At 64.7% G+C, this 55,677-nt stretch carries 53 protein-coding genes and 2 tRNA genes (1 of these 55 running past the window's edge); 38 read left to right on the forward strand and 17 right to left on the reverse strand.

Annotation, left to right across the window (positions count from 1 at the left end; all coding sequences use genetic code 11):
* From ACO2RV_RS07330 to ACO2RV_RS07360, 7 genes are all read right to left on the reverse strand, one after another.
* A protein-coding gene (locus tag ACO2RV_RS07330; protein ID WP_423291359.1) for an exopolysaccharide biosynthesis polyprenyl glycosylphosphotransferase crosses the window boundary here: on the reverse strand, nt 1–551 show its 5' portion. 865 nt of this gene lie to the left of the window's left edge; only the first 551 of its 1,416 coding nucleotides appear in the window; the start codon lies at nt 549–551; its stop codon lies off the left edge, out of view.
* Nucleotides 552–788: 237 nt separating this feature from the next.
* Nucleotides 789–1,802 carry an NAD-dependent epimerase/dehydratase family protein gene (locus ACO2RV_RS07335; RefSeq protein WP_423291361.1) on the reverse strand — a complete coding sequence of 338 codons (1,014 nt, stop codon included), beginning with the start codon at nt 1,800–1,802 and terminating at the stop codon, nt 789–791.
* Nucleotides 1,803–1,989: 187 nt separating this feature from the next.
* Nucleotides 1,990–2,880: a hypothetical protein gene (locus ACO2RV_RS07340; RefSeq protein ID WP_423291363.1), complete on the reverse strand. Its 891-nt coding sequence runs from the start codon at nt 2,878–2,880 to the stop codon at nt 1,990–1,992.
* A gap of 262 nt (nt 2,881–3,142) precedes the next feature.
* Nucleotides 3,143–4,228: a serine/threonine protein kinase gene (locus ACO2RV_RS07345; protein WP_423291365.1), complete on the reverse strand. Its 1,086-nt coding sequence runs from the start codon at nt 4,226–4,228 to the stop codon at nt 3,143–3,145.
* Nucleotides 4,225–5,658, reverse strand: a complete 1,434-nt coding sequence (trmFO, locus tag ACO2RV_RS07350; protein ID WP_423291367.1) for a methylenetetrahydrofolate--tRNA-(uracil(54)-C(5))-methyltransferase (FADH(2)-oxidizing) TrmFO — start codon at nt 5,656–5,658, stop codon at nt 4,225–4,227. The genes ACO2RV_RS07345 and trmFO overlap by 4 nt, the downstream gene beginning before the upstream one ends.
* Before the next feature lie 129 nt (nt 5,659–5,787).
* The gene (locus ACO2RV_RS07355; protein ID WP_423291369.1) at nt 5,788–5,949 is read right to left on the reverse strand and encodes a DUF1127 domain-containing protein; all 162 of its coding nucleotides are present in this window, start codon (nt 5,947–5,949) and stop codon (nt 5,788–5,790) included.
* 202 nt (nt 5,950–6,151) lie between these two features.
* A complete protein-coding gene (locus tag ACO2RV_RS07360; protein ID WP_423291371.1) occupies nt 6,152–7,441 on the reverse strand; it encodes an O-acetylhomoserine aminocarboxypropyltransferase in 1,290 nt (429 codons plus the stop codon).
* Nucleotides 7,442–7,649: 208 nt separating this feature from the next.
* On the opposite strand from ACO2RV_RS07360, the gene ACO2RV_RS07365 reads away from it, so the two are divergent.
* Entirely contained in the window at nt 7,650–8,231 is a 582-nt protein-coding gene (locus ACO2RV_RS07365; RefSeq protein ID WP_423291373.1) for a dual specificity protein phosphatase family protein, read from the forward strand.
* Between the two features lie 25 nt (nt 8,232–8,256).
* Here ACO2RV_RS07365 and ACO2RV_RS07370 read toward each other — a convergent pair whose 3' ends face one another.
* Nucleotides 8,257–8,697 carry a CoA-binding protein gene (locus ACO2RV_RS07370; RefSeq protein WP_423291375.1) on the reverse strand — a complete coding sequence of 147 codons (441 nt, stop codon included), beginning with the start codon at nt 8,695–8,697 and terminating at the stop codon, nt 8,257–8,259.
* A 137-nt stretch (nt 8,698–8,834) separates the two neighbouring features.
* On the opposite strand from ACO2RV_RS07370, the gene ACO2RV_RS07375 reads away from it, so the two are divergent.
* The 5 genes from ACO2RV_RS07375 to ACO2RV_RS07395 all read left to right on the forward strand — a co-directional run bounded on the left by ACO2RV_RS07375 (nt 8,835) and on the right by ACO2RV_RS07395 (nt 13,003).
* On the forward strand, nt 8,835–9,275 hold the full coding sequence (locus ACO2RV_RS07375) for a PaaI family thioesterase (protein WP_423291564.1): 441 nt from the start codon (nt 8,835–8,837) through the stop codon (nt 9,273–9,275).
* Nucleotides 9,276–9,447: 172 nt separating this feature from the next.
* Nucleotides 9,448–9,909, forward strand: a complete 462-nt coding sequence (gene rplM, locus ACO2RV_RS07380; RefSeq protein ID WP_423291377.1) for a 50S ribosomal protein L13 — start codon at nt 9,448–9,450, stop codon at nt 9,907–9,909.
* Between the two features lie 2 nt (nt 9,910–9,911).
* Nucleotides 9,912–10,391: a 30S ribosomal protein S9 gene (gene rpsI, locus ACO2RV_RS07385; RefSeq protein WP_423291379.1), complete on the forward strand. Its 480-nt coding sequence runs from the start codon at nt 9,912–9,914 to the stop codon at nt 10,389–10,391.
* Nucleotides 10,392–10,510: 119 nt separating this feature from the next.
* The gene (locus tag ACO2RV_RS07390) at nt 10,511–11,707 is read left to right on the forward strand and encodes a GGDEF domain-containing protein (protein ID WP_423291381.1); all 1,197 of its coding nucleotides are present in this window, start codon (nt 10,511–10,513) and stop codon (nt 11,705–11,707) included.
* Between the two features lie 96 nt (nt 11,708–11,803).
* Nucleotides 11,804–13,003: a GGDEF domain-containing protein gene (locus ACO2RV_RS07395; RefSeq protein WP_423291383.1), complete on the forward strand. Its 1,200-nt coding sequence runs from the start codon at nt 11,804–11,806 to the stop codon at nt 13,001–13,003.
* A 65-nt stretch (nt 13,004–13,068) separates the two neighbouring features.
* On the opposite strand, the gene glnA is transcribed toward ACO2RV_RS07395, so the two are convergent.
* The 3 genes from glnA to ACO2RV_RS07410 form a co-directional block, all read right to left on the reverse strand.
* Nucleotides 13,069–14,478 carry a type I glutamate--ammonia ligase gene (gene glnA / locus ACO2RV_RS07400; RefSeq protein WP_423291385.1) on the reverse strand — a complete coding sequence of 470 codons (1,410 nt, stop codon included), beginning with the start codon at nt 14,476–14,478 and terminating at the stop codon, nt 13,069–13,071.
* 132 nt (nt 14,479–14,610) lie between these two features.
* Nucleotides 14,611–14,949 carry a P-II family nitrogen regulator gene (locus ACO2RV_RS07405; RefSeq protein ID WP_183191037.1) on the reverse strand — a complete coding sequence of 113 codons (339 nt, stop codon included), beginning with the start codon at nt 14,947–14,949 and terminating at the stop codon, nt 14,611–14,613.
* On the reverse strand, nt 14,946–15,221 hold the full coding sequence (locus ACO2RV_RS07410; RefSeq protein WP_423291388.1) for a hypothetical protein: 276 nt from the start codon (nt 15,219–15,221) through the stop codon (nt 14,946–14,948). Before ACO2RV_RS07410 ends, ACO2RV_RS07405 begins: the two co-directional genes overlap by 4 nt.
* A 90-nt stretch (nt 15,222–15,311) precedes the next feature.
* On the opposite strand from ACO2RV_RS07410, the gene ACO2RV_RS07415 reads away from it, so the two are divergent.
* The 14 genes from ACO2RV_RS07415 to ACO2RV_RS07480 all read left to right on the forward strand — a co-directional run bounded on the left by ACO2RV_RS07415 (nt 15,312) and on the right by ACO2RV_RS07480 (nt 31,173).
* Entirely contained in the window at nt 15,312–16,802 is a 1,491-nt protein-coding gene (locus ACO2RV_RS07415; protein WP_423291390.1) for an NAD(P)H-hydrate dehydratase, read from the forward strand.
* Between the two features lie 192 nt (nt 16,803–16,994).
* A tRNA-Leu gene (locus tag ACO2RV_RS07420) sits at nt 16,995–17,079 on the forward strand.
* Between the two features lie 129 nt (nt 17,080–17,208).
* A complete protein-coding gene (tig, locus tag ACO2RV_RS07425; RefSeq protein WP_423291392.1) occupies nt 17,209–18,561 on the forward strand; it encodes a trigger factor in 1,353 nt (450 codons plus the stop codon).
* A gap of 244 nt (nt 18,562–18,805) precedes the next feature.
* The gene (gene clpP, locus ACO2RV_RS07430) at nt 18,806–19,438 is read left to right on the forward strand and encodes an ATP-dependent Clp endopeptidase proteolytic subunit ClpP (protein WP_423291394.1); all 633 of its coding nucleotides are present in this window, start codon (nt 18,806–18,808) and stop codon (nt 19,436–19,438) included.
* A gap of 380 nt (nt 19,439–19,818) precedes the next feature.
* A complete protein-coding gene (gene clpX / locus ACO2RV_RS07435; RefSeq protein WP_423291396.1) occupies nt 19,819–21,090 on the forward strand; it encodes an ATP-dependent Clp protease ATP-binding subunit ClpX in 1,272 nt (423 codons plus the stop codon).
* 251 nt (nt 21,091–21,341) lie between these two features.
* Entirely contained in the window at nt 21,342–23,780 is a 2,439-nt protein-coding gene (gene lon / locus ACO2RV_RS07440) for an endopeptidase La (protein ID WP_423291398.1), read from the forward strand.
* 315 nt (nt 23,781–24,095) lie between these two features.
* Complete coding sequence (locus ACO2RV_RS07445) at nt 24,096–24,374, forward strand: HU family DNA-binding protein (RefSeq protein WP_018386927.1); 279 nt, start codon at nt 24,096–24,098, stop codon at nt 24,372–24,374.
* A gap of 292 nt (nt 24,375–24,666) precedes the next feature.
* Nucleotides 24,667–24,742: transfer RNA gene (locus ACO2RV_RS07450), tRNA-Val, on the forward strand.
* Between the two features lie 43 nt (nt 24,743–24,785).
* Nucleotides 24,786–25,466, forward strand: a complete 681-nt coding sequence (locus ACO2RV_RS07455; protein WP_423291400.1) for an HAD-IA family hydrolase — start codon at nt 24,786–24,788, stop codon at nt 25,464–25,466.
* Nucleotides 25,453–26,208, forward strand: coding sequence for an ATP12 family chaperone protein (locus ACO2RV_RS07460; RefSeq protein WP_423291402.1), 756 nt, complete (start codon nt 25,453–25,455; stop codon nt 26,206–26,208). Before ACO2RV_RS07455 ends, ACO2RV_RS07460 begins: the two co-directional genes overlap by 14 nt.
* Before the next feature lie 624 nt (nt 26,209–26,832).
* Nucleotides 26,833–27,498 (forward strand): hypothetical protein, encoded by a 666-nt coding sequence (locus ACO2RV_RS07465; protein ID WP_423291404.1) that lies wholly within the window; start codon nt 26,833–26,835, stop codon nt 27,496–27,498.
* Between the two features lie 63 nt (nt 27,499–27,561).
* Nucleotides 27,562–28,827, forward strand: coding sequence for an outer membrane beta-barrel protein (locus ACO2RV_RS07470; RefSeq protein ID WP_423291406.1), 1,266 nt, complete (start codon nt 27,562–27,564; stop codon nt 28,825–28,827).
* A 118-nt stretch (nt 28,828–28,945) separates the two neighbouring features.
* On the forward strand, nt 28,946–29,692 hold the full coding sequence (locus tag ACO2RV_RS07475) for a metallophosphoesterase family protein (protein ID WP_423291408.1): 747 nt from the start codon (nt 28,946–28,948) through the stop codon (nt 29,690–29,692).
* The gene (locus ACO2RV_RS07480; RefSeq protein WP_423291410.1) at nt 29,689–31,173 is read left to right on the forward strand and encodes an O-antigen ligase family protein; all 1,485 of its coding nucleotides are present in this window, start codon (nt 29,689–29,691) and stop codon (nt 31,171–31,173) included. Before ACO2RV_RS07475 ends, ACO2RV_RS07480 begins: the two co-directional genes overlap by 4 nt.
* Before the next feature lie 12 nt (nt 31,174–31,185).
* Here ACO2RV_RS07480 and ACO2RV_RS07485 read toward each other — a convergent pair whose 3' ends face one another.
* Entirely contained in the window at nt 31,186–31,794 is a 609-nt protein-coding gene (locus ACO2RV_RS07485) for a polysaccharide biosynthesis/export family protein (protein ID WP_423291412.1), read from the reverse strand.
* A gap of 274 nt (nt 31,795–32,068) precedes the next feature.
* Here ACO2RV_RS07485 and ACO2RV_RS07490 point away from each other — a divergent pair, with 274 nt between their 5' ends.
* Both ACO2RV_RS07490 and ACO2RV_RS07495 read left to right on the forward strand, forming a co-directional pair.
* The gene (locus ACO2RV_RS07490; RefSeq protein WP_423291414.1) at nt 32,069–34,294 is read left to right on the forward strand and encodes a GumC family protein; all 2,226 of its coding nucleotides are present in this window, start codon (nt 32,069–32,071) and stop codon (nt 34,292–34,294) included.
* The gene (locus ACO2RV_RS07495; protein WP_423291416.1) at nt 34,291–34,959 is read left to right on the forward strand and encodes a hypothetical protein; all 669 of its coding nucleotides are present in this window, start codon (nt 34,291–34,293) and stop codon (nt 34,957–34,959) included. The genes ACO2RV_RS07490 and ACO2RV_RS07495 overlap by 4 nt, the downstream gene beginning before the upstream one ends.
* Before the next feature lie 49 nt (nt 34,960–35,008).
* On the opposite strand, the gene ACO2RV_RS07500 is transcribed toward ACO2RV_RS07495, so the two are convergent.
* The gene (locus ACO2RV_RS07500) at nt 35,009–36,193 is read right to left on the reverse strand and encodes an acetate/propionate family kinase (RefSeq protein ID WP_423291418.1); all 1,185 of its coding nucleotides are present in this window, start codon (nt 36,191–36,193) and stop codon (nt 35,009–35,011) included.
* Between the two features lie 224 nt (nt 36,194–36,417).
* Nucleotides 36,418–37,128, reverse strand: a complete 711-nt coding sequence (locus ACO2RV_RS07505; protein ID WP_423291420.1) for a FadR/GntR family transcriptional regulator — start codon at nt 37,126–37,128, stop codon at nt 36,418–36,420.
* Between the two features lie 182 nt (nt 37,129–37,310).
* Here ACO2RV_RS07505 and ACO2RV_RS07510 point away from each other — a divergent pair, with 182 nt between their 5' ends.
* The 5 genes from ACO2RV_RS07510 to ACO2RV_RS07530 are packed head-to-tail and all read left to right on the forward strand — an operon-like array spanning nt 37,311 to nt 41,435.
* On the forward strand, nt 37,311–38,315 hold the full coding sequence (locus ACO2RV_RS07510; protein WP_423291422.1) for an ABC transporter substrate-binding protein: 1,005 nt from the start codon (nt 37,311–37,313) through the stop codon (nt 38,313–38,315).
* An 11-nt stretch (nt 38,316–38,326) separates the two neighbouring features.
* Nucleotides 38,327–39,157 carry an ABC transporter permease gene (locus tag ACO2RV_RS07515; protein WP_423291424.1) on the forward strand — a complete coding sequence of 277 codons (831 nt, stop codon included), beginning with the start codon at nt 38,327–38,329 and terminating at the stop codon, nt 39,155–39,157.
* Nucleotides 39,158–39,160: 3 nt separating this feature from the next.
* Complete coding sequence (locus tag ACO2RV_RS07520) at nt 39,161–39,967, forward strand: ABC transporter ATP-binding protein (RefSeq protein WP_423291426.1); 807 nt, start codon at nt 39,161–39,163, stop codon at nt 39,965–39,967.
* Between the two features lie 11 nt (nt 39,968–39,978).
* Nucleotides 39,979–40,731 (forward strand): ABC transporter permease, encoded by a 753-nt coding sequence (locus ACO2RV_RS07525; protein WP_423291428.1) that lies wholly within the window; start codon nt 39,979–39,981, stop codon nt 40,729–40,731.
* Nucleotides 40,731–41,435, forward strand: a complete 705-nt coding sequence (locus ACO2RV_RS07530) for a fumarylacetoacetate hydrolase family protein (RefSeq protein ID WP_423291430.1) — start codon at nt 40,731–40,733, stop codon at nt 41,433–41,435. Before ACO2RV_RS07525 ends, ACO2RV_RS07530 begins: the two co-directional genes overlap by 1 nt.
* Nucleotides 41,436–41,499: 64 nt before the next feature.
* Here the strand turns inward: ACO2RV_RS07530 and ACO2RV_RS07535 are convergent, their stop codons facing one another.
* Both ACO2RV_RS07535 and ACO2RV_RS07540 read right to left on the reverse strand, forming a co-directional pair.
* Complete coding sequence (locus tag ACO2RV_RS07535) at nt 41,500–41,895, reverse strand: RidA family protein (protein WP_423291432.1); 396 nt, start codon at nt 41,893–41,895, stop codon at nt 41,500–41,502.
* Between the two features lie 25 nt (nt 41,896–41,920).
* On the reverse strand, nt 41,921–43,273 hold the full coding sequence (locus ACO2RV_RS07540) for a formimidoylglutamate deiminase (protein ID WP_423291434.1): 1,353 nt from the start codon (nt 43,271–43,273) through the stop codon (nt 41,921–41,923).
* 96 nt (nt 43,274–43,369) lie between these two features.
* Here ACO2RV_RS07540 and hutI point away from each other — a divergent pair, with 96 nt between their 5' ends.
* From hutI to ACO2RV_RS07595, 11 genes are all read left to right on the forward strand, one after another.
* The gene (hutI, locus tag ACO2RV_RS07545; RefSeq protein WP_423291436.1) at nt 43,370–44,572 is read left to right on the forward strand and encodes an imidazolonepropionase; all 1,203 of its coding nucleotides are present in this window, start codon (nt 43,370–43,372) and stop codon (nt 44,570–44,572) included.
* Nucleotides 44,569–46,104 carry a histidine ammonia-lyase gene (hutH, locus tag ACO2RV_RS07550; protein ID WP_423291438.1) on the forward strand — a complete coding sequence of 512 codons (1,536 nt, stop codon included), beginning with the start codon at nt 44,569–44,571 and terminating at the stop codon, nt 46,102–46,104. The genes hutI and hutH overlap by 4 nt, the downstream gene beginning before the upstream one ends.
* 172 nt (nt 46,105–46,276) lie before the next feature.
* Nucleotides 46,277–47,098 (forward strand): N-formylglutamate deformylase, encoded by an 822-nt coding sequence (gene hutG / locus ACO2RV_RS07555; protein WP_423291440.1) that lies wholly within the window; start codon nt 46,277–46,279, stop codon nt 47,096–47,098.
* Nucleotides 47,099–47,111: 13 nt separating this feature from the next.
* Nucleotides 47,112–48,779, forward strand: a complete 1,668-nt coding sequence (gene hutU, locus ACO2RV_RS07560; RefSeq protein WP_423291442.1) for a urocanate hydratase — start codon at nt 47,112–47,114, stop codon at nt 48,777–48,779.
* Nucleotides 48,779–49,354 (forward strand): HutD family protein, encoded by a 576-nt coding sequence (locus ACO2RV_RS07565; RefSeq protein WP_423291444.1) that lies wholly within the window; start codon nt 48,779–48,781, stop codon nt 49,352–49,354. The genes hutU and ACO2RV_RS07565 overlap by 1 nt, the downstream gene beginning before the upstream one ends.
* 46 nt (nt 49,355–49,400) lie before the next feature.
* Nucleotides 49,401–50,771 (forward strand): LLM class flavin-dependent oxidoreductase, encoded by a 1,371-nt coding sequence (locus tag ACO2RV_RS07570; protein ID WP_423291446.1) that lies wholly within the window; start codon nt 49,401–49,403, stop codon nt 50,769–50,771.
* Nucleotides 50,772–50,850: 79 nt separating this feature from the next.
* Nucleotides 50,851–51,495 carry an amino acid ABC transporter permease gene (locus ACO2RV_RS07575; RefSeq protein ID WP_423291565.1) on the forward strand — a complete coding sequence of 215 codons (645 nt, stop codon included), beginning with the start codon at nt 50,851–50,853 and terminating at the stop codon, nt 51,493–51,495.
* On the forward strand, nt 51,492–52,163 hold the full coding sequence (locus ACO2RV_RS07580; protein ID WP_423291448.1) for an amino acid ABC transporter permease: 672 nt from the start codon (nt 51,492–51,494) through the stop codon (nt 52,161–52,163). The genes ACO2RV_RS07575 and ACO2RV_RS07580 overlap by 4 nt, the downstream gene beginning before the upstream one ends.
* A gap of 15 nt (nt 52,164–52,178) precedes the next feature.
* Nucleotides 52,179–53,009: an amino acid ABC transporter ATP-binding protein gene (locus tag ACO2RV_RS07585; RefSeq protein WP_423291450.1), complete on the forward strand. Its 831-nt coding sequence runs from the start codon at nt 52,179–52,181 to the stop codon at nt 53,007–53,009.
* 117 nt (nt 53,010–53,126) lie between these two features.
* On the forward strand, nt 53,127–53,981 hold the full coding sequence (locus tag ACO2RV_RS07590) for a transporter substrate-binding domain-containing protein (protein WP_423291452.1): 855 nt from the start codon (nt 53,127–53,129) through the stop codon (nt 53,979–53,981).
* A gap of 185 nt (nt 53,982–54,166) precedes the next feature.
* Nucleotides 54,167–54,709: a VOC family protein gene (locus tag ACO2RV_RS07595; RefSeq protein WP_423291454.1), complete on the forward strand. Its 543-nt coding sequence runs from the start codon at nt 54,167–54,169 to the stop codon at nt 54,707–54,709.
* A 12-nt stretch (nt 54,710–54,721) separates the two neighbouring features.
* Here the strand turns inward: ACO2RV_RS07595 and hutC are convergent, their stop codons facing one another.
* Nucleotides 54,722–55,459 (reverse strand): histidine utilization repressor, encoded by a 738-nt coding sequence (gene hutC, locus ACO2RV_RS07600; protein ID WP_423291456.1) that lies wholly within the window; start codon nt 55,457–55,459, stop codon nt 54,722–54,724.
* Nucleotides 55,460–55,677 lie beyond the last annotated feature (218 nt).

Here is a 55,677-nt window from a genome sequence, read left to right on the forward strand (position 1 = left end):
TCGGCTTCGCTCGCCTCGCGCCCTTCGGCGCGAAACACGCCGACGAAGGTCAGGAGATGAAATCCATGCGTCTGGCGCTCATAGCGCCGTATCAGCTCGTAGGCCCGGTCCAGGTCGCCAATGACGACCGCGTCGCGTTTCAGCACGCCGTTGCGGGTAACCCAGGCCATGCCGAGGCGGACCAGGACGAAGCGCCCGATCAGAAGGGCCAGAAGGGCCATGCCCCCCCAGGTGCCCAGCGCACGCAGGTCACCGCTTTCAACTGGGGTCAGCGCGTAATGGACAAGGCATACCGCCACGGCGGCCGGCACGCTGCCGATCAGCAGATGTGCGATCTGTCGCCGCCAGCGCGTGTAATGCTCGACGCGATAAGCCTGCCCCAGGGCCAGCACGCCGACATACGTGGCTGCGCCGATGATGCCCAGCACCAGAATCTCGCTCCAGCCGAGCTCGTGCCAGATGACATAGGCGATCACCGAGGCGATCGTGATCATCAGCAGGTCGCATAGAATGACCAGCCGGTTGATGAGGCCGTGTGTCCAGCGCGTCATCGCCGGCGCTCTGCCGCGTGGCGGCCGAAACGTGCGGGAGATCGTGAGCCACACGCACCGCCGACGTGTGTCAAATGGATGGGAAGCGCCAGTGTCATGGTTTCCGAATCTAACATGCAGCAGCGTCGGCGCCCGCATTCGCCGCGCGGAAGGGGATGTCGAGAAACGAAGGATAACATCCGGATATTGCCAATAAATTTAATGGCATCCGGGTCGTCTGAAACGCTTAACGGGACGTCAAAGATAGGCGCATGCTTCCAGGTACCATTCCACGAAGGCTCGCACGCCTTGAGCGAGCGGCGTGGTCGGTCGATACCGTGTTAGCGCTACCATAAGTTCGGGACTGGCGAAAGTACGCGGCACGTCGCCCTGCTGCATGGGCAGCATCCGCCGGATTGCCGGCTTGCCGAGCACATGTTCGATGGTCTCGACGAAGTCGAGCAGACCGACGGGGTTGCCGCCACCGATGTTCACAACGCGATAGGGCCCCTGAGGCGACAGGGTGTCGATGCCCGGCGGGGCTTTGACCCGGTTGGATTCGTCCGGCGGCAGTGCGGCGAGGCGGATGATGGCCTCGATCAGGTCGTCGATATAGGTGAAGTCACGGCTCATCCGGCCTTCGCCGTAGATCTCGATCGGGCGATCTTCCAGCATGGCGGCGACGAATTTGAACAGCGCCATGTCCGGCCGCCCCCAGGGGCCGTAGACGGTGAAGAAGCGAAACGAGGTGGTCGGGAGCCGATAGAGATGGGCATAGGAATGACCCATCGTCTCCATGCCCTTCTTGCTCGCGGCGTAGAGGGTCAACGGTTCCTCTGCCCGGTCCGTCTCACGGAATGGGATGTCGGGATTGGCCCCGTAGATCGACGAGGTCGAGGCCAGCATGAGGTGGCGCACGCCGATTTCCCTGGCCAGCTCCAGCACGTTCCACGAGCCGACGAGGTTGGAATCGACATAGGCCTTCGGATTTTCCAGGCTGTAGCGAACGCCGGCCTGCGCCGCCAGATGCACGATGATCTCGGGCGCGGCGCGCCGGGCTGCCGCGCTCAGCACATCCCGGTCCTCCAGCATGCCGATGACCGGCGTGAAGGCGGGGAACTGCGCCAGCGCGGCGTGTCGGGCTTCCTTGAGCTTCAGGTTGTAGTAGGCGGTCATGCCATCATAGCCGACGACCTCGTGACCTTCCTCCAGCAGCCGGCGTGCGAGATGATAGCCGATGAAACCGGCGGTGCCGGTGATGAAGTAACGCATGATACCCGCAATATGACGCCGACGGACCCTCGTCGGCCGGAAGTTGGTTCCCGCTTTCAAGTTAGCGAGCCAGGGGCTGCGACGTCCAGACCGCGAGCCGACAGCCGCGGTCCCGCATCCCGATAAGCACTCCGGCGGCACCGGACTGTCACATACGCTCTCCCCCAAGCGCGGTATGCGCAGTCCGCTATTCGTATGGGTTCATTCTCTGAAGGAGCTGACGCTCTCTGCGACGCGCTCTGACATCTCGCAGGTAATCCATAACGACGTCAGGAGCATTGGCGATAACGGCTTTCCGCACAGCACGGTAAGAAGAGACGATAGGGTTCGTACTCATCGTTTCCGAGGGCACGTGCTTCCAGCGTATATTCTCGTAATCACTTTGCTGAGGAAACACTCCCGACAGATCGATGCTGGAGATTTTTTGCGCGCGAATGATCATATACACTCGCTTGTTGCCGGTGAACGTAACTCTCCCGCGAACGACGTCTGGATCGGGAACTCTGTGCCAGATCGGATGCCGAATTGGACTATGTCCAAGCTCAACGAATATAGCGTCCTTTATTTCAAAGCCTCTTTTTTTCGAGAGAGACCTAAAGAAGAATTCCGGACTGAATTGGTAAAATCCATGGCCAACGAAGTTGTTGCAAACTGCAATAGAAATAAAATGGCCACCAATTTTGACCATCTTCATGCAATTGAGTAACGCGTTCGGTATATTATAAACATGCTCGAGTGTGCCCCCGTCAAAAACGACGTCGTATTTATCGTGCAGGGCGATGGGGACCGAGTCGTTCAAATCATGAATGTGATCTGCGCCCTCGTAATCGGAGGCGTCGATCGCCTCGACAGATGACGCGCCGAGGTAGCGAAAAAGGTCGTCGGCCCATTTGTCGGACGTAATGTCCTTCTTCGTTTTATCATCAATAGCGATTTTGCTCTTTGCGACGATCTCGTCGAAATCTTTCGCACGTATGTGACTAATATCCTGGCGTCCAAGGGTTAAGACCGAAGAGAAATTGGTATCAGAGCGTTTGAGACTCAATAGGTAAATGGCAGATGTCGCGTCAATTCCCATCTTGGGCCTGCCTGTAAATGCTTATGATTTGAGTTCTATCGATTTTTAATTATACGAATCGTCGTGCCGCGATGTTTCCGCCGTGCATGCGGTCGAAAAGGCTCGCGGAGCACAATCCCGACGAATCTTCTCTCGATGGAAAATGCTCACGGCGCAACGCTCCATGCGGCAGCCGCGATACAAGCATATAGCTCGTTCCGGTGCACCTGGTGGATCGACGCCGAGGGTAGCCCGGCTTCGCGCCTATCCACGCGGAGAGGCACTAGATGCCGCGCCGCACCCGGTCGCTCAGGTTGCGACGTTCACGGATGATCACGTCGAGCGTCGTCTGCTGGTCGGACGTGCGGGGTAGTTGCTCGATCTGATCGATCTGGTTGAGCGCGACCAGGCGCAACAGGTCGTCGCGCACCTCGCCGTCGGCCTCACGCGGCAGAGCGGGTACAAGCTGGATGTGCTCGGGTGCCAGATGATCGGGGAGGGTGGCGGCGAGGTGGGCGCGGAGCGCTTCCTCGGTTGTATCGGTCGTGCCGGTCATTTCCACGAAGGCGTAGAGGCCGAAGCTGTGCCCGGCGGTGGGGAAGTCGGCGATATGCACCGCGTGCACGCCGGGCGCCTCACGGAGCGCCTGCGCGATGCGCGGACCCTGCTCCATGGCGCGCGGGCCGCGGCCCTCCGTGTCGTGATAGTTGAGCAGGCGGCGGGTGACGAAGTTGTAGACGCGCTTGCCGGTCGCCATCCAGATGCGGTTGAACAGGCTCTTGCGGGCGAGGATGCGCTTTTCGATCGGCGTCAGCGCCTCCGGGCAGAAGCTGCGCTTCTGCTTGAGGAGGTGGCGGATATCCTCGTAAGCCGCGATACGGAAGATCTTGCTGCGGCGCTCGAAGCAGAAGGCGAGCTGGAAATCCATCAGCACGGCGCGCCCGTCGGCGGCATAGAGCCAGTTCTGCGGCTTGGCGAGATCGTTATGCGCGATGCGCCGGCGGTGCACCTCGCGCAGCCCCTTGCGGGCCGAGGCGAAGAAGGCGACGTCGCCATAGGGACGGGCGATCTGCAGCGGAATGCCGTCGACGAAGCCGCGCACCAGCCAGCCTTCTTCCAGCGCATAGACCGGCACGGTATGGCCACTGCCCTCGGCGCGGCGCAGCGCGCGCGCCTCGCGACGGGCGAAGTGGCGGGCCAGAGGCTTCACCCACCATTTCACGTCGGAATAGCGCCGGCGCACGGCGGGGAAGGCCGCCCCGCTGCTGTCGCGCCAGATTCCGCGTTCGATGGTCGAGAAGATGTCGCGCTTGAGCACGGTGTCGAGCTCGAAGACGCCGTCCGTCGTGCGGTTCAGCGGCTTGTTCACGCGGCGGCCTCATGGGCAAGGTCGGCGTGGCTCGCGGCCCACTCGTCGAGATCGCGTAGGGCGCGCGCGGCCATGACCTGCTTCTTGGCCACGGTCTTCTGCGTGCCGCGCAGCCGGTTGCCCTCGGCGTCGCGCGTGGGGTTGGCGTCAAGCGGCGGAAACAGGCCGAAATTGATGTTCATCGGCTGGAACGAGCGCGGGCCGGCCTCGACCGTCTCGATATGCCCACCGGTGATGTGGTTCAGCAGCGCGCCATGCGCGGTGGTCGCGGGAGGCAGGACCATCTGCGTGCCCAGCCGCTCGGCGGCGGCGAACAGGCCGGCGAGAAGACCCATAGCTGAGCTCTCCACATAGCCTTCGCAGCCGGTGATCTGGCCGGCGAAGCGCAGGCGCGGCTCAGCCTTCAGGCGCAGCGTGGCATCGAGCAGCTTCGGCGAGTTGAGATAGGTGTTGCGGTGGAGGCCGCCGAGCCGGGCGAACTCGGCATTCTCAAGCCCGGGGATCATGCGGAAAATACGCACCTGCTCGGCATGGCGCGTCTTGGTCTGGAAGCCGACCATGTTGAACAGTGTGCCCAGCGCATTGTCCTGCCGCAGTTGGACGACGGCATAGGGCTTCACTGTGGGATTGTGCGCATTGGTGAGGCCCATCGGCTTCATCGGGCCGTGGCGCAGCGTTTCCGGGCCGCGCACCGCCATGACCTCGATCGGCAGGCAACCGTCGAAATAGGGCGTGGAGGCTTCGAACTCGCGGAACGGCACCGTGTCGCTGGCGACCAGCGCGGCGACGAAGGCCTCGTACTGCTCCTTGTCCATGGGGCAGTTGATATAGTCCGCGCCGGTGCCCCCCGGTCCCGCCTTGTCGTAGCGCGACTGGAACCAGCAGGTGCCCATGTCGATGGAATCGAAATGCACGATGGGGGCAATGGCGTCGAAGAAGGCCAGCGCGCTCTCGTCGGTCCGGCTTCGGATCGCCTCCGCCAGTGCTGGCGAGGTGAGGGGGCCGGTGGCGACGATCACCGAATCCCACGCTGAAGGCGGCAGGCCGTCGACCTCGCCGCGCTGGATGGTGATTTCGGGCCGTGCGGCGATGGCCGCGGTGACGGCGGCGGCGAAGCCGTCCCGATCGACCGCCAGTGCGCCGCCGGCGGGAATCTGGTGGCTGTCGGCGCAGGCCATGATCAGCGAACCGAGCCGGCGCATCTCCGCATGCAGCACGCCGACGGCGTTCGAGGTGGCATCGTCCGAGCGGAAGGAATTCGAGCAGACCAGTTCGGCGAGGCTGTCGGTCTTGTGCGCGTCGGTGCCGCGCTCGGGCCGCATCTCGTGCAGCACGACGGGAATGCCCCGGCGCGCCAGCTGCCACGCGGCTTCCGAGCCGGCGAGGCCGCCGCCGATAATGTGAACCGGGCGCTTGTCCTTGATGTTCATAGACCGATCGTCAAACGTTTCCGACGCGCGCCTCTAGCACGGAACGCAGGCAAAAAAGAAACGGCCCTGGAAAATTCCAGGGCCGCCCACATTTCAGTATCGCGGACGCAATGTCCGGAAATACGCAGATCAGGCCGCAGCCGCAGCGCGACGCGCCACGTTGGTGATCTCGCCACGCGACACGTTGATGTCGGCGAGAGTGCGATCGTCGAGCTGCGAGAGCTCAACGAGAGTGCGGCGATACGCCTGCCAGCGGCGGATCTGCTTGGCAACGAGGCCCCAAAGCAGCATGTCAGTCTCCATCAGGTTTGGAAACGGATCGCGGCCGCCGGGCATCCCCGATAGCTGCACGTCCGTTAATCAATCTGCTGCCTATATATTCGACACCCTGCTCATTTGGTAGGAAGTATGCCGCATCCCAGACCTGCGCCGCCCGCATGACGCCCTCATAATTCATTCACGTTCTGCAAGGCTGGCAAAACCTTGGCGTGAATCAGGCGGTGGCGAGTGCCTGGTCGAGGTCGGCGATGATGTCGGCGGCGTCCTCGATGCCGATGGAGACGCGCACGACGTCCGGTCCGGCGCCCGCGGCCACCTTCTGCTCCTCGCCAAGCTGGCGATGGGTGGTCGACGCCGGATGGATGATCAGTGAGCGGGTGTCGCCGATATTGGCGAGGTGCGAGAACAGCTTCACGCCGGAGACGAGGGCGACGCCGGCCTCATAGCCACCCTTCAGCCCGAAGGTGAACACCGCGCCGGCGCCCTTCGGCGTGTAGTGCTGGGCGAGATTGTAATAGCGGTCGCCCGGCAGGCCGGGATAGCTGACCCACTCGATCTTGGGATGTTCCGAGAGGAATTTCGCCACGGCGAGCGCGTTGTCGCTGTGGCGCTGCATGCGCAGTGGTAGCGTCTCGATGCCGGTGAGGATGAGAAAGGCGTTGAATGGCGACAGCGCCGGTCCGAGGTCGCGCAGCCCCAGTACGCGGGCGGCGATGGCGAAGGCGAAGTTGCCGAAAGTCTCGCCGATGATCAGCCCTTCATATTCGGGGCGCGGCTGCGAGAGGAACGGATAGCGCCCTTCGCGCAGCCAGTTGAACGTGCCGCCGTCGACGATGATGCCGCCGATGGAGTTGCCATGCCCGCCGAGAAACTTCGTTAGCGAGTGGATGACGATGTCGGCGCCATGCTCGAATGGGCGGATGAGGTAGGGCGTCGCCAGCGTGTTATCGACGATCAAGGGCACGCCGGCCCGTTTGGCGATCTTCGCGATGGCGGCGATGTCGGTGACGATGCCGCCCGGATTGGCGATGGATTCGATGAAGATCGCCTTGGTGCGCGGCGAGACGGCGCGCTCGAACGAGGCGATGTCGTCGGAATCCGCCCACACCACATTCCAGCCGAAACTCTTGAAGGCGTGGTTGAACTGATTGACCGAGCCGCCATAGAGCTTGCGCGCGGCAACGAATTCGTCACCCGGCGACAGCAGGGTCTGGAAGGTCAGGAGCTGGGCTGCATGGCCGGAGGCGACCGCGAGCGCGGCGGTGCCGCCTTCAAGCGCGGCGACGCGCTCCTCCAGCACGGCGTTGGTTGGATTGCCGATGCGCGTATAGATGTTGCCGAACGCCTTCAGTCCGAACAGCGCGGCGGCGTGGTCGGCATCGTCGAATACGAAGGAGGTCGTCTGGTAGATCGGCGTCGCGCGGGCTTTGGTGGTCGGGTCGGGTTGGGCGCCTGCGTGGACGGCGAGCGTGGCGAATCCGGGCGAAGTGGCAGCATCGGTCATCTGGCGTCCTCCTGACGGCACTCGAATGCCGTATCCCGACAGTGTTGCCGGTTCGCTAAAAAACGCAATATCAATGGCAATATATTTGTTCGCCGAATTTAATATGTGAATATTTGCCGTGCGTTTGAGCTTGTCGTCTCCGCCTGTCCTGTAAGCTGGCTGTCAGCCTGAACGTCTAGCGTCCGCTCGCATTCAGGAGAGCGGGGCGATGGCGAGGGGCGGACAGATGACGCGCTGGGCGCGGCGGGTGGGGTATGTTGCCCTGCTCGGCCTTGCCGCCGCTGGCACCTATGCCGGCTGGGCCTATGCCAACGGCAATTTCCACACCGTGGTCGAGGGCGAACTCTATCGTTCCGCCACTTTGCCGTCGGAGCAGCTGCGCGATCTCATCGCGTCGCGCGGCATTCGCACGATCATCAATCTTCGCGGTCCTTCCGAAGACGCGTCCTGGTATCGGGAAGAGGCGAAGATCGCCGAAGAGCACGGCGTGCGGCTGATCGATCTCACCTGGTCCGCCCGGTACGAGCTGACCGATGAGCAGGTGGCGACCTATCTGGCGACGCTGGCCGACGTACCGCGCCCGATCCTGATGCACTGCCGTTCCGGCGTCGACCGGACCGGGTTGGCCTCGGCGATTTATCTGGCGGCGGTGAAAAAGGCCGACGAGTTTACTGCCGAAGCGCAGCTCTCCGTGTTGTTCGGCCATATCAGCCTGCCGTTTCTGCCGTTCTACGCGATGGACGAGACCTTCGAGCGGCTGGAGCCGAGCCTCGGCTATCCCGACAGCTGACGGCACGGGCGCGGGATGCTGCGCCTCAAGCCACGCGCGGCAGGCGCAGACGGGGAATCTCGATAGCCGGGCAGCGATCCATGATGATCGCGACGCCAGCGGCCTCCGCCATGGCGGCCGCATCGTCGTTGCGCACGCCGAGCTGGGTCCAGATAAGTTTGGGGCGCGGGGAGAGGGCGAGCGCCGCGTCGACCACGGCGGGGAGATGTCCGGGCGCGCGGAACACGTCGACCATGTCGATAGGCTCCGGCACATCGGCGAGATGGCCGTAGAAGCGCAGCCCATCCTGCTCCCGGCCCGCCTGGCCCGGATTGACCAGGAATACCTTATAGCCCTGCCGGGCGAGGAAGCGGGCGACGCCGTGGCTCGGCCGCGCCGGGTTCGGACTCGCGCCGACCACCGCGATGGTGCGGACTCGTCCCAGCCAATCGGCGATCGTGGCGTCGTCATAGCGGTCGTCGTTCATGGCGGTCTCCGAAATGAGCAGGTGCCCCATCCAGTAGATATGGTGAGCCGATGCATCAAAACTATTGGCGTGCAGCCAATGGCGGAGCACCACCTAATGGCGGTCGAGCCGATGGAGAGGTGGTGCCAAGGATGAAGATGAATGCCGATGGATTGCAGGCGTACCTCGTCACCGAGTTTCCGCAGGCTTTCGGGTCGGGACGGCCGCACCGCGTGGTGCGCGTCGATGCGGCCGGCGTGAGCCTGACATTGGAGGCGAGCGAGGAGCATCTGCGTCCCGGCGACACCGTCTCCGGTCCGTCCATGATGGGGCTCGCCGACATCGCTGCCTATGCGGCGATCCTCGCGGCGATCGGCCCCGTGCCGCTTGCGGTGACGACGAACTTCTCGATCAACTTCCTGCGCAAGCCGCCGCCGGGGCTGCTGGTGGCCGATGCCCGCCTCATGAAGCTCGGGAAGCGGCTCGCCGTGTGCGAGGTGGGCTTGCGACCGCCGAATGAGGGAGGCGATCCCTTCGCGGTGACCGGCGCCGAAGAGCTGTGCGCCCATGCCGTGACCACCTATTCCATACCTGCCTGAAGCAATTTGAGCGAGTTAGATCGAGGTAGCAAAATACCTATATTGTAACCCGTTGATTTTGCTAGATTAATTTCTGTGATGGCGAATTGACGTTGCGCGCTGCTTCAGCTAGAAGCCGCGCCAGAAGAAGTGCGGCCGCAAAGGCCCCACACGCCTTGTAATGGATATCCCCATGAGCACCTATTCGGCGAAACCGGCCGACGTAGAAAAGAAGTGGGTCGTGATCGACGCTTCCGGCCTCGTCGTCGGCCGTCTCGCGGCACTGATCGCTACCCGCCTGAAGGGCAAGCACAAGCCGATCTACACCCCCCACGTCGATTGCGGCGACAATGTCGTCGTCATCAACGCCGAGAAGGTCGTGCTGACCGGCAACAAGCGCAACGCCAAGGTCTATTACCACCACACCGGCTTCCCCGGTGGCATCAAGGAGCGGACCGCGAAGTTCGTCCTCGACGGCCGCTTCCCGGAGCGCGTTGTGGAGAAGGCCGTGGAGCGCATGCTCGCCCGTGGCCCGCTCGGCCGCAAGATCCTCGGCAATCTCCGTGTCTACAAGGGCGCCAGCCACCCGCACGAGGCGCAGAAGCCTGAAGTGCTCGACGTCGCTGCGCTCAACCGCAAGAATGTGGGTATCTGATCATGGCTGAGCTCATCCAGTCGCTCGACGGGCTCGAGGCCCTGAAGTCGCAGGCCGCCGCCGAGGCGCCCAAGCACGTCCAGAAGCTCGACAAGCAGGGCCGCGCCTATGCCACCGGCAAGCGCAAGAACGCTGTCGCCCGTGTGTGGGTGCGTCCGGGTACGGGCAAGATCGTGGTCAATGAGCGTTCGCTCGAGACCTATTTCGCCCGTCCGGTGCTGCGTCTCATCATCGAGCAGCCCTTCGCCACGGCGGCCCGCTCGGGCCAGTATGACGTGGTCTGCACCGTCTCCGGCGGCGGTCTTTCCGGCCAGGCCGGCGCGCTGCGCCACGGCATTTCGCGCGCGCTCACCTATTACGAGCCCGAGCTGCGCGGCCCGCTGAAGAAGGGCGGCTTCCTGACCCGCGACAGCCGCGTGGTCGAGCGCAAGAAGTACGGCAAGGCGAAGGCCCGCCGCAGCTTCCAGTTCTCGAAGCGCTGATCGGAACGCTCCGGTTTCTTCAAAAGGGCAGGCCGCGAGGCCTGCCCTTTTTATTGGTCAAGACGGTCGATACTGTCAGCGGGCGCGAGCGGGGGGGGGGCGGGGTTTCCCGACGAGGCATGGGGTTCGATCCCTGGACGCTTTGGACCATTATCGTCATCGTTACGGGACTGGTGATCGGATCGCTGCTGCTCGCCTGGGCAGCCAGTCCGAGTGAACGCTCGCTCGCCTACTGGGCGGCGGGGCTAGCCTTTTTCGTCGTCGGCATTCTCATCGGGCTCGAAAGCGAGTACATCCCCAACCGGGCCGCCGTGTTCTTCGGCAATGGGGCAGTGCTTGCCGGCTATGTGATGTTCTGGGCTGCGTTGCGTCGCTATTGCGGACGTTCGTTCCCGTGGCCCGTGATGATCGGCGTGCTTGCGCTGTGGGGAGGGCTCTGTCTCTGGCCCTCATTTCCGGAAATGGCGTGGGAGCGGCTGATCATCCTGCCGCTCGTGGCCATCGTGCTGCTGGTGCTGGGCGTCGCCGAACTGTGGAGGGCGCCCTATACGCGGCAGGTCGGGTTTTGGGGGCTGCTGATCGCGCTGGCGGTCATGATCGTGATCCAGGTGACACGCATCAGCCTGACCCACAGCTTCGCCAATGGTCCACGTCCGGTCATGCTGATGACGCCTATGGGCGTAAGCTTCGGCATTGCGGCGCTCGTCAGTCTCTTCCTCGCCAGTTTCCTGCTGGTATTGGCCGTGCGCGAACGCAGCGAGGCGGCGTTGCGCAATGCCGCCCGGCGCGACGAACTGACAGGTCTGCCGAACAGGCGCGATTTCTATGAACAGGCGGCGCTCATCTGCCGGCAGGGCGGGCAACTGGCCTTGATGTTGATCGACCTCGATTATTTCAAACAGGTGAATGACCGCTTCGGCCATTCCGTCGGCGATCAGGTCCTTGCGGCTTTCGGGCGAGTCCTGCTGGAGGGCGCGCCTGCGGGTGTGACTGCAGGACGGCTGGGCGGAGAGGAGTTCGGCGTGCTGTTGGCCGGCATCGATCTCGCCGCCGCGCGGCAGGAGGCGGCGAGGGTGCAGCGCGCATTCTTTCAGGTGGGCATCGAATTGAAGCCGGATGGTACACCGCTAAACTGCACGGCGAGCATGGGCCTTGTGCATGTCGCCGCGTCGCCGGCCGTGGCAGAGTCCGCGGCGCAGGCGCGTCTGCGCACGCTGCTCGCCCGAGCCGATGACGTGCTCTATCGGGCGAAGCACGCCGGCCGCAACAGGATCGAGGTGATCGAGATCAGTGCAGCCGATCTGGATGCGGGATAGTCCATTCGCGTCGGGGGGCGGCAGCTTTGCGCCGGAACCGTTCGTGGAGGTATCTTCGATCGATGGAGGTGATCATGTCGGAACGGCCGATCCGTCATGTTTGATCCGTGGACGCTCTGGGCCGTATTGATGGTCGCTGCCGCGATACTGGCGATAGCGATGCTGTTCGTATGGTGGATGACGCCCACGGAGCCCGCCCTGGCGCACTGGGCCGGGGCCATGGGAATGTTTGTCCTCGGCATCTTCTGTGCGTCGCTGCGTGGGCAAATTCCTGACTTTGCCTCGGTCGAGTTGGGCAATTCAGCGATGCTCGCGGCCTATGGATTGATATGGACCGGCATGCGTCGATTCGATCGACGTGCGACACGTATGATCTACGTGCTGATCGCTCCCGCGATCTTCGTCGTGCTGTGCCAGTTGCCGCCGCTGAGTGTTTCCGCCGTGGCGCGGGTCGTGATGGTGTCGGTGATGATCGCCGTGCTGTCGCTGTTCTCCCTCGAGCAGCTGTGGCGCGGCGATGCCTCAGCCTCGCGGGCACGCACTGCCATGTTCGCGATTCTGGCGATTGTTCTCGCGCTCAATCTCGTGCGTGTTCTGATCGCCTCTTCGCAGATCGACGGCGACAACCGGGTGACGCTGTTCTCCGATCCCTCCGTCGCAGGGTTCGGGCTCGTCGCGCTCGCCCTGGCCATCTTCCTGTGTTTCTCGATGGTGCTGATGGTGCGTGAACGCACCGAGATGCTCTACCGCAGCGCGGCCCAGCGCGACGAGCTCACCGGGCTGTTCAACCGCCGGGGGTTCATGGAGCTGTCGCTGGCCACCTGCCTTTCCGGCGGACCGATCGCGGTGATGATCCTCGACCTCGACCACTTCAAGGCGGTCAATGACCGCTACGGCCATCTGGCGGGAGACCGCGTGCTCAAGCTGCTCGCGCAGGTGCTGCGGGAAAATCTGCGCCAGACCGACATCATCGGGCGCATCGGCGGCGAGGAGTTTGCGGCCGTGCTGCCGGGCGCAACGGTCGGCATCGCCCGGCAGGCGGCCGAACGGGTGCAAAGGGGGCTGTATGAAGGTGCGGCGCAGCTGAACCTCGGGGATGGCTCGACGCCGCTTCATTGTACCGCGAGCATTGGACTGGCCATCGCGTCGATGCCGGTCGGGGCCACGGTGACGGAGATCGAGATCCGCCTGCAGGCGTTGATGGCGCGTGCCGACGGGGTGCTTTACCAGGCCAAATCCGACGGCCGAAACCGTATCGAGGTCGCGCCGGCCGAGCCGGTGGCGATCACTCTCTAAAGGCCCTCGGGAAACGAAAAGGGGCGCCGTTCGGGCGCCCCTTCCTTGTGCAGAAAACGGTCCGATCAGACCGAGTAATACATCTCGAACTCGACCGGATGCGGCGTCATCTCGAAACGCATCACCTCGGCCATCTTCAGCTCGATATAGGCGTTGATGAAGTCGTCGTCGAACACGCCGCCCTTCTTGAGGAACTCGCGGTCCTTGTCGAGCGAGGAGAGAGCCTCGCGCAGCGAGCCGCAGACGGTCGGGATCTTCTTGAGCTCCTTGGGCGGGAGGTCATAGAGATCCTTGTCCATGGCCGGGCCCGGATCGATCTTGTTCAGGATGCCGTCGAGGCCGGCCATCACCAGCGCGGCGAAGGCGAGGTAGGGGTTCGCACCCGGGTCCGGGAAGCGGGTCTCGACGCGCTTGGCCTTCGGCGAGGTGGTGTAGGGGATGCGGCAGGACGCCGAGCGGTTGCGCGCGGAATAGGCGAGCAGCACGGGGGCCTCATAGCCGGGGACCAGGCGCTTGTAGGAGTTGGTCAGCGGGTTGGTGAAGGCGTTCAGCGCCTTGGCGTGCTTGATGATGCCGCCGATGTACCACAGGCATTCCTGGCTGAGGTCGGCATATTTGTTGCCGGCGAACAGCGGCTTGCCGCCCTTCCAGATCGACTGGTGCACATGCATGCCCGAGCCGTTGTCGCCGAAGACGGGCTTGGGCATGAAGGTCGCGGTCTTGCCGTAGACGTTGGCGACCTGGTGGATGCAGTACTTGTAGACCTGCAGGTGGTCGGCCATCGTCACCAGCGTGTTGAACTTCAGGCCGAGTTCGTGCTGGGCCGAAGCCACCTCGTGGTGGTGCTTCTCGACCTGGGCGCCCATGCGCGCCATGGCCGCGAGCATCTCGCCGCGCATGTCCTGCGCGCTGTCGATCGGCGGGACGGGGAAGTAACCGCCCTTGGTCTTCACGCGGTGGCCGAGATTGCCGCCTTCATATTCGGTGTCGAAATTGGTCGGCAGTTCGACCGAATCGAGCTTGAAGCCGGTGTTGTAGGGATCGGCCTTGAAGCGCACGTCGTCGAAGATGAAGAACTCGGCCTCGGGACCGATATAGACGGTGTCGCCGATGCCGGTGGACTTGAGGTAGGCCTCGGCCTTCTTGGCGATGCCGCGCGGGTCGCGGCTGTAGGGCTCGCCCGTGGTCGGCTCAAGCACGTCGCAGACGACGACAAGGGTCGTCTCCGCGAAGAACGGATCGATGCTGATCGACTCCAGATCGGGCTGGAGATGCATGTCGGATTCGTTGATCGCCTTCCAGCCGGCAATGGACGAACCATCGAATGCCTGGCCGTCAGCGAAGAAGTCTTCGTCGACCATGGAAATATCGAAGGTGACGTGCTGCCACTTGCCGCGGGGATCGGTGAAACGCAGGTCGACGTACTTGACGTCGTTATCCTTTATTAACTTGAGTACGTCCTTGGCCGTCGTCATTACAATCGTGCCTCATTCTTGAGCTGCCACTTTGCGGGCAGACAAATCCCAAGCGGTTGGTCGAACGCAGAGACGCGCCACATCGTTCACGATGCGGCGCGTGCTCCAAACCCGATCATATTACGCTTGCTGTCAGATGGCGTCGACGCCCGACTCGCCAGTACGAATGCGAATGGCTTCCTCGATGTTCGACACGAAGATCTTTCCGTCGCCGATGCGCCCGGTCTGGGCTGCGCGACGGATCGCGTCGATGGCGGTCTCGACGGTCTCGTCGGCGACCACGACTTCGATCTTCACCTTGGGCAGGAAGTCCACGACATATTCGGCGCCGCGGTAGAGCTCCGTATGCCCCTTCTGCCGGCCGAAGCCCTTGGCTTCCGTGACGGTGATGCCCTGCAGCCCGACTTCCTGCAGCGCCTCCTTCACCTCGTCCAGCTTGAAGGGCTTAATGATGGCCTCAATCTTCTTCATCTGATCTCGTCTCCCTGACTCGACGATCCGCGACGCCCGGTCGAGTCGAACCGCGTCGAAGCAGAACCCATGCCAAGCGCTTCCGCCTCGCGAAAAATACCGAGATATAAGAGCATTGCGAGCGGAAAAGCGGAACTCGATAAGAGCGATTTGTCGTATATGCTTAATTGATAATCGTATTGCATAATAAATATGCAGAGATCGTCGGGTGAGCGGCGTCTTGCCGCGCTTAAATTAGGCAAACGCTCATTTTGCGGCGATTTCGGCGTCATTCTTCCTCTCCCGTTCCCGCAGGGATGACCTAGACTGGGAGCGACGGCGGCTCCCTCGGCGAGATGGCCGCGAAGGCGGATGGCGGACGGATGGAATTGCTTACCCCGGACGAGATGAGCCAGGCGGATCGGCTCACCATGGAGCGCGGCACGCCCGGGCTCGTGCTCATGGAGAATGCCGGCGCCGCGGTCGCGCGAGTCGCTGCGCAGGCATCATGCGTGGGCTCCAGCGTTCTGGTGCTGTGCGGGCCCGGCAATAATGGCGGCGACGGTTTCGTTGCCGCGCGCCTGCTCCTCGAAGCGGGCTATCGCGTGCGTCTCGCCCTGCTCGGGCGGCGCGAGGCGCTGCGTGGTGACGCGGCGGCGATGGCGGCGCGCTGGGCGGGGGCGGTCGAGGCCGCACCGGAGGCGTCGCTCGACGATGTCGACCTCGTCATCGACGCGCTGTTCGGCGCCGGGCTGGCGCGCGATCTCGACGGCGAGGCGCGCGAACTGGTCGAGCGTGTCAATGCGAGTGGCCGGCCGGTGGTCGCGGTCGACCTGCCCTCGGGAATAGACGGTGCCGCTGGCAAGGTGCGCGGCGCCGCCATTAGGGCCCGCTGCAGCGTGACCTTCTTCCGGCCCAAGCCCGGCCACCTGCTGCTGCCGGGGCGCGTGCATGCCGGCGTGCTGACCGTCGCCGATATCGGGATCCGGCGCGACGTGCTTGATGTGATCCGTCCATGTGCCTTCCGGAACGAGCCGTGCCTGTGGCAGGCGCATTTTCCGGTGCCGCGCATCGACGGGCACAAATATTCGCGCGGCCATCTCGTCGCCGTGTCCGGGCCGGCGCAGGCGACGGGCGCGACGCGGCTGGCGGCGCGTGCGGCGCTGAGGGCCGGGGCGGGGCTGGTGACGGTGGCGAGCCCAATGGAGGCGCTGCCGATCCATGCGGCGAATCTGTCCGCCATCATGGTGCGGGCGGTGGATGATGCTGAGGGTCTGGAGCGGCTGCTGGAGGATCGGCGGCTCTCGACGGTGATCATCGGGCCGGGCGTGGGTGTGGGGCAGGGTGCGCGTGACCGGCTTGCCGTCTGCGCCGACCGCCGGCTGGTGATCGATGCCGACCTCATCACCAGTTTCAAGGGCGCGGCCGACGAACTGGCCGCGCAACTCGCAGGGGCTCCCGCCGCCGTCGCCACGCCGCATGACGGCGAGTTCGCCCGGCTGTTCGAGGGGTGCCCTGAAGTGCTGGACGCACCGTCGAAGCTGGAGCGCGCGCGGGCCGGCGCCCGGCGGCTCGGCATCGTGCTGGTGCTCAAGGGGGCCGATACGGTGGTGGCAGCGCCGGACGGGCGTGCCTCCATCGCCGACAACGCGCCGCCCTGGCTGGCGACCGCGGGCGCTGGCGATGTGCTCTCCGGCATCGTGGGCGGTTTGCTGGCGCAAGGCATGCCGCCCTTCGAGGCGGCAAGCGCGGCGGTGTGGCTGCATGGCGAGGCCGCGCGCGAGGCAGGCCCCGGTCTGGTGGCGGACGACCTGATCGAGGCGCTGCGACCGGTCTATGCCCGGCTGTTCGCGGAGATCGGTCCGGTGAACTGACGAAGCAGGGAAGGGGCCTGCGCCCGCTCGCGCAGGCGTGCGCGGTGGGCGGCGCGAAGCCTTGCATTTAGGGCTGGCGCTGCGACATCGCCGTGCTATAAGCCCGCACCCGGCTGGCGGCACTTTTCGGGTGCACGCGTCCGCGCGCCTTGGCGACATCGCCCCGCGATGCTCAAGGCGGTCGACGTGTCCGCGGGCGTGGCGGAACTGGTAGACGCGCTGGATTTAGGTTCCAGTGGCGAAAGTCGTGGGGGTTCGAGTCCCTCCGCCCGCACCAGATTCCTGGCACCCCCGAGCCTACCGACCGATTGACACCGCTGGGGATGCGCGGCGCGCAAGCGCCCGTTTCCCGCACACCGATTTCGAGAACGCCGCTCAGGCGGCACATGACGAAGGCCGATTGAAAATGCAGGTCACCGAACTCCTCGCCGAAGGTCTGAAGCGCGAATACCGCGTGGTGCTGCCGGCCGCCGAACTGGACGCCAAGGCGACCGCCCGCCTGAACGAGATGAAGGACAAGGTCCGCATCAACGGGTTCCGCCCGGGCAAGGTGCCGGTCGCCCACCTCAAGCGCCTGTATGGCAAGTCGGTGCTGGCCGAGGTCATCGACCAGGCCGTGAACGAGGCCAATTCGAAGATCGTCGACGACAACGGCTTCAAGCTCGCGCTCCAGCCGAAGGTCGAGCTGCCGCAGGACGAGGCGGCCGTGAACGAAGTCATCGAGGGCAAGGCCGACCTGTCCTACACCGTCGGCCTCGAAGTGCTGCCGAAGATCGAACTCGGCGACTTCAAGTCCATCACCCTCGACAAGCCGGTGCTCGCCGTCGGCGACGAAGAGGTCGAGGAGACGGTGAAACGCATCGCCGAGGCCAACCGTCCCTTCACCGCCAAGGAAGGTGCCGCCGAGAACGGCGACCGCGTCACCGTCTCCTTCGTCGGTTCGATCGACGGCGAGAAGTTCGAAGGCGGCTCGGGCGAGGACATCCCGGTCGTGCTGGGCTCGAACAGCTTCATTCCCGGCTTCGAGGAGCAGCTGGTCGGTATCAAGGCGGATGAGACGCGCACCGTGAAGGTGACGTTCCCCGAGGCCTACCAGGCCGCCCATCTCGCCGGCAAGGCCGCTGAGTTCGAGGTGACCGCCAAGACCATCGAGGCGCCCGGTGAGCTCTCGATCGACGACGAATTCGCCAAGACGCTCGGCCTGGAGAGCCTCGCCGCGCTCAAGGAGCAGGTGAAGAGCCGCATCTCGCAGGAGCATGCGACCCAGAGCCGCGCCAAGGTGAAGCGTCGCCTGCTGGACGCGCTGGACGGCCTGCATCAGTTCGACGTGCCGCCGAGCCTCGCCGAACAGGAATTCGAGGGCATCTGGAACTCGATCACCTCGGAGATGGAAGCCCAGAAGCGGACCTTCGCCGACGAGGACACCACCGAGGAAGCGGCCCGCGCCGACTACGAGAAGATCGCCAAGCGCCGCGTGCGCCTCGGTCTGGTGCTCGCCGAGATCGGCGAGAGGAACAACGTCCAGGTCAGCGATGACGAAGTGACGCGCGCCGTCGTGGAGCGCGCCCGCCAGTTCCCCGGCCAGGAACAGCAGGTGTGGGAGTTCTACAGCAAGAACCCGCAGGCGCTCGCCAGCCTGCGCGCGCCGATCTTCGAGGAGAAGGTCGTCGACTTCCTGCTGGAGCTCGCCAAGGTGACGGAAGTGCCGGTCACCCGCGAAGAGCTCTATGCCGAGGACGAGGCCGACAAGGCCGCGTGAGGCGAAGGTCTGCATTCTGCGCAGGCCGGCTATCGGACGGGGGAAGGGGTCGGCCGGTGCCGGCCCCTTTTCCATGATGGCGACCGGCGCGAAGGCGAGGCATTGCGGGGCGCGCCGGCCGGGGCTGGGCGATCCGGCCAACGCGGATTATAAGCCGACCCTAGCGGGAACAGACTTTCCGCTTATGTTGGGAGAGACGGATTCGCGGACGGCACTTCCTCGCCGGACCGCTTAGGAGCGGATAATGCGTGACCCTATCGATACCTACATGAACTATCTCGTCCCCATGGTGGTCGAGCAGACCAACCGCGGCGAGCGCTCCTACGACATCTATTCGCGCCTCCTGAAGGAGCGCATCATCTTCCTGACCGGGCCGGTCGAGGACAACATGTCGACCCTGATGGTCGCGCAGCTGCTGTTCCTCGAGGCGGAGAACCCGAAGAAGGAAATCTCGATGTACATCAACTCCCCCGGCGGAGTGGTGACGTCGGGTCTCGCCATTTACGACACGATGCAGTTCATCAAGCCCGCCGTGTCGACGCTGTGCATCGGTCAGGCGGCCTCGATGGGCTCGCTCCTGCTGACCGCCGGCGAGAAGGGGCTTCGCTTCGCACTGCCGAACGCGCGAATCATGGTGCACCAGCCCTCGGGCGGTTTCCAGGGCCAGGTGACGGACATCATGCTGCACGCCAAGGAAATCATGAGCCTCAAGCAGCGGCTCAATGAGATCTATGTGAAGCACACCGGCCAGCCGCTCAAGAGCGTCGAGGACGCGCTCGAGCGCGACAACTTCATGACCTCGGAAGCGGCCAAGTCCTTCGGCCTTATCGACAATGTGATCGACAAGCGTCCCGACGAGGCGTCAACTAAGGCGTGAACGCCTTTATCTTGCGTGTTTCGGAAGCCACGCTGGCTTCTTATATGAAGGGAGGTCCCGCATGGAATTGACGTGCGGGGCTTGCGTGCATCGCGGTATCGCGCTTGCATGACGTTTGGATGAAGTGTCGCCAGGAGGTGTGACCAGGGTGACGACGGGGCATTGGCCGGTCCGCGCGAAGTCGGGGATGGTGCGAATGCCTTCTTGATCGTGGCGCTTTTAGCGTGCTTGGCTAGGAGCGAACGATTGGGCCCTTCAGTCGCTTCCTTTTTGACGGCCTGAGTGCCGTCGCGTTTCTCCCGTTTCGGAGGCCCGCGGCGGCCTGCGAGACTGGGGCGGGTTCAGGCGGTGCCTGGCTCGCCGAGCGGACGGAGAGACGCATGAGCAAGGTTGGCGGCGGCGACAGCAAGAACACTCTTTATTGCTCGTTCTGCGGCAAGAGCCAGCACGAGGTCCGCAAGCTTATTGCGGGACCTACCGTGTTCATCTGCGATGAATGCGTCGAGCTGTGCATGGACATCATTCGCGAGGAGAACAAGTCCTCGCTGGTGAAGTCGCGTGACGGGATTCCCACCCCGAAGGAAATCTGCAAGGTCCTGGACGACTACGTGATCGGCCAGTTCCATGCCAAGCGTGTCCTCTCGGTGGCGGTGCACAACCACTACAAGCGCCTGAACCACGCGACGAAGCATGCCGGCGACGTCGAACTGGCGAAGTCGAACATCCTGTTGATCGGGCCGACCGGCTCGGGCAAGACGCTGCTCGCGCAGACGCTGGCCCGCATCCTCGACGTGCCCTTCACCATGGCGGATGCGACGACGCTGACCGAGGCGGGCTATGTCGGCGAGGATGTGGAGAACATCATTCTCAAGCTGCTGCAGTCGGCCGACTACAATGTCGAGCGGGCGCAGCGCGGCATCGTCTACATCGACGAGATCGACAAGATCAGCCGCAAGTCCGACAACCCCTCCATCACCCGCGACGTGTCGGGCGAGGGCGTGCAGCAGGCGCTGCTGAAGATAATGGAGGGCACGGTCGCTTCCGTGCCGCCGCAGGGTGGGCGCAAGCATCCCCAGCAGGAGTTCCTGCAGGTGGACACCAGCAACATCCTGTTCATCTGCGGCGGCGCCTTCGCCGGCCTCGACAAGATCATCTCTTCGCGCGGCAAGGGCACCTCGATCGGCTTCAGTGCGGTCGTGGCGGCTCCCGAGGAGCGCCGTCCGGGCGAGGTGTTCCGTGAGGTTGAGCCGGAGGATCTGCTGAAGTACGGGCTGATCCCGGAGTTCATCGGCCGTCTGCCGGTGATCGCGACGCTGGGCGACCTCGATGAGGCGGCGCTGAAGCAGATCCTCTCCGAGCCGAAGAACGCGCTGGTGAAGCAGTATCAGCGGCTGTTCGAGATGGAGAATGTCGAGCTGACCATCCATGAGGAGGCGCTGGGCGCCATCGCCCGCAAGGCCATCGAGCGCAAGACCGGCGCGCGCGGCCTGCGCTCGATCATGGAAGGCATCCTGCTTGACACGATGTTCGATCTGCCCGGCCTCGAAGGGGTCGAGGAAGTCGTCATCTCGAAGGAGGTGGTCGAGCAGAATGCACGTCCGCTCTACATCTATGCGGACCGGGCGGCCGGCGATGCAGGCGCAAGCGCCTGATCCCCGCGACGTCAGGACCGTGGCCGGGCGTGCGCGCCCGGCCTGCGCGGCCGTCTCCCTTGACGGACCGGGGAAGCGTCTCCATCTGACTTTCAACATCCGGTCCACGACCGCATCTACGTGCCTTTCGCGGCGTCCCGCGCTCCTGCACAGAGATTCCCGTTCGCGTTCCGGCCGCCTTGCGGCACGGCCCGTCACCTCGGCTTCATCGCCAGGGAATGACGTCGGCCGTCAACAGAAAGGATAGGGCCATGACGAGCTCCAAGCCTCGCACCGCGCTCACGCCCGGCGTTCCGCAGACCTTCCCCGTGCTGCCGCTGCGCGACATCGTCGTTTTCCCCCACATGATCGTGCCGCTGTTCGTCGGCCGCGAGAAGTCGATCCGCGCCTTGGAAGAGGTGATGCGGAACGATACCTTCATCATGCTGGCGACCCAGGAGAACGCCTCCGACGACGATCCCGCGCCCGGCTCCATCTACAAGATCGGCACGCTGGCCTCCGTGCTCCAGCTGCTGAAGCTGCCCGATGGCACCGTGAAGGTGCTGGTCGAGGGCATCTCGCGTGCCCGCGTCGAGCGCTACACGGATCGCAGCGACCTCTACGAGGCCGAGGCGGTGGCGCTTGAAGAGGATATCGGCTCCAAGGTCGAGGCCGAGGCGCTTGGCCGTTCGGTGCTGACCGAGTTCGACAGCTATGTGAAGCTGAACAAGAAGGTCTCGCCGGAAGTCGTCGGCGTCGTCACACAGATCGAGGATCACTCGAAGCTGGCGGACACCGTCGCCTCGCATCTCGCGGTCAAGATCCCCGAGAAGCAGGCGGTGCTGGAGATCCTCAAGGTCACCACCCGGCTGGAGAAGGTTCTCTCGCTGATGGAGAGCGAAATCTCGGTCCTTCAGGTCGAGAAGCGCATCCGCACGCGCGTCAAGCGCCAGATGGAGAAGACCCAGCGCGAGTACTATCTCAACGAGCAGATGAAGGCGATCCAGAAGGAGCTCGGCGACGGCGAGGATGGCCGCGACGAGCTGGCCGAGCTGGAAGAGCGCATCAAGACCGTGAAGCTCTCCAAGGAGGCTCGCGAGAAGGCGACGCACGAGCTGAAGAAGCTGCGGCAGATGTCGCCGATGTCGGCGGAAGCCACCGTGGTGCGCAACTATCTCGACTGGCTGCTGTCGATCCCGTGGGGCAACCGCTCGAAGATCAAGAAGGACCTGCCCTTCGCCCAGAACGTGCTCGATTCCGAGCATTTCGGCCTGGACAAGGTGAAGGAGCGCATCCTCGAATATCTCGCGGTGCAGAGCCGGCAGAACAAGCTCACCGGGCCGATCCTGTGCCTCGTCGGCCCGCCCGGCGTGGGCAAGACCTCGCTCGCCAAGTCGATCGCCAAGTCCACCGGGCGTGAATATATCCGTGTGGCGCTCGGCGGCGTGCGCGACGAGGCGGAGATCCGCGGCCATCGCCGGACCTATATCGGTTCGATGCCCGGCAAGATCATCCAGTCGATGCGCAAGGCGAAGAAGGCCAACCCGCTCTTCCTGCTGGACGAGATCGACAAGCTCGGCGCGGACTTCCGCGGCGACCCGTCCTCGGCGCTGCTTGAGGTGCTCGACCCCGAGCAGAATCACACCTTTAACGACCACTATCTGGAGGTCGATTATGACCTCTCGAACGTGATGTTCGTGACGACGGCGAACACGCTGAACATCCCGCCGGCCCTTCTGGACCGTATGGAAGTGATCCGCATCGCCGGCTACACCGAGGACGAGAAGGTCGAGATCGCCCGCCGTCACCTCATTCCTTCGACGCTGGCCAAGCACGGCCTCCAGCCGAAGGAATGGTCGATCGACGACGAGGCACTGCTCACGCTGGTGCGCCGCTACACGCGGGAAGCCGGGGTGCGCAACCTGGAGCGTGAGATTGCCAACCTCGCCCGCAAGGCGGTGAAGGACCTCATGCTGACCAAGAAGAAGTCGATCAAGATCACGGTGAAGCAGCTTGAGGACTATCTCGGCGCGCCGCGCTACCGTTATGGCGAGGCCGAGAGCGAGGACCAGGTGGGTGTCGTCACCGGCCTTGCCTGGACCGAGGTCGGCGGTGAAATACTCACCATCGAAGGTGTCATGATGCCCGGCAAGGGCAGGATGACGGTCACCGGCAATCTGCGCGACGTGATGAAGGAATCGATCTCGGCGGCGGCCTCCTATGTCCGCTCGCGCGCGCTCGATTTCGGCATCGAGCCGCCGCTGTTCGACCGGCGGGACATCCATGTCCATGTTCCCGAGGGGGCGACCCCGAAGGACGGGCCGTCGGCGGGCGTCGCCATGGCCACCGTGCTCACCTCGGTGCTGACCGGCATCCCGATCCGCCGCGACGTCGCCATGACCGGCGAAGTCACGCTGCGTGGGCGGGTGCTGCCGATCGGTGGTCTCAAGGAGAAGCTGCTCGCCGCGCTTCGGGCCGGCATCAAGAAGGTGCTGATCCCCGAAGAGAATGCCAAGGATCTCGCCGAGATCCCGGACAATGTGAAGAACGCTCTGGAGATCGTTCCGGTCTCCCGCATGGACGAGGTGCTGCACCACGCGCTGGTGCGCCAGCCCGAGCCCATCGTGTGGGAGGAGAAGGTGGTCTCCACCTCGACGCCGGTCGAGCCGGTGATCGGTCTTGACGAACCGGCCATCATTGCTGCGCACTGACGTTCTTTCGCAGATCTGACAAGAACGGCGGCGTCTCATCGAGGCGCCGCCGTTTCCTTTTCAATGGCCGCCGTCTTGCGCGAGACTCCCACAACGAGGATCGCGATGGGCAAGGTCGCAAGCGCTCAATTTGCAGGCGTCACTCAAGAGTCATGGCTGCGGTAATATAAAACCGGAAATATCCGCAAAATCGTGTATTTGTGCGGGTTTCATAGCTCAGGCGCTTGCATTCGCCGCAATTTGGAGAAAGGGTTCGCGCCCGCCGTCGGTGCATATCGCCGACGATTCTTGTGCAATCAAGGAAGGACCGGTCACATGACCACGAAGAACGAACTCGTCGCCGCCGTGGCCGAGCAGGCCAAGCTGACCAAGGCTGCCGCCGCGGCTGCGGTCGACGCGACCTTCGACGCCATTGCCGCCTCGCTCAAGGCTGGCGAAGAAGTGAAGCTGATCGGCTTCGGCAGCTTCTCCGTCGTGACCCGCGCCGCGCGCGAAGGCCGCAACCCGCGCACCGGCAATCCGGTCAAGATCGAAGCTTCCAAGGCGCCGAAGTTCACGCCCGGCAAGGGCCTGAAGGAAACCGTGAACGGCTGATTTGCCGGCTTCGGCGGTCGCTGCCGCCCCCTCGCTGCGCCTATGACGCGCGAGGTGAGGCGCGGCGCCGCCAGCGGCGCTTGAGACAGGCGCGTCCTGCGGCGGCGTATTTGCCCCCGTGCGACGCGCCTTCGTCTTTCAGGAGGCTCGCTAGTCTCTGCCGTCGCCCCAGCCGGACGCTCGTAAGCCCCTCGTGGGCACTTGCTCCTTCGGCCTCCGGATGCTTTATGGCGCGTGACGCGCCGCGGTCGCGTCCGGCCGGGAATCTCGATTTCCGTGGCCTGATCCCTGTGGGCGGTTAGCTCAGTTGGTAGAGCATCTCGTTTACACCGAGAGGGTCGGCGGTTCGAGCCCGTCACCGCCCACCACCCGCTCCCGCCCGAGGGCGGCCCAGATGTCGATGGTTCGCCCGTGAAGCTTGCCCTGTTCGATTGCGACGGTACGCTGGTCGACAGCCAGAATGTGATCTTCGAGGCGATGACCCGTGCCTTTGCCCGCGGCGACCTGCCGCTGCCGCCGCGCGAGGCGGTGCTGGGGATCGTCGGCTTGTCGCTGGTCGAGGCCATGCGCCAACTCGGTGGCGATGATCCCGCCTTTCCCGCCGACGAGATGGCCGAGCGCTACCGCAATGCCTTTCGCGAACTGCGTGCCGAGCCTGGATTCGCCGAGCCGATGTTCCCTGGCGTGCGGACGGTGATCGATCGCCTCGCCGCGCGCGAGGACGTGCTGCTCGGCATCGCCACCGGCAAGTCCCAGCGCGGCGTTGCGGCCGTTCTAAGCCATCACGGGCTGGAGGGGCGCTTCGTCACCATCCAGACCGCCGACGATGCGCCCTCCAAGCCGCATCCCGGCATGGTGCTGCAGGCTATGCAGGCGACCGGCGCGCGGCCTGCGGACACCATCCTCGTCGGTGACACCAGCTTCGACATGGTGATGGCGCGTGCCGCCGGCGCGCGGGCGGTCGGTGTGACCTGGGGCTATCACGCCCGCGACCGGCTTCACCAGTCCGGCGCTGAACGGCTGATCGACGATGCCGGCGATCTGCTCGCCGCCATGGACGAGCTTTGGGGAGGCGCGCTTGAGCGAGCCTGATGGCCCCGTGCCGCCGCCTCCGGGGCGGGCCACGCCGGGTTCCGCGCTGCCGAAGCGCTTCTACACCCGGGTCGAAGTGATCGAGACGCCCGAGGGGAGTTTCCGCGTCGAGCTGGACGGGCGTCCGGTACGCACGCCGGGCCGGGCGCTGCTGGCCTTGCCGAGCGCCGCCCTGGCGGAGCGGGTGGTCGCCGAATGGGCGGCGCAGGGCGAAAGGATCGATCCGGTGACCATGCCGGTCACGCGGCTGGTCAATTCCGCCATTGATGGTGTTGCGCCGCGCCATGCCGAGGTGGCGGCCGAGATCGTGCGCTATGCCGGCAGCGACCTGCTGTGTTACCGCGCCGACGCGCCGGAGCGGCTGGTGGTGTTGCAGCGCGAGATCTGGGACCCGCTGCTGGACTGGGCGCGCGCGGAAATCGGCGCGACGTTCTTTCTCAGCGAAGGCATCCGCTTCGTCGAGCAGCCGCCCCGCACGCTGGAGGTGATCGCTGCCGCTCTGCCGGACGAACCGCTCCGCCTTGCCGCACTGAACCTCATGACCGTGCTCTCCGGCTCGGCCCTCATCGCGCTCGCGGTATGGAAGGGGCGTCTTACGGCGGAGGAGGGCTGGCGCGCCGCCCATATTGACGAGGAAGTGCAGGAGCAATTGTGGGGGGTGGACGTAGAGGCGGCAGGGCGCCGCGACTCGCGCTTCCACGACTTCGCTGCCGCAGCCTTCAGCTTGGCAACGCTTCGCTGACGAACGGGTCGATACGGTAGAGCGCATCGCCCGTCGGCCAGCCCCTTCCATGGGGGGAGCGATTCGCGTCGAAATCTGCCTCGAAGGTGCAGCCTGTCACGCAGTGCTCACGACTTGGACGTGTTCATGCAATGAGCGATCATCCGTCCATTTTCTGCCGCAGCTATGGCTATTCGCTCTCGCCGTCTCCATCGGAGGAAAATATCAAAATAGCGCCAATTCGCCGGGGTGTTCGACCGAGTGCCTCTGGTCTGAGCCATTTTAAGATATAGACGCGCGAATATTTTTGGCAATTCGGTATATGTAGCAGATTAACGTAGTGTTAATGCGTAAATGTGGAGTTTTTCCGTATGTTTTGTTCAGGGGTGTCGCTGATAGTTACGAATCGGTAGGGGCACGAATAGCGCTGGCGGCGCTCGGATCTGTCATTCCATGGGTCGTTTCTTGTCGAATGGGTGCCGTTTGACCGTCGCCTCACGCTATGGATGCTGCAAACCGTTGACGTGTGTGGCTTTCGTGCACTAGTCTCGCTGCCATATTTCGATAATTGTAGATTGTGACTTTAAGGTGGGGCGGGGTTCTTCCATGGCTGTGATGTCAGTTCGTCTGACGAGGGGCGTCGCTGTGGCGATGCTCGGAGCTTCGCTTTTGGGTGGCGTGTCGCTGGTGCTCACGACGGCGCCGGCGTCCGCGCAGGCGCTTCCTCCTGCTCCGGCGGCGAATGCATCGCCGGCTCTGAAGGCGGCTTGGGCGAAGGGTGCCGTGGCCGCCATCATCAGCTACTATTCCGACCCCAGCCGGATCACTCAGGGGGCGGGCCTTGCGGAGGCCATCCAGAACCTGCTGCTCAACAATCCGACCCTCGCCGGAGATCTGGCGACGGAGATCGTCAATGTTGGCGATCAGACGCAGGGTACTGTTGCATTTCTCTCGGAAAGCGGAGGCTCTGATGTCGTATTTGTCAGCCCCTCCTTGTCTATCGGGCTTGCCAAGGGGCTCGCTTATGCGGTTTCGACGTGGCAAGCGCAGGTGAATGCCAATCCCAACACGACATCGGTGGCCCAGGCGGCCCTGACGGCGGTCAATGGGGCGTTCGCTGCGGCGCAGCTTTCTCCGGGTAGCTTGTTCGGTCGGACCTTTGCGTCCGCCGCCAGCGAGACGGGTGATGGGTTGCTGCCGCCGTCGCTGGTCGACCCGGATTCTCCCGAGGCCGTGCTGCAGCTCACCGTGCTGCCGCCGCCGAAGATCACGTCCAATAATGTGCCGAGTCCGAACCAGCCTGCGTTGTGAGCGCGGCGTTTCGTTGATTTTTTTGACTTTTGACTGAATTGATTTGGGGCGGTGGGGCGATCCATGAAGAACAAGCTGACTGTTGCGGCAGTCTCCGTCCTTCTCGGAAGTGTATCGAGCGGGCTGGCGGTTGCGGCGGATTACCCGCCGTCTGCCACCAAGGCGCCGGTGGATCCGGCGATGCAGGGCGTGCTGGAGCGTACGAAGCCGCCGGGTATTCCGGTCGGCTCCTTCGTGTTCCTGCCCTCGCTGTTTGCCTCTGCGGGATACAACAGCAACATCACGGCGTCCGGTACTAACGAGAAGGCGGATGCGCTGTTCATCGTTCGCCCGGCTGCGCAGCTCGAGTCGAACTGGACGCGTCATTACCTGTCCTTCGATGCCTACTTCGAGAGCGGTACCTACACCGACTACAGCACGGCGAACTGGGAGAACTACTCGGTTGGCACCAATACCCGGATCGATGTGAGCGCGGATCTGGAAATCCTCGGCTATGCTCGCTTTGCGCACCTGAACGAGCTTCCGGGCGACGATGAGACCGATACCGGCCTCACCTCGCCGCTGCCTTACGACCAGACGACGGCCGGCGTCGGCTTCCGCAAGGAGTTCAACCGCCTCTGGACGAAGGTGCTGTTCGATTACCGCGACCGTAGCTTCGATACCTGGCTGGATGGTGCGCCCACCAACCAGAGCTATCGCGACGGTCAGGACTACACGTTGAGCGGTCGTGTCGGCTATTTCATCAGTCCGCTGACCAGCGTCTTCGTCGAAGGCAAGTATGAGTGGTCCTTCATGGAGGACACCAATTACGATGCCGAGCAGTACTGGATCACGACCGGCCTGCAGTTCGAGCCGTCCCGTCTGACCCGCGGCGAGGTTTATGTCGGCTACACCGACTGGAGTTCCGACGGCACGCTCGACTCGATCCCCCATTTCACCTACGGCGCGAACCTGAACTGGTTTGCCACACCTCTGCTGACGGTGACCTTCACCGCCCTGCAGGACGTGCTGACGTCGAACTACTCGGTGGGGGGTGTCGAAGGGTCCAGCGTTCTCAGTTCGACCTTCGGCGTTCGTGGCGACTACGAGTGGCGCCGCAACCTGCTTCTGTCCGCCTGGTTCAGCTACAACAATCAGGACTACTACAACCTGCCTCGTAACGATGATCAGTATACGGCCGGTGCTGAGCTGCGTTACTTGATCAATCGCTATGCGACGGCGCGCCTGACCTACAACTACACGGACTTTACGTCCAACTTCAACGGCATCAACGGTGTCGAGGACTACGATCAGAGCATCGTGTCGGCGGGTATCGTCCTGACGTACTGACGCAACTCATCGCGATTGAGAAAAACTCCCCGCGAATTGCGGGGAGTTTTGTTTTAGCGCATGCTTGCCTTGCCGGGCGAGCCGACCGTGGAGCGGGACGCCCAGAGACGGATCGGTCATGTTCTTCACGCGTTTCCGCAAGCCAGCGGCGCAGCCTACGCCCTACAGCGTTCCCGACGGAGTGCGTGTCTACGCGGTCGGAGACATCCATGGCCGACACGATCTCCTGCGACGTCTTCTGGAGCGCATCGACGAGGATCGTGCTCAGCATGGCCATGGGCAGCTTGTGTTTCTCGGCGATTATGTCGATCGCGGTACCGACAGCCGGCAGGTGATCGAGACGCTCGTCACGGGACAGGCGGAGCAGGCTTGGGTCTGCCTGAAGGGTAATCACGAGGCGATGATGCTTGACGTTCTGGACGGCCAACGGCCGTGGGATGTCTGGCTGGCCAATGGCGGGGTGGAGACGCTGTTTTCCTATGGCATTTCCTCGCGCGAATACGTTGTTGCCCGGCGCTTCGACGATCTGCGCGAGGCGACGCTGGCAGCGGTGCCGCCGCACCATCTCGCCTTCCTGCGCGCGCTGCCCGTCTCCCACCGGGTCGGCGACTACTTCTTCTGCCACGCCGGCATTCGTCCGGGCGTGCCGCTGGACCGTCAGGATCCCGAGGATCTGCTTTGGATCCGGGATGTGTTCATTGATTCCGAACTCCTGCATGGTGGCCGCGTCGTTCACGGCCATACGCCGGCCATGGAGCCGGAAATCCGGCCCAACCGGATCAATGTCGATACCGGCGCGTATCTGACGAACCGACTTTCCTGCGCGGTCATCGAGGCGGATCAGGTTCGGGTCATCCATACATGAGTTCCCGCCCGGCGAGGCAGCCGCGCCGTCCCGCGTCAAGACAGTCCACGTCGAAGCCGCAAGCCGTCCTGCGCCGCGCCGGGTGGCCGGAGACCTATAACGACGTCGTCTTCATCGGCCTCTTAGTGGCAGTTGCGTGGGTCCCGTTGCCGTTCGGCAGCAATCTGCCGAACTTCTGGATGCTGAATGCTGCGTTGTTCGGCGGGCTGCTCGTGTTGTTCGAGCTCGGTGTGCTCGTAAGTTCCGGGCGTCGGCCCGTGGCAATGCGGCGGCTGTGGTTGCCGCTGCTCCTGCTTGGTGGCATCGCCGCGTGGATCCTGGCCCAACTCTCGACATGGATGCCGGGAGCCTGGGAGAGCTCGTTCTGGACGCTTGCGCGGGACGTGTTGGTGCAAATGCCCGACGCGGCTCCTGTCGAGGGACGCATCTCTGCCGATCCCGATAATGGGGTGATGGGCCTGATCCGGCTCCTGACCTGCGCCGCGGCGTTCTATCTCGCGCTTCAGTTGTGCCGCGATCGATGGCGGGCTGATCTGTTTGCGCTGATGCTGGTGCTGATCGCCGTCGGCTATGCGCTCTACGGCATCGTCCAGTTGCTGGCGTTCCCGAACACGCTCGTTTGGATCGAGAAGACCGCCTATCTGGCGTCGGTCACCTCGACATTCGTCAACCGCAACAGCTACGCCACCTATGCCGGCGTTGGTCTTGTCATGACCTTCGGGCTTCTCGCCGAACTGGTGCAGCGCAGCAGCTTCGGTGCCGAGGTTCCCTGGACCTATCGCGTCGGTGCCCTCGTCGATACGTTCGTCCGGCGCGGCATGCCGATCTTCGTTGCCATCCTGGTCATCGGGATCGCCTTGCTCTGGACAGGCTCGCGCGCCGGCATCGTTGCCAGCTTCGCCGGCGCCATCGTCTTCGTGATCCTGGCCGCTACGCTCGGAAAGCGGAGGCTCATTGCGCTTCTGCTGGGGGCGCTGGCGATCCTTGGTATCGCGGGCGGCATCGTCGCCTATGGCGAACTCTTCGTTCAACGCCTAACCAATGACGGTGGCAGCGAGACTCGCTGGTATGTCGTGCGCGCCGCCTTCCAGGCTGCGCTCGACGTGCCGTGGACCGGCTTCGGCTATGGCAGCTTCGATCGCGTCTATGCAGTCTACCGGGATTTCGGCCAGGATTTCATTCTGCATTGGGACAAGGCGCACAATACCTATGTCGAGCTTCTCTTCGAGCTTGGCATTCCGGCCTTCGTGGCTTTCATCATTCTTGGCGGCGCTCTGTTGCTTCAGGTCGTTCGTAACGTCTACGGACGCAACATGCCGTCCATGCTGAGCCTGTCGGCGCTCGCCGCGAGCGTCGTGGTCTTCGTGCATGCCTTCGTCGATTTCAGCCTGCAGATGCAGGCGATCGCCATTACCTACTGGGCAATTCTTGGCGCCGGCCTTGCGCAGAGCTGGAGTCGTCGAATCGACACCAGTATCTGAGAATGAATGGGCTCAGAAGAGCCGTTCGGGCACGCGCACGATATCGCCGGGATAGACCATGGTCGTGGTGGTGGACGGATAGGAATGCTCCTGGGTCTGGCCGGCGCGCCGGATATAGACCATCTGGTCATTCGCGCGATAAGTGAACCCGCCGGCCACGGCGACGGCGCTGAGCAGGTTCATGCCATTGCGATAGTCATATTCGCCGGGCTTGGTTATTTCGCCAATGATGTAGAAGGGGCGGTATTTCAGCACTTCCACGTTGACGCGGGGGTCGCGCATATAGCCCGAGGCAAGCTGCCCGCGTATGGTCTCCTCGAGCTGGCGTGGCGTGCGTCCCGTCGCCTTGACGTTACCTATCAGCGGCAGGGAAATAACGCCCGATGCGTCGATCTCGAACTCGCCGGAAAGCGTCGGCTCGTTGAAGACCGTTAGGCGAATCCGGTCGCCGGTGCCCAGCACATATTCAGGAGGATTTTCCCCTTCTGCACTGGTGGCAGGCGGCGGGCCCGGGGGGACGGCGCAGCCAGCCAGCAGCATACCGCTGGCCAATACCAGCAATGCGCGCCGTGTCGGGGCGGCGAGGCCTCGCTGTTGCGCGTGCGCACTCATACTCGGCATAGGCGTGTTTTTCCTTGATAGATACGCGACAGTGTATCGATAAAGCTTTCAAGCGTCCAATCTAGTTTATTCTCTTGGTATCGATTCTATTCTCACGCCGTTAAGCATTCATCAATAGGATCCGCAAATCCTATTTCATAATTCTATCATCTCGCCCGGCATGCGTCTCTAGGAATCGTCGCCCGGTTCGCTATAATGCGAACTGAACCAATGGCTGCAAATTACGGGGCGGAGTGTCCGCAGTGCGAAGCAGCGAAGGTATTTGGCGGCAGGAATGCACGGACAGATTGCGAATCCGGCGAAGACTGATGAGTCGGAGAAGGTAGACCTCCATCATATTATCGACTTTCTCCTCCGACGTTGGATTGTGATTGCCGTAACGGCGGCAACGGTCGTGGCTCTCACGACTGTCGTGGCGTTTACTCTGACACCAAAATACACCAGCACTGTCGAAATCCTTCTGGATCCCGCGTCGCGGAAGAATCTGGGGCTCAATTTTCCCGGCGTCGAGGAGCAGGCGGACGCTGCGATGGTCGGCAGCCAGATCGCCATCCTCAACTCGCTGAACTTCCTGCGGCGCGTCGTCGAGCAGGAGAAGCTCGCACCGAAGGCCGGGGCTGCCCTCTCCTTTTCTTTCGCCGGCTGGGTCGGCGATCTCCTGGGGTGGGGCGCTTCATCGGGGGATGGCGGGGAAGCCGGCGCGGAGGTCGCGAATGCCGCGACTGGCGACGCTGCCGCGTTCTCGCCGGAGCTGCGGGCTGGCATAGGTGAGCTTCGCGCCGCCATGTCGGTGGCGCAGGTCGGCAAGGCGCCGATCATGTCGATTTCGATGACGACGACGGATCCCGCGCTTTCGGCGCGGCTCGCCAACGCCATTGCCGACGCCTACATCGTCGATCAGCTGGAGAACCGCTTTGAGGCCGCACGCCGGGCGTCGAGCTGGCTGACGGATCGTTTGCAGAGTTTGCGGGAAAAGCTGCGGATCTCCGAGGAAGCGGTCGCGCAGTTCCGTACGGACAATAATCTGCTGTCGGTCAACGCGAAGACCCTCAACGAGCAGCAATTGTCCGAGGTCAGCGCCGAACTCGTCCAGATTCAGACGGAGACGGCTGCGAAGCTCGCCAAGTACGAGCAGGCCCGGAAGCTGCTGGAAAGCGGCGGCAAGGCCGACAGCATCCCGGACGTGATGCAGTCTGCCGTTATCGGCGACCTGCGCGGCAAGCTCTCCACCGCGGCGGCCCGCGAGGCGGACCTTGTATCCCGCTATGGCGAGCGTCATCCTCTGGTCGTCAATGTCCGCGCCGAGCGCAGCCAGTATGAACGCATGATCTCGGCCGAGATTCAGCGCGTCGTCGCCAATCTCAAGAATGACTACGAGGTTGCCAAGAGCCGCGCCGACGCCATGTCGGCCAATGTTGCCGCGGCCAGCGGCCAGGCCAACACCGAAAGCGCGTTGACCGTTAAGCTGCGGGAGCTCGAGCGTGATGCTCAAGCGAACCGGACGCTCTACGAGACCTTTCTCCAGCAGGCGAAGCTGACCTCGGAGCAGTCTGAGGTGACGATGAAGGACGCGCGGATCATCACGCCGGCACTGCCCAGCGGGGTGCCGTCCTTCCCCAAGAAGCAGCTGTTCGTGTTCATCGGGGCCGCTTTGGGCTTGATGATCGGCGTCGCGCTGGCGTTTCTGCTCGACCTGCTGAATACGGGCTTCAACAGCCCGCGCCAGCTGGAGGAGGCTACGGGCCTGCCGGTTCTGTCCTCCATCGAATGGGTTGACCTCAACGATTCCAAGGCCGGGGAGGGAGTCAGCGTCGTCAATTACCTGATCGAGAAACCTCTGTCCCGGTTCAGTGAATCGATCCGCAGCCTGCGGGCCGGCGTGCAGATGTCGGATGTCGACAACCCGCCCCAGGTCGTGGAGTTGACCTCCGCCTCGCCCGGCGAGGGCAAGACATCGCTGTCGATCGCGTTGGCGGTCTCCGCGGCGACATCAGGCAAGCGTGTCGTTCTCATCGATTGCGACCTTCGCCGCCCGTCGGTTTCGCAACAGTTCAACCTCACCGATCGTCCCGGCCTGGTGGAATTGCTGGCGCAGACGGCGGCGGCGGACGGTATCCTTCATCGTGACAAGTCGTCGGGGCTCTATGTCATGGGATCGGGTGCCAAGACCCAAAGTCCGCCTGATCTGCTGGGTTCTGCCCGCATGCAGCACCTGATCGAGCAGCTTCGCCAGAGCTTCGATCTCATCGTGCTCGATGCGCCGCCCATCGGGCCGGTGGTGGATGCCTCTGTGCTCGCGCCGATCGTCGACAAGGTGATCTTCGTCGTGCGCTGGAGCACGACGGCACGCGAGTTCGTGCGCCACTCGCTGGAGCGCATTCCTGGAGACCGCAAGATCTGCGGCCTGGCCTTCAACATGGTAGACCTGCGCAGGACGCCCAAATACGGGCGCTATTCCTACTACTCGTCCGCCTACTACAAGAAGTACTACGTCGGATGAGCGCAGCCGTCGCTGGTCCGCCGCGCTCCGTGGCAGGCATCGCACTTTCGGTGGTTCTGCTGAGCGTTGCAGGCTGGCTGACCTTCGAAGGCGTGCGGCTGTCGCGATTCTTCCAGCTTTACGGGCAGGCGTCGGCGGTGTTGGCCAGCGAGTACTGGACCAGCGCGAACTTCCCCCAACTGGGCCCACTGCGGGCACAGGTCGCCGATTGGCGCGATGTGGCCGGCGTGCGCAACCTGGCGCGCCCGCTCTACCTGCAACTCGGCCGAGTTGCAGGCGTGCCGGCCGCCACGACGCTGTCGGATGCGGCGGACGTGATCCGCATCGATCCGGTCAGTGGCGAGGCATGGGCGAACTTTGCGACCGCCAGCCTCGCCGTGTCGCGCGTCGATCTGGCACTGGCAGCCTGGGGGATGTCGTCCGTGGTGGCGCCGCGCGAGGATCGGGACATCCTGTGGCGCCTGTCGTTCCTCGCGGGTGTCTGGAGTGAGGCGAGCGACGAACAGAAGCAGCGCTTCTTCTACGAGATGCAGATGGTTGGCCTCACGCGCGGCGCCGTTTCGAGGTTCCGTACCCTCTGGCCGAGCGTGCTGCGGTCGCTGCAGCCCGACGTCCGCAAGGAGATCGAGGACAAGAGGCGCACCCTGCCGCGCACCGGGTGGTAGTGCCGGGGCGTAGCAGGCGGGGCACCTCGGCCTTGCAGTGCGTTTGCCGCTATTTCCGGCCGAGTAGCTTGAGCGTGTGCAGCCCGATCATGCGTTCCTCGTCCGTCGGCACCACGAGCACGCGCACAGAGCTTCTGTCGGACTGGATGTCGGTCGAGGCGGTGCTGTTCGCTTGCTCGTCGAGGTCGACGCCGAGGAAACCCAGCCGGCTCGCGACGCGGCTGCGCACTTCCGGCGCGTGCTCGCCGATGCCGGCGGTGAAGACGAGAGCATCGAGGCCGCCGAGCGTGACGGAGAGACTGGCGACCGCCTGCGCGACATGCAGCGTGAAGTAGTCGACCGCCAGCGCCGCCGCCGGATCGGGCGAGGCGAGGAGGGTGCGCATGTCGCTGCTGATGCCCGACAGCCCGCGCAGTCCGCTGTCGTGATACAGCATGTGGCCGACTTGAGCGGGCGTGAGACCCTTCTGTTCGATCAGGTGCAGCACGACGCCGGCATCGAGGGCGCCGCAGCGCGTGCCCATCGGCAGGCCATCGAGCGCGGTGAAGCCCATGGTGGACTCCATGCTGCGCCCGTTCAGCAGCGCGCACGCCGAGGCGCCGGAGCCCAGATGGCAGATCACGACCCGGCCTGCGGCCAGATCGGGCACGATCTCGCGAAGGCGACCTGAAACATACTCGTAGGACAGGCCGTGGAAGCCGTAACGACGCACGCCGTCGTCATAGAGCGCGCGGGGCAGGGCGAAGCGGTCGGCGATTTCCGGATGGCCGCGATGGAAGGCGGTGTCGAAACAGGCGACCTGCGGCAGGTCCGGCCGGCGCTCGCGCAGGACACGGATCGGGTCGAGATTGGTCAGCTGGTGCAGCGGGGCGAGCGGAATGAAGCTCTCCAGCGTGCGCAGCACCTCGTCATCGACGATTACCGGGTGGGAATAATGCGGCCCGCCATGCACCACACGGTGGCCGACGCCGATCAGGTCGTATGCGCCTATGAGCGGGGTGACCCAGTCGCCGATGGCGTGCTGGGCATGGGAGGGCTTTGCGATCTCCTCCGCGGTGAAGCTCCGGTCGACAAGCACCGCGCCGTCGGCGTCCTTCGCTCTCAGCCGCGGCTGCGTGCCGATTCCGTCAAGCGCGCCGGTGATCAGCGGGGCGATGTCATGCCCGAGTATTCGGTACAGCTTGAACTTGATACTCGAACTGCCGGCGTTGACGACGAACAGCGCTTCGCTCATCGCGTGTGGCCTCCTCGCGCAGGTGGCCACGCCCGCGTCCGAGTCAGCGATAGGCCGGATATGTGAACATACGGCCTCGTGGTGGTGCTTGGTCGCGTGTCGAAAGTCATGCCGCCCCCGGAGAAGTCGCCCCATCGTAGTCGGGAGCGAGCCACATCGCGAGAGCGGACACGGTCCGAGGGGCTGCGTCATTGAGATGCCGCAAGCGGGATGGTCGAGCGGGGTCAGCCTTCGTTGGCGGCGCGCAACTGCTTTTCGAGCAGCTTGCGCTCGACCGTCATCAGGTGCGCACGCATCGCATTGGCGGCTCCCGCCATGTCGCGGTGCTCGATGGCCTCGACGATGGCCTCGTGCTCGGCAAAGCTGTGATGGCTCGGCAGCGGGCGCATCGGCGCGGTACGCAGCCGCCCCCATGTCACCGCGCGCCGCACGGCATTCAGCGTGTCGAACAGGCCGAGCAGCAGGCTGTTCTGCGTCGCTTCCGCAATGGTGCGGTGAAGACGGGTGTCCCAGCCTTCATATTGGCGCCAGCTTTCGGCCTGCCGCGAGCGCGCCAGGCACAGGCGCATTTCGGAGATATCGGCGGGAGTGGCGGTGAAGGCGGCGGCGCGGGCGATTTCCGGCTCGATGACAATGCGCGCGCGCATCACCTCGGCCGGGTTGCTGCGGCGCGCCAGCGCCGTGATGTCGGCGAAGGTGTCGAGCGGGCGGCTGCCCATGAAGGTGCCCTTGCCGACATGGCGCCAGAGCTGGCCTTCCGATTCCAGCACGTCGAGCGCCTTGCGCAGCTCGGTGCGCGAGACGCCGAGGGCGACGGCCAGTTCGCGTTCGGGGGGCAGGCGGCCATCCTCCGGCAGGTTGCTCTGGGCGAGGTAAGCCCTGAGCTGGGTGACGATGCCTTTCTCCGGATGGGCGTCGTTGGGCGGTGTCAGCATCGCGAGTCGGCTCAACCAAATTTTGAATTGGTTCAATATATGCGTCGCGGAATCCGTTCGGTCAAGCCGATGTGAGCTTGACCATGTGGTGAACCCAATATAAACCAAATACTAATTGGTCGCCAACCTCGCGGGTTGGTCCAGTAGTGGGCTTAACCACTCGGCACAATGGGAGACTGGAAATGCTCAAGAACCTCACGGCCGGCATTTGTCGACTTTCCGGCATGGCTGCCGCCCTCGGCGTCGGTGCCGTGCTTGCCTTCTCGCCCCAAGCGGAGGCCAAGGTGCGCGTCGCCTATGGCGATATCGCCTCGGTCGAGAACCTGCACCTGCTTGCCGCCTTCGAGCTTGCCAAGCAGAAGGGCGTCGAGATCGAGATGACCTATCTGAAGTCCGAGGACATCGCCGCCCAGGCGGTCGTCAGCGGACAGGCCGATGTCGGTGTCGGCGGCCCCTATGCCCTGATCCAGAAGGTGAAGGTGCCGGTGCGCATCTTCCTGCAGCTCTCGACCCTGCGCTTCTATCCGGCGGTGAACGCCGAGTTCTACAAGAGCTGGAAGGACCTGAACGGCCAGGAAGTCGCGGTGCATTCGCGCGGCTCGGGTACCGAGGCCATCATGAAGCTGATGGAGCAGCGCCAGGGCATCAAGTTCTCCAAGATCAGCTACATCCCTGGCTCGGAAGTGCGCACCGGCGCGCTGTTGCAGGGCAATGTGAAGGCGACCATCGTCGATGCCGCCGGTCGCCGCCTGCTTCAGGAGAAGGCGCCCGGCAAGTTCCTCATCCTGCCGCTCGACGGCATCAACGCCACCGACGAGGCGTTGTTCGCCCGGCAGGACTTCCTCGACAAGAACCAGAAGGACGTCGACATCATCATCGAGTCGGTGCTGACGACGTGGCGCGAGGTGACGAAGAACCCGGCGATCGTCGCGGAGTGGCGCAAGCAGTACAATCTGCTGCCTGACCTGCCGGCCGATCAGGTCAAGGAGATCGTCCCCTATTTCACCGAGCTCGCGCAGGGCAAGGCCTTCCCGCTCAATGGTGGCGGCGAGGCGGCAGCGAAGGACGACTTCGCGTTCTACACCCTCTCGGGCCAGCTCACCGGTGAGCCGGCCAGCCTCAAGGTGGAAGAGTTCTGGTCGCTTGAGCCGCTGAACCGCGTGCTCGGCAAGGTCGGCACGAACTGAGGCCCCGGCGGATGTCGCTCCCCGCACATGTGAACGGCTCCCCGCGAGCCGTTCACGGCCCCGAGGCTTCCTTCCTGTGGAGGAAGCTCTCGGAGCATCGCACGGCGCTCTGGCGGACCGCTTCGATCGGCCTGTTCTTCCTCGTCTGGGAGATCGCCGGCCGGATTCCGATCAGCTTCGCCTTCCCGACCTTCCTGGAGACGTTGCGTGCCTTCCTGACGATGCTGTTCGACGGCTCCTTCCTCGCGGCCTATGCCGAGACCTTGCAGCCGCTGGTGATCGGCATCGCCATCTCCGCCGCGATCGGCGTCGGGCTCGGTATCGTGATGGGCCTGTCGCGCTTTGCCGAATGGCTGGTCGCGCCGGTGTTCATCGTGTTGCAGGCGGCGCCGATGGCGGCCCTGATCCCGCTCATCACCTTCGTCTACGGCATCGGCCTGGTGTCGAAGACGCTGGCGGTCATTATGCTCGCCTTGCCGGTGATCGCGCTCAACGGCTACAAGGCGGTGCGCAACGCCAATCCGTCATTGGTTGCGATGTGCTACTCCTTCCAGGGCAGCTGGTGGCAGCGCATCACCAAGATCATCATACCCGACGCCTCACCGGTCATTTTTGCCGGCCTGCGTCTGGGTCTGGCGGCCGGCTTCATCGGCGTGATCCTTGCAGAACTGCTGATCACCCCGACGGGCATAGGCGACCTGATTACCTATCACCGTTCGGTGGCGAACTACCCCGAAATGTACGCCGCCGTCGTTTCCATCATCCTTGTGTCGACATTGACGCTGGCCGCTCTTGAGGCTTTCGAGCTTCGCGTGCTGCGTCCCGAGAAGCGGAGGTCCTGAGCCATGCGGAACATCACGACCCAGGCGGTCGCGGCGGCTGCCAAGCCCGCCGGCTCCGACGTCGCCGTCGAAGTGCGCGGCGTGTGCAAGATGTACAGCGAGGTTGAGGCGCTGCGCTCGATCGATCTCGACTTTCCCCGCGGCAAGCTCACCACGCTGCTGGGGCCCTCCGGCTGCGGCAAGACTACGCTGCTGAAGATCATCGCCGGCCTGATCCCGGCGACCTCAGGCGAGATTCGCGTCAACGGCAACGTCGTGACCGGCCCCGGTCCCGAGCGCGCCTTCGTGTTTCAGGACTTCGCGCTGATGCCCTGGGCGACGGTGATGCGCAACGTTGCCTTCGGCCTCGAACTGAAGGGCATGGGCAAGGACGAGCGCCAGGCGATCGCCGCCAGGTACATCGCCGAGGTCGGGCTCTCCGGCTTCGAGAACAAGTACCCGCACGAACTGTCCGGTGGCATGCGCCAGCGCGTCGGCCTCGCCCGCGCCTTCGCGGTGAACGCCGACGTGCTGCTGCTCGACGAGCCGTTCTCGGCGGTGGACGAACAGAACCGCCGCAAGTTCCAGGAGGACCTGCTGCGCCTCGTCGATCTGGAGAAGAAGACCTTCATCTTCGTCACCCACTCGATCGAGGAAGCCGTCTACTGCTCCGACCGCATCGTCATCCTCTCGCGCCGTCCGGGCCGCATCGCCCAGATCATCGAGCCGGAGATCGACCGCTCGGCCTCTCCCGACGCCATTCGCCGCGACCAGTCCTATCTCGATACGGTCGAGGAGATCTGGCAGGGCCTCAAGCGCTACGTCGATTAGGGGAGGGGATCGTGAAACTCTTCGGCTATCGCGTGCCGATGATGGCTTCGCTCATCGTCTGGTGCGTCATCTGGGAACTCGTCGGCCGTGCCGACGTCATGTTCCTCATCCCGCCGCTTTCCGACGTTGTCGTCGCGGCGGTGGCGCTGGTGCAGACCGGGACCTGGCAGGCGGCAGCGCTGACCACGCTGAACAGCTTCCTGATCGGCATGTTCTTCTCCATCGTGGCAGGCGTCGTCATCGGCGTGCTGATGGGGCGCTTCCCCACGGTCGACAACCTGCTGGGCATCTGGGTCAACATCTTCGTCTCCGCGCCGCTCTCGGCGCTGGTGCCGGTGCTGATGATCCTGTTCGGCATGGGCGAGACCACGGTTGTCGTCACCGTCTTCCTTTTCGCGGTGTGGATCATCGTGCTCGACACGCGCGCCGGCATACAGAGCGTGCCGAATTCGCTGGTCGAGATGGGCCGCAGCTACGGCGCCTCGCGCTTCGCCCTCTACTACAAGATCATCCTGCTCGCGGCACTGCCGGAAATCCTCGCTGGCATTCGCCTCGGCGTGATCCGCGGCGTCAAGGGCGTGGTGATCGGCCAGTTGCTGGTTTCGATCCTCGGCTATGGCGAGTTGTTCGAGCTCTACTCGCGCAATTTCGACATGGAGAACTTCTGGGCCCTGACCATCATCCTGTTTGCCGCGGCAATGCTGCTGTCGGCAATCATCGAATCCATTGAAAAACGCGTCGACTATTATGCAGGAGTACGCTGATGAACGCGCCTATCGATAACTCCGCCTACGTGATCACGCCTCCTGGCATTCCGACGCTTCCCGTCGAAGGCTCGGACAAGCTGTTCCCGATCCACCGCATCTACTGCGTCGGCCGCAATTATGCGGAGCACGCTATCGAGATGGGGCATGATCCGAACAAGGAGCCGCCCTTCTTCTTTCAGAAGAACCCCGACAACGTCATCACCAACGGCACCTTCCCCTATCCCGACAAGTCAAGCGACGTGCATTACGAGCTCGAGATGCTTGTCGCCATCGGCAAGGGCGGGATCAACATCCCGGTCGAGAAGGCGATGGAACATGTGTGGGGCTACGGCATCGGCCTGGACATGACCCGTCGCGACCTGCAGGGCGAGGCCAAGAAGCTCGGTCGTCCGTGGGAAGTCGGCAAGGCGTTCGAGGCGTCCGCCCCGTGCTCCGCGCTGGTGCCGGCCTCCAAGATCGGCCATCCGAACGCTGGCAAGGTATGGCTGAACGTGAACGGCACGCAGCGCCAGGTCGGCGATCTCAACCAGATGATCTGGAAGGTGCCGGAGATGATCGCCATCCTCTCCGGGCTGTTCGAGCTGAAGGCCGGCGACATCATCATGTCCGGCACGCCGGCGGGCGTCGGCGCCATCGTGCGAGGCGATGTGATGGAAGGCGGCGTCGACGGCGTCGGCACGCTGAACGTCAAGGTCGTCTGACGCATTCCCCGATGCGCAAGAACGGAAGGCGGTGCCGCGCGGCGCCGCCTTCTTTCGTTTCCGCTCAGGCCGGGCGGCGCGCCACGAGGTCGATCTCGACCAGCGCGTCGCGGGCAAGCCCGGTCACGCCGACGCAGGTGCGCGCCGGCCGGCGATCCGCCGGGAAGTAGGAGGCGTAGGCCGCATTCATTGCGGGATAGTCGCGCTTGAACTCGGTCAGGTACACGCGGGCCTGCACGACATGGCTGAGGTCGAGGCCGAGCCCTGCCAGGACGATGACGAGGTTGTCCATCACGCGGCGGGTCTGCGCCTCCGCGCCCTCGGGAAGCGGACGGGAATCGTCGTCCGGCCAAGTCGGCATCTGCCCGGTGATGAACACCCAGCCATCCGCTTCCACGGCGTGGCTGAACGGGGCGACCGGCGTCGGCGCGCCGGGGATCATGAAGAACTCAGGCGCCATTGGCTTTTCCCTGCGTGGTGGTGGCTCAAGCGGATATTTTGGCAAGCGTAGCGCGGAAGCGCGCCGCGACGCTTTCGCGGGCATGGTGATGCCCGCCTTCCACCAGTTTTTCGCCACGGCGCCAGACGCAGTCAATGGCCGGGCGCGCGGCGGCGAAGATGAAGCCGTCGAGGATCGCCGCGCCGCTGCGTCCACCGATCGAGGGATGGCCGGCATCGAGGCTGACGATGTCCGCCGGAGCACCTACCGCGAGGCCGGCGGCCCCCTGCAGCGCCTGTGCCCCGCCTTTGAGTGCCGAGCCGAACAGCGTCTCGCCGGTCGACCGACCCTCGTTCATCGCCAGCACATTGCGGGCGCGGTGGGCGAGGCGCTGCGAATATTCCAGCAGCCGCAACTCCTCGGCGGCATTGATCAGCACGTTCGAATCCGAGCCCACACCGTAGCGTCCGCCCGCAGCGACGAAATCCGGCGCGGGGAAGATGCCGTCGCCGAGATTGGCCTCGGTGATCGGGCAAAGACCCGCCACCGCGCCGCTTCGCGCCATGGCAAGGGTTTCAGTCGCCGTCATGTGGGTGGCGTGGATCAGGCACCAGCGCGCGTCCACAGGTGCGTTGTCGAGCAGATATTCGACCGGGCGACGCCCGGACCATGACAGACAGTCGTCGACTTCCTTGGTCTGCTCGGCGACGTGGATATGGATCGGGCCATCGGTCAGCGGCAGGATGGCAGCGATTTCTTCGACTGTCGCCGCGCGCAGGCTGTGCGGAGCGATGCCGAGGACCGCATCAGGAAGTGATTCAAGCCCTTGCCGGGCTGATTCAATCAGTCGTCCGAAGCTATTGATATCGTTTATGAAGCGCCGCTGCCCATGGGTCGGTTCCTGCGCGCCGAAGCCGCCATGGGCGTAGAAGACGGGCAGCAGCGTCAGGGCGATGCCGGTCTCGCCCGCGGCGGCCGCGATGGCGTGGCTGAGTTCGCCAATATCGGCATAGGGGCGGCCGTCGCCATCATGGTGGAGATAATGGAACTCGCCGACGCGGGTGAAGCCGGCTTCCAGCATCTCGACATAGACCTGCGCGGCGATGGCCTCGACGTCGCTGGGGTCGATGCGGTCGACGGCGCGGTACATGGCCTCGCGCCAGGTCCAGAAGCTGTCGCTGGACGGCCCGCGCACCTCGGTGTTGCCGGCAAAGGCGCGCTGGAAGGCGTGGCTGTGCAGATTCGGGAGTCCCGGCAAGGCGATGGCGTGACGCTCTGCGATGTCGCTCGAATCCGTGTCCGGCGTGATCGCGGTGATGCGGCCGTCGGTAACATCCAGAGTCACGTGCCGGGCCCAACCATCGGCGAGATAAGCGGTTTCGAACCAAAGGCGGGTCATCGCGGCATTGCTCCCGAAGGCTATGGACAAGTCGGTCGAGGTGCTATTATGTATAGACATTATCTGCTCCCCTGTCACCACTGCTGAGGAAGCTCCATGCGCTGCGATCGAGTATGGCGGGGTGCCCGGCTGGCGACGCTCGTCGAGGGCGCCGACGGGCTCGGCATCGTGGAGGACGGGCTTGTCGCTGCCAAGGGCGGGCGCATTGCCTATGCCGGCCCGGCGGACGGCGTGGGCGCGATCGAGGCGGACGAGATCGTCGACTGCGAGGGGCGCTGGATCACCCCAGGCCTCGTCGACTGCCACACCCATCTGATTTTCGGCGGCAACCGCGCGCATGAGTTCGAGCTGCGCCTCGCCGGCGCCTCCTATGAGGAGATCGCCAGGGCCGGTGGCGGCATCGTCTCCACCATGAAGGCGACGCGGGCGGCCAGCGAGGCCGAACTGGTCGCGAGCGCACTGCCGCGCCTCGATGCGCTGCTGTCGGAAGGCGTGACCACGGTCGAGGTGAAGTCCGGCTACGGCCTGTCGCGCGAGGCGGAGCTGAATAGCCTCGGCGCCGCCCGCGCGCTGGGTGTGGCCCGTCCGGTCTCCATGACGACGACCTATCTCGGCGCCCATGCCCTGCCGCCGGAAGCCGGGGGCGACAAGGACGCCTATATCGACGGCGTGATCGGACTGCTGCCGGAGATCGCCCGATCCGGGCTCGCGGATGCGGTCGATGCGTTCTGCGAGGGTATCGCCTTCTCGCCTGAACAGATCGCGCGGGTGTTCACGGCGGCGAAGGCGCTTGGCCTGCCGGTGAAGCTGCATGCCGACCAGCTCTCCAACCTGCACGGCGCCAAGCTTGCCGCCGAGTTCGGCGCGCTCTCGGCCGATCATCTCGAACATACGGACGAGGAAGGCGCGGCCGCCATGGCGAAGGCTGGCACCGTCGCCGTGCTGCTGCCGGGCGCCTTCTATTTCATCCGCGAGACCAAGCTCCCCCCGGTCGAACTGTTCCGCAAGCACGGTACCAAGATCGCGCTGGCGACCGACTGCAATCCCGGCACCTCGCCTCTCACCTCGCTGCTGCTGACCATGAACATGGGCGCCACGCTGTTCCGCCTCACCGTGGACGAGTGCATCGCCGGGGTGACGCGCGAGGCGGCGCGGGCGCTTGGCCGGCTTGATGAGGTCGGCACGCTGGAGGCCGGCAAGAGCTGCGACCTCGCGATCTGGAACATCGAGCGGCCGGCGGAACTCGTCTACCGCATGGGATTCAACCCGCTGCATGCCCGCATCTGGAGAGGCCAATGACACACATCGTCCTGAAACCCGGCGCGGTCAGTCTCAAGGAGTGGTGCGCGGTCTATCGCGGCGCTGAGGTCTCGCTCGATCCGGCGGCGCGGCCGGTGATCGCGCGCAGCGCACAGGCGGTTGCGGCGATCCTCGCCAAAGGGCAGCCCGTCTACGGCATCAATACCGGCTTCGGTAAGCTGGCGACGGTACGCATTGCCGACGAGGATCTGGCGACGCTCCAGCGCAATATCGTGCTCAGCCACGCGGCGGGCGTCGGCGAGCCGATGCCAGTGCCGGTCGCGCGGCTGATGATGGCGCTGAAGCTCGCCAGCCTGGCGCAGGGCGTGTCGGGCATCAGCCTCGCCACCATCGACCTGCTGGAAGCCATGCTGGTGAAGGGGCTTACCCCGGTGATCCCCTCGCAGGGCTCGGTCGGTGCGTCGGGCGATCTGGCGCCGCTGTCGCATATGACGGCGACGATGATCGGCGTCGGCGAGATCTATGTCGGCGGCGCGCGCCTGCCGGCCGAGGCGGCGCTGCGCGATGCCGGGCTCGCCCCGGTGACGCTCGGCCCGAAGGAGGGTCTTGCCCTGCTCAACGGCACGCAATTCTCCACCGCCAATGCGCTGGCCGGCCTGTTCGAGGCGGAGAACCTGTTCCGCTCGGCACTGGTGACGGGCGCGCTGTCGACCGATGCCGCGCGCGGTTCCGATGCGCCGTTCGATCCGCGCATCCATGCCGTGCGCCGGCATCGCGGGCAGATCGAAACGGCGGAAGCGCTGCGCAACCTGATGACGGGTTCGGCGATCCGCGCGTCGCATCTGGTCGGCGACGAGCGCGTGCAGGATCCCTATTGCCTGCGCTGCCAGCCGCAGGTGATGGGCGCCGCGCTGGACGTGCTGCGTCAGGCGGCGACGACGCTGGGCACGGAAGCGAACGGCGTTTCCGACAATCCGCTGATCTTCGCCGAGGACGGCGTCGCGCTGTCCGGCGGCAATTTCCACGCCGAGCCGGTGGCCTTCGCCGCCGATATGATCGCGCTGGCCGTGTGCGAGATCGGCTCGCTCAGCGAGCGGCGCATCGCCATGCTGGTCGACCCGGCGCTCTCCGGCATGCCCGCCTTCCTCGCGCCGAAGCCGGGGCTGAACTCCGGCTTCATGATCCCGCAGGTGACGGCGGCGGCGCTGGTCTCGGAGAATAAGCAGCGCGCCTATCCCGCGAGCGTCGATTCCATCCCGACCTCGGCGAACCAGGAGGACCATGTGTCGATGGCCGCCCATGGCGCGCGTCGTCTGGTGCCGATGGTCGAGAACGCCGTCGCCGTGCTGGGCATTGAATTGCTGGCCGCCGCGCAGGGCTGCGACTTCCACCAGCCGCTGGCCTCGAGCCCGGTGCTGGAGAAGGTGCGCGCCACGCTGCGGGCGCAGGTGCCGCATCTCGACGAGGACCGCTTCTTCGCTCCCGACATGGAAGCGGCGAACGCGCTGGTGCGTTCCGGCGCCATTGCCGCGCTGGCGGGCGATGTTCTGCCGGCGATCAGCGGGGAGTGAGGGGGATGGGTTTTCTCGGCTTCGGCGTTCTTCACCTCTCCCCGATGGGGAGAGGTCGGCGCATAGCGCCGGGTGAGGGGGCGCCCCGCTGCGGAGCGTCTAGGGCCCCTCACCCCAACCCTCTTCCCGTCGGGGAGAGGGAGTACCGGCGTTCCGGCGGAAAGCCACGTTCATGACCGACCACCCTGACTTCCTCAGTATCATTCGCGGCAGTGCGCCGCTCGTGGTCTCCCTGCCGCATACCGGCACGGACATCCCGGCGGAGATTGCCGACGACCTCGTCTCGCCATGGCGCGCCCGCAAGGACTGCGACTGGTGGATCGAGCAGCTCTACGACTTCGCCACCGATCTTGGTGCCAGCGTGGTGCGAACCTCCATCTCCCGCACCGCCATCGACGTGAATCGCGACCCCTCCGGCGTCTCGCTCTATCCGGGGCAGGCGACCACCGAACTCTGCCCGACCACCACCTTCGACGGCGAGCCGCTCTACAAGCAGGGCCGGGGGCCGGACGTCGCCACACGCCGCGTCCAATATTTCGATCCCTATCACGCGGCGCTCGCGGCCGAGATCGAGCACGCCCGCGCCGTCCACGGCACGATCGTGCTCTATGACTGCCACTCGATCCGCTCGATCATCCCGCGCCTGTTCGACGGCACGCTGCCGTACTTCAATATCGGCACCAATTCAGGCGCCAGCTGCGCGCCGGCGTTACAAGCGGAGATCGAGGCGATCTGCGACGCCACGGAATTCGAGCGCGTCAGCAATGGCCGCTTCAAGGGCGGCTATATCACCCGCCATTACGGGCAGCCCGAGGCCGGCGTGCACGCCGTGCAGATGGAACTGGCCTGCCGCGCCTATCTGCGCGAGCCGCTCGGCCCGGTGGACGAGAGCAACTGGCCGACGCCCTACGATCCCGCTTATGCCGCGCCTGTCCGCGCGGCGCTGATCGCCATCTTCGAGGCGTGCCTTGCTTTCGCACGCTCGCACGCCTGAGGGAGATTTGCAGATGACCCGTATCGACAATAATCGCGAGATCCGCGCCGCCCATGGCACGACGCTCTCCGCCAAAAGCTGGCTGACCGAAGCGCCGCTGCGCATGCTGATGAACAACCTCGATCCCGACGTCGCCGAGAAGCCCGGCGAACTCGTGGTCTATGGCGGCATCGGCCGCGCCGCGCGCGACTGGGAGAGCTTCGACCGCATCGTCGCCAGCCTCAGGCAACTGGAAGAGGACCAGACGCTGCTGGTGCAGTCCGGCAAGCCGGTGGGGGTGTTCCGCACCCACAAGGACGCGCCGCGCGTGCTCATCGCCAATTCCAACCTCGTGCCACATTGGGCGACCTGGGATCATTTCAACGAGCTGGATAAGAAGGGGCTGGCCATGTACGGCCAGATGACCGCCGGCTCGTGGATCTATATCGGCGCCCAAGGCATCGTGCAGGGCACCTACGAGACCTTCGTGGAGATGGGGCGCCAGCATTTCGGCGGCAGCCTCAGGGGCAAGTGGATCCTCACCGGCGGCTTAGGGGGCATGGGCGGCGCGCAGCCGCTGGCGGCCACCATGGCCGGGGCGAGCTGCCTAGCGGTCGAGTGCCGGCCGTCCTCGATCGATTTCCGCCTGCGCACCGGCTATCTCGACACCCACACCACCGATCTCGACGAGGCGCTGCGTCTGATCGAGGAGTCCTGTGCCGCCGGCAAGCCGCTCTCGGTCGGCCTGCTCGGCAACACCGCCGAGGTGCTGCCCGAACTGGTGCGGCGCGGCGTGAAGCCCGACATCGTCACCGACCAGACCTCCGCCCATGACCCGGTGAACGGCTATCTCCCCATCGGCTGGACGCTCAGCCAGTGGGAAGACCGCAAGCAGAGCGACCCGAAGGGCGTCGCCAAGGCGGCCAAGGCATCGATGGCGGTGCATGTGCAGGCGATGCTGGACTTCTTCCACGCCGGCATCCCCACCGTGGACTACGGCAACAACATCCGCCAGATGGCGCTGGAGGAGGGGGTGTCGAACGCCTTCGACTTCCCCGGCTTCGTGCCGGCCTATATCCGCCCGCTGTTCTGCCGCGGCATCGGTCCGTTCCGCTGGGCGGCGCTGTCGGGCGATCCCGAGGACATCGCCAGGACCGACGCCAAGGTGAAGGAACTGATCCCGGACAATCCGCACCTGCACAACTGGCTCGACATGGCCGCCGAGCGCATCAAGTTCCAGGGCCTGCCGGCGCGCATCTGCTGGGTGGGGCTTGGCGACCGCCACCGGCTCGGGCTCGCCTTCAACGAGATGGTCCGCACCGGCGAACTCAAGGCGCCCGTCGTCATCGGCCGTGACCATCTGGATTCGGGTTCGGTCGCCTCGCCGAACCGCGAGACCGAGGCGATGATGGACGGTTCCGACGCGGTGTCCGACTGGCCGCTGCTGAACGCGCTGCTCAACACCGCCTCGGGCGCGACCTGGGTGTCACTGCACCATGGCGGCGGCGTCGGTATGGGCTTCTCCCAGCATTCCGGCATGGTGATCTGCTGCGACGGTACCGAGGACGCGGCGCGCCGCATCGCCCGCGTGCTGTGGAACGACCCGGCGACGGGCGTGATGCGCCATGCCGATGCGGGCTACCAGATTGCCATCGACTGCGCGAAGGAGCACCAGCTCAACCTGCCGGGCATCCTCGGCTGATGCGCATCCTGCGCGCCGCCGATCACAAGGTCATGCCGTGGAAGAACGGCGCCGGATCGACCACCGAGGTGGCGATAGCGCCAGCCGGCACCGGGCTCGATGGCTTCGACTGGCGGGTGAGCATGGCGGGCGTGGTCGAGGATGGCCCGTTCTCGCCCTTTCCCGGCATCGACCGCACGCTGGCGGTGCTGGAGGGGGAGGGTATTCGGCTTGAGGTCGAGGGCCGGACGCCGCAGGTGGTTCTGCCCGGCGGCGAGCCGGCGAGCTTTCCCGGCGACGCGCCGACCCGCGCCACGCTGCTCGGCGGGCCGATCGTCGATCTCAACGTGATGACGCGGCGTGGGCGCTACACCCATTGCCTGCGCTGTCACAGCCTTTCCGGCAGGATGATGCTTGCGCCCGAGCACGGTCTCATGCTGGTGCTTGCGCTCACGCCGGGTCTGGCTGTCGGCAGCGAAACGCTGGGTCGCCTTGACGCGGTGGTCAGCGACGCGCCGGTGCTTGTCGAGGCGCAGACCGCAGCGGCATTCTATCTCATCGAGCTGTGGGAAAGCCCCGGCGGCCTCGACAAATAGGTCTATACAAATAATATGCCGCATCGCCTTTAGAGGGGCCCGCGCCATGAGCCGTCCGGACAAGTTGAAGCTCGGAACCTTTGTCTACACCTTCGGCTACAATCCGGCCGGATGGCTGCATCCTGCCAGCGACGTCAATGGCGCCAACGACTTCCGCCATCTTCTCAAGGTGGCGCAGATGTCGGAGGCGGCCAAGTTCGACTTCATGTTCCTGGCGGACTCCCCCGCGTCCGCCATTGGCGATCCGGAGGCGCTGTGTCGCCTGCCGACCAAGATGAACCGCTTCGAGCCGATGACGCTGCTCTCGGCGCTCGCAGTCTCGACCGCCAATCTCGGCCTGGTGGCGACGGCGTCCACCTCCTATTACGAACCCTACAACCTCGCCCGCATCTTCGCCTCCATCGATCATCTCTCGGGCGGACGGGCCTGCTGGAACGTCGTCACCTCCGACCATGACGAGACCGGCTACAATTTCAACCGCGAAGGGCTCGACCCGCACGCGCTGCGCTATGAGCGCGGCAAGGAATTCGTCGACGTCGTTTTCGGCCTGTGGGATTCGTTCGAGCCGGACGCCCTGAAGCTCGATCGCGAGAGCGGCGTCTATTACGACAAGGACAAGCTCCACACGCTGAACCACAAGGGCAAGCACTTCCAGGTGCGCGGTCCGCTGAACATCGCGGCGACCCCGCAGGGCCGGCCGGTGATCGCGCAGGCCGGCGGTTCGGATGCCGGCATCGAGCTGGCGGCGGAGACGGCGGAGATCGTGTTCTCGCTCGCCTCCAATCTCCAGCGTAGCCAAGCCTTCTACGCGACGCTGAAGGAACGCATGGGCAAGTTCGGCCGGGCGCCGGACGAGCTGAAGGTCATGCCCGGCGTGGTCATCAATGTCGGGCGTACCGAGGCGGAGGCACGCGAGAAGGTGGAATATCTCGCCGGCAAGCTGCATCCGGATGTCGGCCGGGCGATGCTGGCGGAGTTCCTGGAAGCCGATCTGTCCGGCGTGCCGCTCGACCAGCCGTTCCCGAAGGATCGACTGCCCGCCGCGCCCAAGGGCTCAAAGGCGCTGTTCGACGAGCTGACCGACTTCGTGATGAAGGGCCACACCGTGGGCGAGCTGATCAAGCTGTTCAGCGAGAAGCACACCGGTAACGGCATCACTGGCACGCCGGCGGTGGTCGCCGATTTCATGGAAGAGTGGTTCCAAACCCGCGCGGCGGACGGCTTCATCGTGATGTGCCCGACGCTGCCCGCCGGGCTGGAGGACTTCACCGAGCTGGTGGTGCCGGAATTGCGCCGCCGCGGGCTGTTCCGCGAGGAATATGAAGGCACGACCCTGCGCGCCAATCTCGGCATTCCCGTGCCGGAGAACCGCTATGCGCGGGCGCGGCATCAGCTTGGGCTGGTTGGCGCCCCGTGACCGGGTGGATGGCGGGAAACTTGCTACGTAGCGTCAGCCGCGAATGGCTGCGCCCGGAGTCCTGATGTTCAATACCGAGATCATCGTCAAATCCCTGCCGATGCTGCTGCAGGCCTCGGTCTGGACCGTGGTCTATTCGCTGACCTCGGTCGCGATCGGATTCTGCATCGGCACGCTGATGTGCGCGGCCGGCCTTTCCGGATCGCGCCTCGGGCGGGGCATCGCTGCCTTCTATGTGAGCTTCTTTCGCGGCGTGCCGCTGCTGGTGCAGCTGCTCATCTCCTATTACTGCCTGCCGCTGATCGGCCTCAACGTGCCGTCTTCGGTGGCGGCCGTGGGTACGCTGGCGCTGTGCACCGGCGCCTATATCGCCGAGATCCTGCGCGGTGGCTTCCTCGGCATACCGCCCGGACTGATCGAGGCGGCGCGCATGGTAGGGCTCTCGCGCGCGCAGATTCTCACCCGCATCGAGGTGCCGATGGCGGTGCGCTTCACGTTGCCGGCGCTGGTCAATGAGACCACCATGATGGTGAAGGCCTCCTCGCTCATCTCGGTGGTGGGCGTGCTGGAGCTGACCCGGCTCGCCCAGAACATCGCCACCTCCACCTTCCAGCCGCTGGAGATCTACCTGACGGCGGGCGCCATCTATTTCGTCATCAACGCTGTCATCACCTCGTTCGGCACGCTGGTCGAGGGCCGGTTCAAGGTGGAGACGGCGCGATGACCTTCAATCCCGCCATCCTCACCGACAACTGGCGCGAACTGCTCGACGGCATGGTGCTGACCATCCTGATCTGGGTGGGGGGCACGGTGCTCGGGCTGGTCATCGGGCTCTTCGTCGCGGTGGTGCAGCTGCTGACCAATCGCTGGGTGGCGGCGCCGCTGAACTTCTATGTCGCGGTGATGCGCGGCACGCCGTTCCTGATCCAGCTGTTCGTCATCTATTATGGCGGGCCGTTCTTCGGCCTCGACCTGACGCCGATGGTGGCGGGCGTTGCCGGGCTGGCGCTCTATGGCGGCGCCTATTTCTCCGAGATCTTCCGCGCTGGCTTCCTCTCCGTGCCGCCCGGCCAGATCGAGGCGGCGCGGATGATGGGCATTTCCCGCCTTGATATCGTGCGCCATGTGCAGCTGCCGCAGATGTTGGTCATCATCCTGCCGGCACTGGCGAACATGACGGTGCTGTTGTCGAAGGAAACCGCGGTGCTCTCGGTCATCACCGTGAACGAGTTGACCTCGGTGGTGCAGTCCATCGGCTCCACCACCTTCGCCTTCGCCGAGACGCTGCTTTTTCTCGCGCTCGTCTACTGGGCGTTCCTCGAAATCGTCACCGCCGCCGCGCGCCGGCTGGAGAAGCGGGTCGGCCGCTTCATGCTGCGCGGGCAGAGCTAGATGGAGCAGGCGGACATGAGCACAAAAGTCGCCCCGAATTCGCGCCCGATCATCGACGTGCGCGGCGTGTGGAAGCGCTTCGGTTCGGCCGAGGTGCTGAAGGGCATCGACCTCACCATCGCCAAGTCGGAAGTCACCTGCATCATCGGGCCTTCCGGCTCAGGCAAGTCGACGCTGCTGCGCTGCATCGCCTTCCTCGAAGAGTACAGCGACGGCGAGATCTACATCGAAGGCGAATTGCTCGGCTTCTCGCTGGAGAACGGCAAGCGCCGCCGGGTGTCGGATTCCGAGGTCGCCCGCGTGCGGCGCAATGTCGGCTTCGTGTTCCAGCAGTTCAATCTGTGGCCGCATATGACGGCGCTGGAGAACGTCGCCATGCCGCTGAAGCTGGCGCGCGGCATCGCCCGCGAGGATGCGACGAAGCGGGCACGGGCCATGCTGGAAAAGGTCGGGCTTTCGGCGCGGGCGGAGGCCTATCCCAGCCAGCTCTCCGGCGGTCAGCAGCAGCGTGTCGGCATCGCCCGCGCGCTCGCCATGGAGCCGCACATCATGCTGTTCGACGAGCCGACTTCCGCGCTCGATCCCGAACTCGTCGGCGAGGTGCTGCAGGTCATGCGCGATCTGGCCCGCGAGGGCATGACCATGGCGGTGGTGACGCATGAGATGGGCTTCGCCGCGCAGGTCGCCGACAAGGTGGTTTTCATCGATCGCGGCGTGATTGCCGCGGCGGGCTCGCCCGACGACGTGTTCCGCAAGGACCAGAACCCGCGCCTGCGGCAGTTCCTGCAAAACTACTTCGAGCGTAACGTGTTCTGGCAGGGCACCGAGGAGGCGCCGGCGGCGTGAGCGCGCCAGGATCCGTTCGTGTTGCGGGGCGAAAGTCCTTATGTCTATACTTAAAATCATAAAACAAGATCGGCGGCATATCGCCGTCCCGACCTTCCAAGGGAACAGGAGAGATTGATGACGAAGCTCACCCGGCGTTCCGCCGTGACGCGGACCCTGCGCCTCGCCGCGCTCGGCGTCGCCGCCTCCATGACGCTGTCGGGCGTCGCCATGGCCGAGGACCTGCTCGCCAAGGCGAAGGCCAAGGGCGAACTCACCGTCGGCACCGAACTGCAATTCGCGCCCTTCGACTTCGTCGAGGACGGCAAGCAGGCCGGCATGAACAAGGAGATCTTCGCCGAGATCGGCAAGGAACTCGGCGTGAAGATCACCTTCCTCGACCTGCCGTGGCCCAGCGTGCTGCCGGGCCTCGAGGCCGGCAAGTTCGACATGGTGGCCGGCCCCGCCACCATCACCAAGGCGCGCATGGAGCGCTACCGCTTCACCTCGCCGATCGCCAATGCGACCGTCGCCATCCTGAAGAAGAAGGGCGACACTTCGATCACCAAGCCGGAAGACATCGCCGGCAAGAAGGTGGGCAGCGCCAAGGCGACCGCCCAGCTGGCCCAGCTGCAGGAATTCGCCAAGACCCTGCCGACGCCGCCCTCCGCCATCCAGGAATATGTCGACTTCAGCCAGTCCTATGCGGATCTGGGTGCCGGCCGCATCGTCGCGGTGGCCAACTCGCTGCCCAATATCGCCTTCCTTGCCAAGTCGAAGCCGGACGTGTTCGAAGTGGTCGAGCCGCCCTTCGGCAAGCCGGTCTATTTCGGTTTCATCGGCACCAAGTCAGCTGACGCCAAGTCGCTGATGGATGCCGTCGACGCGGTCATCATCAAGATGAAGCATGACGGCCGCCTCGCCGCCCTGCAGAAGAAGTGGTTCGGCACCGAGATGGCCACGCCCGACCAGGTGACGGAAGCCAGCTTCTGATTGCTGTCGCCGCTGCGGCGGCGTGAAGCCTTTCGATCCATAATTCCCCGATCCCGGAGCGGGCCGCCGCTCCGGGATTTTCGTTTTCGGTCGCGGTGCTGTCTGGAACATTTAGAGAACAATACTCTTGCCCGCAGGGCCGATTCGCCCGCATCCTTCGCGACATGGCGGCAAGGGAGGATGGTATGGCGATCGTCGGCAGGCAGGACGTGGCGCAGCTCGGGTTGGCGCTTATCGTGCAGGATGTGGCGGCAGCTGCCGATTTTTATCGTGACGTGCTCGGTGCGCAGGAGGTCGTACGCAACTTCGCGCCGAATCCGGTCGACCCTCCGTCACCCGAGGCGGCTTCAGCCGAGATGAGGCTCGGCGGCACCTATCTGATGGTCACGCGGGAGAATCCGCGCTGGCGACAGGCGCCGCGGGCGGACTGGCCGCGCTCACCGGTTTCCGCTGGAGCGGCCTCTGCATTCATGGCGCTCTATGTCGATGACATCGACGCGGTGTTCGCCCGTGCGAAGGCAGCCGGCGCCGAGCCGACACGGAAGGATGATGTGCCGGAAGATGGCTATTGGGGCGACCGGGTAGTGCAGTTCCACGATCCGTTCGGCCATGTCTGGCGCATCATGACCCGCGTCGAGGATGTGGAGCCGGCCGAGCTTGCCCCGCGCTTCGCGGCGGCTATAGAAGCCCACCGCGCGGCGCGGGCCGCCGGCCGGGCAGGGGGCTGATGTTGGCCCTGTTCAGCCCTGCGGCGAGAAGCGCGCGACCAGGCTGTAGGCGTCGCCGCGGAAGATCTGCCGGACATAGGTGACGATTTCGCCTGCCCGCCAGGTGCGGCGCTCCAGGCTGAGGCAGGCGGCGCCCTTGGCGACGCCAAGGCTTTCCGCCACGCGCGACGTGGCATTGACGGCGCCGATGCGGTGCTCGGCTTCCGTCCAGGGGACATGGCGCAGCAGCCAGGAGCCCGGCGCGATGCCGGAGAAGTCGACATCCGCCGCCTCCGGCACGGTCGAAAGACCGATCAGCCGTTCCTCCAGGGCGAGCGGTCGTCCGTCGGCGAAGTGGCGGCAGGTGATGTCAAGCACTTCGAGCGCGCCGCGCCGCGCGGTCTCGATGCCATCGGCCAGCGTGGCCGTGCGCCGGCGGCTCGATATCAATTCGTAGCTATAGCTTTCGCCGCGTGCCGCAACCTCGGCCTCGATGTCGGGAATCTGCAGCACTGCCGAATGGATGCGCGGACGCGCTACGAAGGAGCCGGCCCGCCTCCGCCGTTCGATCAGCCCGGCCGCGACCAGCCCGGCGATGACCTTGTTGACGGTCATGCGGGCACAGCCATACTGAGCCATCAGCTCGTGCTCGAACGGGATACGGTGGCCCGGCGGCCATTCGCCGGAGAGGATCCGCGCTTCGAGATCGGCGCGTATGCGCTGGTTGAGCGTCTGGGCCGGCTCGGCCCGGGTCTGGACGGAAGCTGTCACGCGCAATGCCTCATCTCTTCCGGCGGACCGACCGGAACGGACCACTCTAACTCAACGCCTAGATATGTATAGACATTATTGCGCGGACTCGACGTCGGTGTCGCCAGCGCGAAGATTGGCACGCTACCCGCGAGATGCCGGTTGGGTATAGGTTCGCGCAGAGACACGATCGCGCTTTGGACCTTCGTGTCGGAATTATCTGTATGTGAGTGGCGAGG

The sequence above is a fragment of the Ancylobacter sp. VNQ12 genome (assembly GCF_049445835.1).
Taxonomy (GTDB): Bacteria; Pseudomonadota; Alphaproteobacteria; order Rhizobiales; family Xanthobacteraceae; genus Ancylobacter.

What these genes read in the sequence shown, in the direction of transcription:
- ACO2RV_RS07495 (WP_423291416.1), top strand. Translation starts at nt 34,291, where the DNA reads ATGAGCGCAGCCGTCGCTGGTCCGCCGCGCTCCGTGGCAGGCATCGCA.
- ACO2RV_RS07335 (WP_423291361.1), bottom strand. Translation starts at nt 1,802, where the DNA reads ATGCGTTACTTCATCACCGGCACCGCCGGTTTCATCGGCTATCATCTC.
- ACO2RV_RS07590 (WP_423291452.1), top strand. Translation starts at nt 53,127, where the DNA reads ATGACGAAGCTCACCCGGCGTTCCGCCGTGACGCGGACCCTGCGCCTC.
- tig (WP_423291392.1), top strand. Translation starts at nt 17,209, where the DNA reads ATGCAGGTCACCGAACTCCTCGCCGAAGGTCTGAAGCGCGAATACCGC.
- ACO2RV_RS07390 (WP_423291381.1), top strand. Translation starts at nt 10,511, where the DNA reads ATGGGGTTCGATCCCTGGACGCTTTGGACCATTATCGTCATCGTTACG.
- clpP (WP_423291394.1), top strand. Translation starts at nt 18,806, where the DNA reads ATGCGTGACCCTATCGATACCTACATGAACTATCTCGTCCCCATGGTG.
- ACO2RV_RS07515 (WP_423291424.1), top strand. Translation starts at nt 38,327, where the DNA reads ATGTCGCTCCCCGCACATGTGAACGGCTCCCCGCGAGCCGTTCACGGC.
- ACO2RV_RS07510 (WP_423291422.1), top strand. Translation starts at nt 37,311, where the DNA reads ATGCTCAAGAACCTCACGGCCGGCATTTGTCGACTTTCCGGCATGGCT.
- rpsI (WP_423291379.1), top strand. Translation starts at nt 9,912, where the DNA reads ATGGCTGAGCTCATCCAGTCGCTCGACGGGCTCGAGGCCCTGAAGTCG.
- ACO2RV_RS07535 (WP_423291432.1), bottom strand. Translation starts at nt 41,895, where the DNA reads ATGGCGCCTGAGTTCTTCATGATCCCCGGCGCGCCGACGCCGGTCGCC.
- ACO2RV_RS07410 (WP_423291388.1), bottom strand. Translation starts at nt 15,221, where the DNA reads ATGACGCCGAAATCGCCGCAAAATGAGCGTTTGCCTAATTTAAGCGCG.
- hutG (WP_423291440.1), top strand. Translation starts at nt 46,277, where the DNA reads ATGACCGACCACCCTGACTTCCTCAGTATCATTCGCGGCAGTGCGCCG.
- ACO2RV_RS07360 (WP_423291371.1), bottom strand. Translation starts at nt 7,441, where the DNA reads ATGACCGATGCTGCCACTTCGCCCGGATTCGCCACGCTCGCCGTCCAC.
- hutU (WP_423291442.1), top strand. Translation starts at nt 47,112, where the DNA reads ATGACCCGTATCGACAATAATCGCGAGATCCGCGCCGCCCATGGCACG.
- ACO2RV_RS07355 (WP_423291369.1), bottom strand. Translation starts at nt 5,949, where the DNA reads ATGCTGCTTTGGGGCCTCGTTGCCAAGCAGATCCGCCGCTGGCAGGCG.
- glnA (WP_423291385.1), bottom strand. Translation starts at nt 14,478, where the DNA reads ATGACGACGGCCAAGGACGTACTCAAGTTAATAAAGGATAACGACGTC.
- ACO2RV_RS07565 (WP_423291444.1), top strand. Translation starts at nt 48,779, where the DNA reads ATGCGCATCCTGCGCGCCGCCGATCACAAGGTCATGCCGTGGAAGAAC.
- ACO2RV_RS07370 (WP_423291375.1), bottom strand. Translation starts at nt 8,697, where the DNA reads ATGAACGACGACCGCTATGACGACGCCACGATCGCCGATTGGCTGGGA.
- hutH (WP_423291438.1), top strand. Translation starts at nt 44,569, where the DNA reads ATGACACACATCGTCCTGAAACCCGGCGCGGTCAGTCTCAAGGAGTGG.
- ACO2RV_RS07375 (WP_423291564.1), top strand. Translation starts at nt 8,835, where the DNA reads ATGAATGCCGATGGATTGCAGGCGTACCTCGTCACCGAGTTTCCGCAG.
- ACO2RV_RS07470 (WP_423291406.1), top strand. Translation starts at nt 27,562, where the DNA reads ATGAAGAACAAGCTGACTGTTGCGGCAGTCTCCGTCCTTCTCGGAAGT.
- ACO2RV_RS07365 (WP_423291373.1), top strand. Translation starts at nt 7,650, where the DNA reads ATGGCGAGGGGCGGACAGATGACGCGCTGGGCGCGGCGGGTGGGGTAT.
- ACO2RV_RS07595 (WP_423291454.1), top strand. Translation starts at nt 54,167, where the DNA reads ATGGCGATCGTCGGCAGGCAGGACGTGGCGCAGCTCGGGTTGGCGCTT.
- rplM (WP_423291377.1), top strand. Translation starts at nt 9,448, where the DNA reads ATGAGCACCTATTCGGCGAAACCGGCCGACGTAGAAAAGAAGTGGGTC.
- ACO2RV_RS07585 (WP_423291450.1), top strand. Translation starts at nt 52,179, where the DNA reads ATGAGCACAAAAGTCGCCCCGAATTCGCGCCCGATCATCGACGTGCGC.
- ACO2RV_RS07340 (WP_423291363.1), bottom strand. Translation starts at nt 2,880, where the DNA reads ATGGGAATTGACGCGACATCTGCCATTTACCTATTGAGTCTCAAACGC.
- ACO2RV_RS07485 (WP_423291412.1), bottom strand. Translation starts at nt 31,794, where the DNA reads ATGCCGAGTATGAGTGCGCACGCGCAACAGCGAGGCCTCGCCGCCCCG.
- ACO2RV_RS07490 (WP_423291414.1), top strand. Translation starts at nt 32,069, where the DNA reads ATGCACGGACAGATTGCGAATCCGGCGAAGACTGATGAGTCGGAGAAG.
- ACO2RV_RS07500 (WP_423291418.1), bottom strand. Translation starts at nt 36,193, where the DNA reads ATGAGCGAAGCGCTGTTCGTCGTCAACGCCGGCAGTTCGAGTATCAAG.
- ACO2RV_RS07395 (WP_423291383.1), top strand. Translation starts at nt 11,804, where the DNA reads ATGTTTGATCCGTGGACGCTCTGGGCCGTATTGATGGTCGCTGCCGCG.
- ACO2RV_RS07520 (WP_423291426.1), top strand. Translation starts at nt 39,161, where the DNA reads ATGCGGAACATCACGACCCAGGCGGTCGCGGCGGCTGCCAAGCCCGCC.
- trmFO (WP_423291367.1), bottom strand. Translation starts at nt 5,658, where the DNA reads ATGAACATCAAGGACAAGCGCCCGGTTCACATTATCGGCGGCGGCCTC.
- ACO2RV_RS07415 (WP_423291390.1), top strand. Translation starts at nt 15,312, where the DNA reads ATGGAATTGCTTACCCCGGACGAGATGAGCCAGGCGGATCGGCTCACC.
- ACO2RV_RS07405 (WP_183191037.1), bottom strand. Translation starts at nt 14,949, where the DNA reads ATGAAGAAGATTGAGGCCATCATTAAGCCCTTCAAGCTGGACGAGGTG.
- clpX (WP_423291396.1), top strand. Translation starts at nt 19,819, where the DNA reads ATGAGCAAGGTTGGCGGCGGCGACAGCAAGAACACTCTTTATTGCTCG.
- ACO2RV_RS07540 (WP_423291434.1), bottom strand. Translation starts at nt 43,273, where the DNA reads ATGACCCGCCTTTGGTTCGAAACCGCTTATCTCGCCGATGGTTGGGCC.
- ACO2RV_RS07445 (WP_018386927.1), top strand. Translation starts at nt 24,096, where the DNA reads ATGACCACGAAGAACGAACTCGTCGCCGCCGTGGCCGAGCAGGCCAAG.
- ACO2RV_RS07480 (WP_423291410.1), top strand. Translation starts at nt 29,689, where the DNA reads ATGAGTTCCCGCCCGGCGAGGCAGCCGCGCCGTCCCGCGTCAAGACAG.
- ACO2RV_RS07580 (WP_423291448.1), top strand. Translation starts at nt 51,492, where the DNA reads ATGACCTTCAATCCCGCCATCCTCACCGACAACTGGCGCGAACTGCTC.
- hutI (WP_423291436.1), top strand. Translation starts at nt 43,370, where the DNA reads ATGCGCTGCGATCGAGTATGGCGGGGTGCCCGGCTGGCGACGCTCGTC.
- ACO2RV_RS07505 (WP_423291420.1), bottom strand. Translation starts at nt 37,128, where the DNA reads ATGCTGACACCGCCCAACGACGCCCATCCGGAGAAAGGCATCGTCACC.
- lon (WP_423291398.1), top strand. Translation starts at nt 21,342, where the DNA reads ATGACGAGCTCCAAGCCTCGCACCGCGCTCACGCCCGGCGTTCCGCAG.
- ACO2RV_RS07530 (WP_423291430.1), top strand. Translation starts at nt 40,731, where the DNA reads ATGAACGCGCCTATCGATAACTCCGCCTACGTGATCACGCCTCCTGGC.
- ACO2RV_RS07570 (WP_423291446.1), top strand. Translation starts at nt 49,401, where the DNA reads ATGAGCCGTCCGGACAAGTTGAAGCTCGGAACCTTTGTCTACACCTTC.
- ACO2RV_RS07475 (WP_423291408.1), top strand. Translation starts at nt 28,946, where the DNA reads ATGTTCTTCACGCGTTTCCGCAAGCCAGCGGCGCAGCCTACGCCCTAC.